We start from the raw sequence: 57,671 nt of genomic DNA, 5'->3' as shown, positions 1-57,671 counted from the left end.
GCACGCTGTTGGCTGCCTATCTTTTGGCTGCAGGAATGTATTTGGGGCTTTATTTTTCCATGCCAATTTGGAAAGGAAAATGGGTGGCGTATGCATTGGCAAGTGTGGCCGTGGTGATGGTGCAACACTTTATTCTGACACCGTTTGATGTGTTGCCTTGGCTGTTGGTATATTTTTTATTGCTGGATGGAATGCAATCTTCTGCTACCAAACAAGCAGTTCTCTCGACAATGGCTGTTCTCTTGCCAGTTATGTTCACCATTAGCGTTCTAGCAGTAACTGATCTATTTTACTATCATCTGTTTCTTTTCATCATGTTGATTGGGGTGGGGGCACTTATTCATCGGTACTACCGTGATAATGAGAAGTTTGATAGAGAGTGGAAAAGTTTGTTGGTGGAGTATCGAGTGCTAAAAAGGCAGGTTCTTGAAAATGAGGAGGTTGCCAGGGTGGAGGAACGGAACCGAATTGCACGGGATATTCATGATTCTGTTGGACACCAGCTGACGGCGCTGATGATGCAGCTTGCAGTGGCGGAGCAGGCAGCAGGGGAAGAGAAGGTTGCCTCCATTGTGAAGCAATCCAAGCAGTTGGCCCGGGAAAGCCTCGATGGGATGCGAAAAGCAGTGAAAGCTTTGCAGGGGGAAGAGGAACAGGGAATCGCATCTGTCATTCATTTGATCAGAAAGTTAGAAGCGGAAAGTCAAATGAGGGTACAGCTGACGACTAAGACGGGCGTGCTATCACAGCCTTTAAGTAACGACCATAATATTGCTTTGTACCGGTTTGTACAAGAGGGAATTACGAATGCGATGAGGCACGGTAGCTCAAAGGAAATATCCATAACATTGGAGATTATCGGAGAACACAGCTTTCAGGTGAAAGTGGAAAATAAAGTAGAGTTTCCAAGGCATGTGGAAGAAGGATTTGGGCTACAAAATATGCGAAAGCGCATGGAAGGTCTGAACGGTCGGATGGAGCGGGAAGTCATCGAGGGTTATTTTACAGTGAAGGGAATTTTCCCTTTGAAGGGAGTTACATATTAAGTGATTAATATATTGATAGCAGAGGACCAAGCTTTGGTTCGGCAAGGGATAAAAATGATGATTGAGCAGCATCCTTCATTTCGGGTTGTGGCCGAGGTCGCAAACGGGAAGGAAGCAGTGGAGGCATATGAGAAACATCTGGTAGACTTGGTGCTGATGGACGTAAGGATGCCTGTCATGACGGGGATTGAAGCAACAAAGGTAATCCGGCAGCGTGACCCGAAAGCGAAAGTGCTGATACTCACGACTTTTGCAGATGATGAGTATGCAATCCAGGCGTTGAAGCTTGGGGCATTAGGTTATCTTCTGAAGGATGCCGATGCGGCGAGCCTTTTGTCCTCGATTGAAAGCTGTGTGAATGGAGGGATTTCCATTGATGCTTCTGTAGCGGGAAAGGTGGTGCCTAGGTTGATTAACCGGACTTCAGAATCCTCTAGTATGGAGATGGTTGAGTTGACCAGCCGGGAGAGGTCCATCTTACAGCTTGTGGGGGACGGGAAAAATAATCAGGAGATTGCAGAAGCCTTGCATCTCTCTATTGGAACGGTAAAGAATCATGTGACGGTTATTTTACAAAAGCTTGGGCTTAGGGACCGAACGCAACTTGCGATCTTTGCGATACGGAATGGGGTTGTGTAGCCGGCAGTAATGTCTCTATGAGAAGGAGGACGATAAATGGATCCAAACCAATATGATTTGCATATGAAAACACGACTTGAACGGATAAAGCAACGAGTGAGCAGTAAAAAGTCCGGAACCTATTCAAATGACGAATGGAGTGGCTGGGTGCAACAAATAGAGAACGAAAGAGGGCTACGGATGATGAATGCCGTTCTTTTTCTCCTGTTGTCTGCATCCTTCTTTTTAGGATCTACTCCGTTAATTTTCCTTTTTTTCGCTATATTAGCTTATATGTGGGGGAACTTTTATTATCTCACCCATGTGGCCAAAAAGCTTGAGATTCACATACTGGAAGAGAAGTTGAAGCTGTTCACTGAAGATGAGGGGATGTTAAGACTTAGAATCACACACAACAGTTTGCTTCCGATATTTTTCGGAAGGCTTAGATTGGGAACGGACAAAAACATACTGTTTCAACATGGGGAAGAGCAAATACATATGAACCAGTTACATATTAACTTTCACCAGGTTGGGCGGAGTCAATGGGAGGTCGTACTTCCTTTCACGGCTGTGAAAAGAGGCGTGGCCCAGCTCCACCTGTTCGACATGGAGATTGATTCTTTCTTTGGATGGGGGAAAGTATACCTTCAGACAAGAGACAAAATGCAGTTTGAGGTCATGGTTTATCCGAGAAACGAGAAAGTAGCGGGGCTTGAAAAAATCTTTCCAAAGAAGCAAGGAGAGCAGCCGAGTAGAAGTTCCCTGTTTGAAGAGAAAAGTAGAGTGCTTGGTACAAGGGATTATGTGCCTGGTGATCCTTTCGGAAACATTCATTGGAAGGCCACGGCTAGAATGAACAGCCTGCAGTCCAAGGTGTACGATCGGACCACCCAACTGTCGTGGCTTTTTGTCATTGATATCAGTACCAGCAACTTTGAGGACAAAATGCGGGGCATTGCATTTCTCCTACACTATGCGACGAAGCACAACATTTCCTTCTCCATTCTGGTGAATATTAAGAAACTCGGGAATCCATCGTATATTGTGATGAATTCAGGGGAGGGCAAGCAACAACTGTACGCAGGAATGATGCTTTTAGCTCGGATCAAGGTAGAGAATGTAATGATTCCATCCATGACATTCGGAAAAATCCTACACCAGCATGCTTTAAGGCATCCATATGTCATTGCATGTGCCGAACAAGCGGTGATGGAGAAGTGGAATTTACCTGCTTCCACGGAGGGATTTGCTTTGGAGACTGTGGGAGATGGTGTGAAGCTGGTGAAACTGCGGAAAGGCATGAAGCACCAGGGGATTTTTATGAAGCATGCTTAAAGCTCGAAAATCTATTCGGGCTTTTTTGTCGTCTAGACTGTCTAAACGCCCGAAGCCTAGAGGAAGCAGCGTGTTTTGTCTAATAGAGGACGTCTAAACGCCCGAAGACCAAGAGAATCCACCCGTTCTGTCTAATAGAACACCTAATAATCCCCCACCACAAAAAGTGACCAAAGTCACCACGCCTCCCGCAAACTAATGACCTTCTTCAGGTTAACTTCCCTAAAGACGATAGTATAGTAGAAGTAACAAAGGGGGCCACCAACATGCTAGAAGCCATTCAACTAACAAAAACTTTCAAAAACACGCAAGCCGTTAAAGGCGTCAACTTATATTTGGAGAAAGGAGAGACAGTGGGACTGCTTGGGCCTAATGGGGCCGGCAAGTCCACCACTATCTCCATGCTCTCCTCCCTCGTCCAGCCGACAAGCGGGGACGTACTCCTCAAAGGAGAAAGTGTCAAAGAGCAACCGAAGCATCTAAGAGAAATTCTCGGTGTCGTTCCGCAAGAGATCGCGGTATTTCCGGAACTGACCGCCTATGAAAATATGAGCTTTTTCGGAAAGATTTACAAACTGCCAAAAAGCGAATTAAAGCAGAGAATAGAAGAAGTCCTGACGCTGGTCGGTCTCGAGCAACGTCAAAAAGAACCGGTGAAACAATTTTCTGGAGGGATGAAACGCCGACTTAATATTGCAGTCGCACTGCTGCACAGACCGGAAATCTTAATCATGGATGAACCGACTGTCGGAATCGATCCCCAATCAAGAAATTATATCCTGGAAACGGTGAAGAAACTAAACGAAGAAAAAGGAATTACCGTTCTCTACACAAGTCATTACATGGAGGAAGTGGAATTTCTTTGTCAGCGACTCTACATCATGGACCGCGGCGAAGTGATCGCCTCTGGGACAAAGGACGAAGTGAAGAATATACTTTCCTCTGAGCATACCATTGAGGTCGAAGTGGAAAAGGTCAATCCGTCATTTATAAATAAGCTAGAGTCCATCCCGGCCATATCATCCGTAACCACCTTGGATAAAAAAATCATCCTATTGGCTCCGAAGAAAATTAACCTTTTAGAAGATGTCTTTGATGCAGCCAAGCAAACAGACAGTCCGCTAAAAGGAATACAAATTAAAGCGCCGACCCTTGAGGATGTCTTTTTGCATCTGACAGGGCGCAAGCTACGAGATTAGGGGGGCGCCAATGTGTTAAGTGCATTTATTAAAAAAGACCTCCTTCACTTGCTGCGAGATAAAAAAGAAGTCCTGATTTTGCTTGCGATGCCGTTTGTGTTAATTACGATCCTTGGTTTTGCCTTAGGCAGCAACTCTAGTGAAGAAATCACCCTTAATGCGCAAATAGCGGTGCTGGACCAAGGGAATCTCCAAACAGATTTAGAAAAGTTCAATGAATGGATGCTGGAAGAAAACATTCCTGACCAAGCCAGAACGCAGATCCTAGAAGCGGCCGAACAGACTTCCTTACCGGAGTTGCTCGTAGATACCGTAATGAAAGAGGAGCTTCAAGATTTGTTAAAAGTAAAAGAAGAGACAGACCTTGAGGCGACTCTGAATAATGACGAATACGCTGGGGTTCTGCAATTTCCGGAAGGCCTTCGCCTTGAAACGTGGAAAGGACAATTCTTCAATCAGGAAACAACGAAAGAACTACAGCTCTACCTAAACGAAGACAAGGGACTGGAAGCTAGTGTCATCTCAGATGTGGTCGAGAATTTTACAAATCAGATGCGGCTGCAAACGGTGTTGACGCGGGAGGCACAACAAACCGACCAGGCTCCACCTGAATTTGAGGCAGTAGCCCAGGTCACAGGTGAAACTGTAACAGTGGACGGCAAGTTGCCGGTGGATTCCTTTGGTTATTTTGCAGTAGGAATGAGTACGATGTTTGCTTTATATGTCGTGTCATTCGTCGCTGGCTATGCTTATTACGAAAAAGCCACCTTTGTGTATGACCGAATCCTGCTCACCAATACAAATCCCTGGATGTACGCGTCCAGCAAGTGGTTTTCCGCTGTATTGATTTGCTTTCTTCAATTATGTGCGTTATATGGGTTGGCCGCGATTATCTACCAGGTAATCTGGTCGGATATTCTCGCTTTCCTCGCAATAACGCTATTCTTCAGCTTTGTAATTGGCTCGATGGCAGTGCTGATCACCGCCTTGAATTACCGTTTTGAAACACAACGGGTATCCACGATGTTTTCTGGATTCCTAGTCAGTGTGTTTGCTTTCTTGGGTGGAAGCTTTGTCCCTTGGAGTGAGGTGTCCGACACGATGGTTACCATTGCTTCCTTCACGCCAAACGGTGCCGCCCTACAAGGTTACTTGAAAATATTAAGTGGCGGAGAGCTGTCGCAAGTTACCAGTAATCTTTTCCGCCTTGCAGTGGTGAGTATTGCCCTCCTCCTGATAGCCATTCCTATTTTTCCGAAAAGGAGGTTGATTTAAATGAGGGCAATTCTAATCAACCATTTACAATATTTTAGAAGACAGCCATTTGCTGTTATTGGCATGATCGTTCTAACATTCGTTTTTGCGCTAGCACTCGGACAGGTGAATCAAGCGGAACCGGTTGAGCTCCCGGTATTTTCAATCACCCTTTCTGAGACGGAACAAGCAGAACTGATTCAGGCTCTGAATTCTAAAGCTGAGAATACCATCTTTGTTCCAGAAAAAGAATCTGCCGTGAAGGATAAACTCGAAAAAGGTACCATCGACATGGGGCTGGAATTGGAGCGGGGTAGCTACAAACTTTACCTTAGTGCCACCACTCCCAACACCACCTTAATAGAGGCTCATGTTGCCAACGTGTTGCAGTCAGAGAGGACACTTTCCGACGCAGCCGAAAGACTCAACGCGTCAAAGGATGAATTGAGGGGAAAAGTAGATGAAAGTAGCGGTATGTTTGCTGTTTCCGAAAAATCATTCAAAGAGAGTGAATTCATTTATGATTCTTCTCTGCAGGCTTTGTTCGGATTTTCGCTTTTCTTTGTCATCTTCACTGTTACCTATACGGTGAGTACTATTTTGGAGCAAAAGAGAAACGGGATGTGGAACCGTTTGGTCTTGTCTCCATTGACAAAAGTACAGCTGTATCTGGGGCATGTAAGCTTTAGCTTTTTACTTGGATACGCGCAACTGGCATTAGTTTTCTCCTTTTTTCACTTCGTATTGGGAGTTGACCTAAGAGGTGGATATCCAATGATTCTTCTCGTGATTATTCCATTTCTGTTTGCAATCGTGTCACTTGGTATATTGATTAGTGCGGTTGCCACCAACCCAAGGCAACTGGATGCGGTCATTCCGTTGATATCAGTGAGTATGGCCATGGTCGGCGGCGCCTACTGGCCACTGGAAATCGTTCAGTCTGAGGTTTTGCTAACCTTGTCCAAACTAATTCCGATGACTTACGGGATGGAGATGCTAAAAGGTGCAACAATCTTGGATTGGTCTTTATCTCAATTTTTGCTGCCTGCTTCCGTTTTATTTTGCATGGGTGTCCTCTTTATGGGAATTGGATTGAACCTGATGGAGCGGAAAGCTACGGTGTGAATTTTTCAAAAAATACTGACTTCTCCTTTGTTTCTTAACATTTAACATTGTATGTCGATAAAATATTTATCTGTTAAAAACAAAGGAGTCATCTATATGTTTACATCATTAAGAGGGAAACTGGTTTTTTCATTTTTGTTACTGATATTTTTAATCATTGCCAGTGTAGGTGCTATTACATATAGTCAAGCAAAGGAAAAAATAGAGCATGACGTCGTTGCCGACGCGGAAGCTGCCATGATGGACCTTGAAAAGACTATTCATATTTACCTAGATAACTATTCTAAAATACTTAGTTCCTATGGGAGCACTTCACTAGTGGATGACTTTCTCGTAGATGGATCTCCAGCAAATGAGGCGACAATGTTAGCTGGGTTCAGTAAAGTATTAGGGAATTACCCTGACATGCAGGTGCTTTACTTGGCAACCAAGGAAAAAGGATTTTATTCGTCTCCTGACATGGAACTCCCATCAGACTTCGATCCGACTTCGCGCACATGGTATGTGCAGGCCATGCAAAGTCCTGGTGAAGTGATCTATACCGATGTCTATACAGATTCAAGTACAGGTGAACCAGTCATTACCTTAGCAAAAGCGGTAACGGGAGATGGAGTTGTGCAAGGAGTCCTTGCAACAGACATTAATATAACTGCTTTGGAAGAGTTAGTTGCACAGAAAGAACTAGGATATGGCGGATATAGCATCCTTTTGGACAATTATGGTGTGGCATTGGTGCATCCTACCTTGAATGGAGAGAACCTATTGGATCAGGACCTGCCGTTTGTAGAAAACATGTACAAAGAGGAAGCAGAAGGTGTCCAAAGGTATACATATGACGGGGAAAAAAGGGTGTTAGCATTTAACACCATTAATGAAACTGGCTGGAAAATAGCCGGGGTATTCTTAGAAAAAAACATGCTTCAATTAGCAAACGGTATGTTAAGAACAATCGTTATTGTAGGCTTGATTGCTTTGGTGGTGGCCAGTATTTCCACTGTTCTATTAGCGCGCTATATTACTAGGCCGATATTGAGGTTGAATTCAGAAGTCACAAAAGTAGCTGAAGGGGATTTAACCGGAGATATTGATGTGCATTCTAAAGACGAAATCGGTGTATTGGCAGCATCTTTTAAAACAATGCTGGTGAACATGCGCGAAATGATTGGAACAGTGGCGGATTCCTCTCAAAAAGTGAAGGCGTCTGTGGAAGACATGAGTGCCGTAACAGAAGAAGTTTCCGCAACAAGCGAAGAGATGAACCGCGCAATTGAGGAACTTTCAAAAGGTGCGGTCCAGCAGGCAACCGATTTAGAGGGAACGAGCTCCCGTACACAGAATCTGGCGGATAATATTGAGGATGTGTTATCCAAGCAAGATGATCTTCGGGTGCTGTCTGGGCAGATTATTTCTGCAAATGAAACGGGGCTTGGGAAGCTGGGTGTGTTGCAGGGCCACACAAATGAATCAACCGAAATTGTGATGAGCCTAAATGGGTTGATGACACAGTTCACGGAGAAAATTAATAATATTGAAGAAATCACACATACCATCAACGAAATTTCAAATCAAACAAATCTGTTGGCGTTAAATGCAAGTATTGAAGCGGCGCGTGCAGGTGAACATGGCCGTGGATTTGCGGTGGTGGCAACGGAAGTAAGAAAGCTTGCCGAACAAACAGCAGACTCTACCCAGCACATTAAAGAGACCATTTCCAGCATTCAAGAAGAGTCCAAGGTGATTTTGGAAGAAATGGAGAGAACGAACAAAATCTCAAGCGAACAAAGCCTAGCTGTAACGGAAACCGGCGAGTCATTCGGAGAAATCGCGACCAATATCCGCTCCATTATTGGATTCATAGAGAACATTATGACCAACATGAATGCCATGAATGAATCGAAGGAAGAAGTGCTCGCATCTGTTCAAAGCATCTCTGCCATTGCCGAGCAGTCTGCTGCAGGTACTGAAGAAATTGCGGCATCCACTGACGAGCAAGTAAAGGCAATCAGCAGTATTGCTTATTCAGCCGAGGAGCTGCTTGCGATGAGTGAGAATTTGAGTGAGCTGATAAAGAAGTTTAAGTTGTAGGATTTTTTGTGGGGACCCCGGCCGGGTGAGAGAGTGGATGGCCGGGGTTTTTTGCATAGGGTTTCGGATTTCTATGAAGGGAGCTTGCCGGTCGGTTGTTTCTTGATATATTGCTAGATTTCTTGATATATCTTGAAATTTATTGATATATAGGTGAGTTTTCTTGATATAATTCATTTTTTCTTGATATATTCTTCAATTTATTGATATCTACTTGGTTATGCCGGTATTTTAAGATTCCAAGTAGCTACTCAGGCCACTTGGCTCCCAAAACACCCAAACTTTCCCCAACCCGCATTCGATTCTCCTGTGGTGCATTGAACTTCTGCCATTAAGCAGCCGCTTTATTGCTTCAATGGATATATCCCCGTATACAATGGATAAAAAAATTTTACAATGGATATATTCAATTTACGGTTGATATATTTTTTTTACAGTGGATAAATGCTCCGTTAGAATGGATATCCCGGCAAATTCATCTCCGTGACAAAAGCCGCAATCGAAAACCGCGCAAACTTAAGTTGTTTGAGTAAATTTACTCAACAAAAACCCACTAAAATACAATAATCATTACTATTTTCCTTACTTTTCACCCAACCCTAACAATCAGTGACTACTTTACGAAATATCTCTGTGATTTCGACAAAATACTTCTAACGTAAGAATATATTGGTAGAAAACGAGGGGGATTATGGTGGAAAGTCAGAATATTAGGTCTCGTAAAGAGAGAATTGAGACGCAAAAGAGGATCAACAAGGGGAAAAGAGATAAAAAAATTGTTAGTTATGTCCTAGCGGGAACCCTTGCAGTTAGTGCGTTTATCACAGTGAATGCTAGAGGTGAAGTGCTGGCGAATGAAGCGGTACACCAAGTAAAACCTGGAGATACGTTATTTTCACTAGCTCAAAAGTATGGGATCTCTGTCAAGGAATTAAAAGAGTTGAATGGTCTAAAGTCTGACCTCATAAAAGTGGGCCAAATCATACAACTGAGTGAACCTAGTACTAAAGAAGTGGAAGGAAACAAGAAATCAACCCATGAAGTATCTTCAGGAGATACATTATTTTCAATAGCGAAGAAATATGGTCTTTCCGTCACGGAACTTAAACAAGTAAATAACCTGAAAACGGACTTGATCAAAGTGGGACAGGTGCTGAAGGTTGGAACTAAAGCCACTTCTTATAAAGTAATCGCTGGCGATACGCTCATCTCTATTAGTAAAAAATTCAATGTAACGGTTGGTTCCATCCAAAAGGAGAATAACCTCACAACAGATGCAATTCGCATAGGGCAACAGTTAATCATCCCTTCTTCTAATCATGATGTGGTGGAAGTGACCCAGGAAAAAGTGAAAAAGGCATTTTATACAGTAGCACCAGGGGAAACTTTATGGGGCATCGCCAAAAAGTTCAATATGTCCGCGCATAAAATAAAGAAAGATAACCACATGTCATCGGATGTTGTGCTGATTGGTCAGGAATTGAAAATCCAGACGGACGGCATGATCAAAGCAAATGCTGTCATTACTGGAGTGGTAGATCGCAATTCATTGGAGTTCCTGATAGAAGGGGAAAAGGAGCCGGTTGTTATAAGGGTTGCCTACGGGACGGCACCAAATTATGATATTATCTCAGGAGCTGAGCTGACTATCATTTACAAAAAGGGAATCAGTCCTGTTTTAGTGGACCTTGTGTTTGCTAATGAGGAGTTTGGTTATTAGTATTTGGGAGGGGGACATCACTTAATCAATCGTTTGTTTAATTAGAGGTTGAACACTCACCTTAACAAATCACTACAACCATCAAACGTTTGTTTAAATCCCCAATCCGTTGGTATATCTAACTAAAAAGCAACTAATCAAACGTTTGTTTAAACCAAACCTCACGAATAATTTCAGCACATACCCATCTTAATCAAACGTTCGTTCAATTAAAAAACCCCCGCGACTATACCAAACGCGGGGGGGGCTTTCTCTACATCACATTAAAATACCTAGCCTCCGGATGCGCAAACACAATCGCAGAAACCGATGCTTCCGGCTCCATCATGCAGCCGTCCGTCAGCTCCACACCGATATCCTCGGGCTGAATCAGCTTGAACAGCTTCTGCTGGTCATCCAAATTCGGACAAGCTGGATACCCAAACGAGAAGCGCTGACCTTGATACTTAGCGGCGAAACGTTCCTTCATCGTAAAATTGACAGAATCCGGGAATCCCCAACGGTCGCGCATTTGCTGATGAACCAGTTCGGCCAAGCCTTCTGCGGTCTCAAGCGCCAAAGCCTGCAGGGCATGGCTTTCCAAGAACCGGCCTTCCTTTTTATAAGCAGCACCTAATTCACGAATTCCTCTGCCGGCAGTTACCGCAAATAATCCTACATAATCCATGATGCCACTGTCACGAGGCTTCACATAATCGGCCAAGCAAAGATGAGGTGCTTTTGCCTGTCTTGGAAAATCGAACTGCTCCATCACTCTACTCGTGTCCTCCGGGTCATAGATAAACAGGGTATCGCCCTCAGATTGTGCAGGGAAGTATTGATACACGGCAGCTGGGGTAATGAGTTTATTCAGCTTAACTTCCGACAGCAGCTGATCTACCACACCCTTCACTTGCAAGGTGCGCTCGTCTTTTTCCTCCAACAATCTCTCAATCTTTCCTTTTACCCCAAGATGGTGGCCAATCAACATTTGCATATTGATGTACGGCTCCACATGGGAGACGGAAATGTTCCGAAGTAGATGGCGTTTTGTATCACTTGGCGTAAACACACGAACATCCCGTGAGACATTAGAGCGCACTTTAACGGCTGTCGCTACACTACTGCTGTCCACAGCGGCTCTTGACACGCTCTCTGCAGCTGCCTCCGCCTCACGCAACCTCTTATGTTTCTCCACCTGCTCATGAACCAACACTTTAAACTCTTCAGGTGAACGCAACTGGTTGGCAAGAGACAAGCCGTTCATTGCATCCTTGGCGTACAACACAAGCCCTTCATATTCTTTGGAAATCTTGTTATCTGTGAATTTACGAGATAACGCAGCCCCACCTACTAAAATAGGGACAGAAATGTCAGATTGCTTCATATCCTGCGCCGTCAACACCATCTGTTGTGCGGATTTTACGAGCAGTCCGGATAAGCCGACAATATCTGGTTTTTCTTTTTTAATAGCCTGAATCAAGTCGGTGGAGGTCACTTTGATTCCAAGATCGACCACATCATATCCGTTGTTGCTTAAGATGATGTCAACTAGATTTTTCCCAATGTCATGTACATCTCCTTTAACGGTTGCGAGCAATACCTTCCCCTTAGAAGAGGAGGTATCGCTTGCTTCCATATGCGGCTCCAAAAAAGCGACGGAGGCTTTCATGACCTCGGCACTTTGCAGCACTTCCGCAACAATCAGCTGGTTATCATTGAACAAGCGGCCGACTTCCTTCATCCCGTTCATCAATGGACCGTTGATGATTTCCAGTGGAGTAGGGTAAGCGGACAACGCAAGCTCAAGATCAGGAAGGAGCCCTTCTTTGGTCCCTTCCACCACATAGTAGGCCAGGCGCTCATCAAGCGGCAAATCGGGAATATTGGACTTCGCTTCTTTCTTTTTGCCACGGTAAAACTCCGTGAACACCGCCAACGACTCATCGGTTGTTTTAAACAGTAATTTTTCCGCCATCTCTACCTCTTCATCTGGGATGGAGGCAAAACGCTCCAGCTTCTCTGTGTTCACAATCGCATAGTCCAGGCCTGCCTGTGTGCAGTGATAGAGATACACAGCATTTAGCACTTCACGGCCTACAGGTGGGAGCCCGAAAGAAACATTGCTAACGCCGAGTATCGTCAAACAGGAAGGGAAATGTTCTTTTATTAAACGAATTCCCTCTACAGTCGCATTGGCAGAACCGATATATTGCTCGTCACCGGTACCGACAGGGAAAACAAGCGGATCGAATATAATGTCGGTTGGGGAAACCTTGTACTTGTTTACCAAAAGGTCATAGGACCTCTGTGCAATCTCAAGCTTGCGTTCAGCGCTAACGCCCATTCCTTCTTCGTCAATGGTACCGACGACAAGGGCGGCCCCGTATTTATGAACCAACGGAATAATCGCTTCAAAGCGCTCTTCACCGTCCTCTAGGTTAATGGAGTTGATGATCGCTTTTCCTTGTGAGTATTTCAACGCTGCCTCGATGACCTTTTCGTCGGTGGAGTCGATGACAAGCGGAACCTTCACTTTTTTTACGACCTCTTGCACGAAAGCTTTCATGTCTTCCAGCTCATCGCGGTCTGGGTCGGCAAGGCAGATGTCGATAACGTGGGCGCCACCTTTAACTTGGGCACGGGCAACTTCTGCTGCCTCTTCAAATTTTTTCTCTGCAATCAGTCTCTTAAATTTTCGAGAGCCGATGACATTGGTGCGCTCCCCGACCATGATTGGGCGAAGGGAAGGGTCGTCATAAATGAATGACTCAATCCCGGAAACGCTATGGTGGGCTGCAACAGAAGCAGAAGCACGTGGCTTATAACCCTTCATCACATCCGCAATCGCGCGAATATGGTCCGGGGTCGTCCCGCAGCAGCCTCCGACGATGTTCAGCCAGCCTTGTTCGGCAAAGCCTGCAAGCTTAGTGGCAAGGGACTGAGGTGTTTCGTGGTAGTGACCTTCTTCATCCGGGAGGCCTGCATTTGGGTAGCAGCTGACCGCACTTTTTGAGAGGTTAGAAAGCGTCCGGATATGGTCCTGCATGAATTCCGGGCCTGTCGCGCAGTTCAATCCGACTGCAAGTGGCTTCATGTGCTCCACAGAAACATAGAAGGCATCGATTGCCTGACCTGCAAGGGTGGTTCCCATCGGTTCGATGGTTCCGGAGATGATGACAGGAACCGTGATGCCGGTCTTTTCAAAAGCACGCTGAATTCCAAGGAAGGCGCATTTCACGTTCAATAAATCTTGGCTCGTCTCTACTAAAAGACAATCAGAGCCGCCATCTAATAACCCGCGGGCCTGTTCCTCATAGGAATCTGTCAGGGCATCAAAAGTCGTTCCGCCCGTCACGCTCAGTGTTTTCGTAGTAGGACCGATGGACCCTGCCACAAAGCGTGGCCACTCCGGTGTGGACACTTGAGAGGTCGCACGCTTGGCAATTTCCGCTCCAAGCCTATTAATCTCATAAGCCTTAAAGCCAAGCTCATACTCATCAAGCACAAGATCTGTTCCGCCGAACGTATTTGTCTCCACGATATCGGCACCGGCGTTCAAATATTCCACATGGATGCGCTCGATTACATGGGGTGCGGTAATGTTTAGGTTCTCGTTACAGCCGTCAAACTCTTCGCCGCCAAAATCGTCTGGCGTAAGGTTTGCCTGCTGCAGCATCGTTCCCATTGCGCCGTCCATGATCAGTATTTTCTTTTGTAGCTGCTGTTCAAGTAATGTGATAGGTTTAGACATTTTGAACCCTCCTGGATGAATGGAACGGACCGTATTTTTTTGCATGATTGGCAAGCTCTACTGTCAGTTCATAACGCATGAACGGGGTGATCAGGTAGATGCCATTGAATAGTTCAAGTGCGGCATCAAGTAGCCCCTTCGCAATGTTCAACCCCTCAATACTTGCCTGCTGTGGATCATTTTGGTGACGATTCATCGCCTCAAGAACATGCGGTGTCAGCTTGATCCCCGGCACCTCATGGTGAAGGAAGTTAGCGTTTCTACTGCTTGTGAGAGGCATAATCCCAATATAAATAGGGGCATCAATATGTTTAGTAGCTTGATAGACTTCGAGTAATTTTTCTTCTGAAAAGACTGGCTGACTGATGAAATAATCTGCACCAGCGTCTATTTTTTTCTCCAGTCGTTCGATGGCCTTATCAATAACGCGAACATTGGGGTTGAAGGCAGCGCCGACTGAGAAACTGGTGCGCTCGCCAAGTTCTTTACCGGTAAGGGAGACACCTTGGTTAAACTGTTTGATCATATTGATGAGACCAAACGATGTGACATCATAGACAGAGGAGGCACCTGGAAAATCACCAACCTTCGTTGGATCGCCAGTGACTGCCAACACGTCATGGATGCCGAGTTGATGGAGTCCCATCAAGTGTGATTGCAAACCGATAAGATTGCGGTCGCGACAGGTAATATGGATTAGCGGACGCAAGCCAATATCTGATTTCACAATGGATCCTAGTGCGGTGTTGCAGACTCTTGGGGAAGCAAGGGAATTGTCTGCAAGGGTCAATGCATCAATGCCTGCGTCCTTCAAGGCTTGCGCACCAGCCATGAATTTATCTGTGTTCAATTTGCGTGGAGGATCGAGTTCCACGATGACGGACCGTTCTTTTTTGGCTTTTTCAAAAAGCGGTGTTGGCACTTCCTTCTTTTTTGAAGGGATGATAATGGTTCTTTCTTTCCGTTTTACTTGTTTTTCTTTAACAGGGGCCACGTCCTGTAGTGCTTGGGAAAAGGCTTGTATATGAGCCGGCGTCGTTCCGCAGCAGCCACCTAATAATCTTACGCCCTGATCTCGAAAGGCTAATGCAGTTTCTTTAAAATATTCCGCGTCGCTGTCATACTCTAGTTTTCCGTCCACATAGGAGGGAAGACTTGCATTGGGGTAAGCGGAAAGGTAGGCAGTCTTTGGAATCTCTACCTCTTCCAGTGTGGAAATCATATGATATGGGCCAAGGCGGCAGTTTAACCCGACGATGTCTGCGCCAAGTGACTCCAAGCGGTTCAAGGCATCCGTGATATGCACGCGGTTCTGCAAGTATCCAACTTCTTGGAGAGACACTTGTGCAATGATGGGCAGATCTGTTTCTTTTCTAGCAATCTGCAGGACCGTTTCTAATTCCTCCAGGTCATAGAAGGTTTCTAGTAAAATACCATCCACCCCTTCAAGCAGCAAGCAATAAAGCTGCTCACGGAAGGTGCGTTTGATTTCTTCAAGCGGAATGGCTTCCGGCTTGATGGCGCGGATACCCCCGATTGTACCAACCACATGAGCATCAGGGTGATTCGCCACAGCTTTTTTCGCTAGCCTCACCGCCGCACTGTTTATTTCCTTCACCTGATCCTGCAAGCCATAGCGCTCAAGCTTGTGGTAGTTCGCCGCATACGTATTAGTCTGGATAAGGTTGGCACCGGCATTCAAATAAGCCTGGTGAATATTATAAATTTGGTTTGGGTGCGACAAGTTCAATTCCTCAAAGCAACAATCAGAGCCGTAGGAATAGAGGAGGGTCCCCATCGCACCGTCTGCAATTAAAATTTTGTCTTGCGCTAAACTATCTAAGATTCCCATGAATGACCCTCCGTTGCTCTTGGTTTTCACTTGCTCCTGTACTGCTATGCTGAAATGCCTGTTCAAAGTCTTCTATTAAATCCTCCGCACTTTCAAGTCCTACAGACAGGCGGAGTAGGGAGTCGGAGATGCCGCGTTTTAATCTTTCCGCTTCCGGCATCGCTGCATGGGACATTTTCGCCGGGAAGGAAAGAATCGATTCTACGGCTCCTAAGCTTACAGCAAATACCGGAATTTCGACCTTGCCGACAAACTTCCTTAAATCCTCCTCGCTGTGCAGTTCAAAAGAAAGAACAGCTCCAGGTCCCTGCGCCTGTCTGTGTTGAAGGGTGAAGCCAGGGTGTGTCGTCAATCCTGGAAAATAAACCTTTTTAACGGCAGGGTGTTTTTCTAGGTAACTTGCAATCTTGTAAGCTGATTTTTGTGACTGCTCCAGCCGTACATGTAACGTTTTTAGCCCTCTTAGTACCAGCCATGCATCCTGGACACCAAGCACTGCGCCGAAAGAATTTTGCAAAAAGGCTAAACGGTCGGCAAGCACAGGATCCTTCGCAACGGCAAGGCCTGCCACGACATCACTATGTCCGGACAGAAATTTCGTTGCACTATGCAGGACGAGATCTGCGCCAAGCTCCAGCGGCTTTTGCAAGGCTGGCGTCAAGAAGGTGTTGTCGACGAATGTCCAAGCACCGACTGATTTAGCGAGGGTAGACACAGCCGTGATGTCTGTTACTTTTAACAATGGGTTGGATGGTGTTTCTACGTAAAACAGTTTCGTGTTGGCTTGGATGGCTGCTTTCACTTTTTCCAAATTGGTCATATCTACAAAAGTGTGCTCCACGCCGTAGCGGGTAAGAACCTCTGAAACCATTCGGTAGGTTCCCCCGTAAACGTCTTCTGAGATTAGGACATGATCTCCTTGTGAAAGAAGGAGGAAAGCAGTAGAGATAGCAGCCATGCCGGATGAAAAAGCAAAGCCTCTCGTTCCTTCCTCTAGGTGGGCAATTGTTTCTTCGAGTGCTTCCCGGGTCGGATTGGCGGAGCGTCCATAATCATATTTGCCAAAGGAATCGATATCAGGCTGATGAAAAGTGGAGGCATGTTGTATGGGCACGCTCACCGCTCCGTTACTTTTATCAAACTTATGGCGGTTGTGTAACAGCTTCGTTTGAAAAGAATGGCTCATGATAGGACCTCCTTTTGAATGGAAGCAGCTTTCAGCGCCGCCTCTAAGTCTTGAATCAAGTCTTCTGCGTCTTCAATGCCGACCGAAAAGCGTAACAATCTGTTGCATACGCCGGTTTCCATGCGAATCTTTTCTGGAATGTCCGCATGCGTTTGGGTGGCAGGATAAGTAATGAAGCTTTCCACGCCGCCAAGACTTTCGGCAAAAGTGATAAGGTTCAAGTTTTGAAGTAAGGGATTGACCCATGCTTCGTCTTGGATGCGAAAAGAGAGCATGCCGCCTCTACCTGGATACAGTACGTCCGTGATGGAGTCATGCTGATTCAAGTATTCCGCGATTCGTTTTGCATTCTTTTCATGCCTATCCATGCGAAGCGACAAGGTTTTCATGCCGCGGATCAACAGCCACGAGTCGAACGGACTGAGTACCGCACCTGCCGCGTTATGGTGAAGCGACAGTGATTCACAAAGCTCCGGGCCTTTGGCGACGATTAGCCCTGCAAGCACATCATTATGGCCGCCAAGATATTTGGTAGCACTATGAATGACAATGTCCGCGCCTAATTTTATGGGGTTTAATAGAACTGGAGTGTAGAACGTATTGTCACAGATCAAAAGGAGTCCATGTGCCTTTGCGAGCTCAGAGACCGCTTCTATGTCTGTTTCTACCATTAGGGGATTGGTTGGAGTCTCCACAAAAATAGCCTTCGTCTGTGAAGTAATGGCTTTTTCAATTTCTGAAAGATCGGTCGTGTCCACATAGCTACAACACAGTCCCCATTTTTTATAGCCTTCTTCAAAAAGACGGTACGTGCCGCCGTACAGGTCTTTACATACGATCAGGTGGTCACCAGATTTAAAGAGGGATAGAATGGTCATAATTGCAGCCATGCCGGAGCTACAGGCAAACCCTTGGTCTCCGCCCTCTAAATCTGCAATTGCCTTTTCCAACACATGTCGCGTAGGATTGCCGGTTCTTGTATAGTCATAGCCCGTCGATTGTCCGATGCCTTCATGGCGATAGGCGGTGGAAAAATAAACAGGTGGATTCACGGTTCCAGTGGCAGTTTCCGAACGATTTCCAATTTGCGCAAGCTTCGTTTCCGTTTTATACATGAAAAGGCCTCCTATATGGTAAGTGACAATCAATTCTTCCAGAGGGAGAGAGGCTTTAATGCTTTATTGGATAAAAAGAAAAAGCCTTCTATAAGAAGAAGACTTTTATCGAAAAGTACATTCTTCTCATCTCTGCAAGCATCACAGCTTGCTGGAATTAGCACCTTTTCAACGTCCCTTTTATCAGGCGTTGCTGGTTGCTGAGGTGTCTTCGGGCCATTCCCTCAACCTCTCTGGATAAGAAAGTTCACTATTTAATTATCAGAACAATTTAATTATTTTACTAATTTACAACAGGTCTGGGTGAAATGCAATGTTTTTTTCTGGATGAATTATTTTATGCGGTAAAGGAGTGGGGTAGAAGTTAAGAGTGCAAAGATTTTTTTGTCATAAAATGGTCAATCCCAAAAGAGGAAATTACACCGAGCATGTTATATAATGTTAACTATAAAGTATGTGAAACTTTTCACTAACTTGCTATCCTAATCCGATTTTCACTAACAGAAAAGAGGGATTTAACATAATGACGGACTTAAAAACAATCGCAAAATCACATAGAGGGACAAGGATGACCTTGATTCTCATTGCCATTCTGACAGGGGCGACAGTCATTGGGCAGGCATATTTCTTTGTGACCATCGTGGACCGGGTGTTCCTGCGAGGCCACACTTTTCAAGAGATCCTGCCATTTCTAGGTGGCCTTCTAGTTGTATTGGCTGCTCGAGCGGCTTTGACTTATTGGAGCGGTCTCACAGGTGTGAGGCTTGCTGCCAAAGTGAAACGAGATTTTCGGATTGCGTTGCTGAAGAAATTTTCCAACAGTCCGGTTCAAGCTTCTCATAAGGGCCAGTCCGGTCAAAAGGTGAGCGTGATGATGGATACGGTGGATGAAATCGATCCATATTTCAGCAGGTATGTGCCACAGGTCATCCAATCGAGTATCATCCCGATTATGATCTTGATTGCGGCATTCAGCCAGCATGTGAATACAGGTTTGATTATCCTGATTACGGCGCCGTTCATTCCCATTTTCATGATTGTGGTAGGCTTGAAGACAAAGAAAAAATCAGAAGAGCAGATGGATAAACTGAATGCTTTCTCCGGAACGTTTCTTGATACTTTGCAGGGGCTCACGACGTTAAAGCTTTTTGGTTGCTCAGCCAAGCAGCAGGAAACAATTGAAAACAGCAGCTTAAGCTTCCGAGATGCAACGATGGAAGTGTTGAGAATCGCATTTTTGTCCTCGTTAATGCTGGAATTCATTTCGATGCTTGCCATTGGATTGATCGCGCTTGAAGTCGGTTTGCAGCTTGTTGTTTTTGAAAATGTTACGTTCTTTACTGCCTTTTTTGTATTAGTATTGGCACCTGAGTTCTACCTTTACTTGAAAGAGCTTGGAAGCGCCTTTCATACGGGGCGTGGAAGCATGGGAGCCGCGAAAAAGGTGACAGATGAGCTGGCAGAAGAGGAGAATCCTATTGAATGGGGAAACTCTTCTCTTCAAAAGGAGCAGGGTCCTCCTGCTTTACAGTTGAAAAACCTAGGCTTTCGTTATGAGAACCAAGGCTTTGCTATAGAAAATATAACAGTGGATATCCAGCCTTATACGCAGCTTGCTTTGATTGGTAGAAGTGGTGCCGGAAAATCAACACTGCTCAATCTGATGGCAGGGTTGATTCGCCCGACAGAAGGGGAAGTGCTGGTGGACGGAAAGCCATTATTTGAATACAAGGAAAAAGAGTGGTTTGACCGAGTAAGCTATATTTCGCAAAATCCGTATCTTTTTTCCGGAACGATTGCCGATAACATTGCGATTGGTGGGAAAGCGGAAGCAACACAAGATGAGATAAGAAGTGCTGCGGAGAAAGCGGGTATTTTGCCGTTAATTGAATCTTTACCAGAAGGTTTCGGAACGAAGATTGGAGAAGCTGGGAGAGGTTTATCTGGCGGGGAAAAGCAACGATTGGCGTTGGCGCGGGCTTTTTTGAAAAAACCAACAGTCATCCTGTTTGACGAACCGACTACAGGACTGGATCTGCAGACAGAGCGGATTTTGCAGGCTTCTATGAAGGAGCTGGCCAAAACGTCGACAGTTATTACGGTTGCGCATAGATTGCACACAATTAAACAGGCGGACTCTATTTTACTGCTTGAATCAGGCGCGTTGATTGCCCAAGGAACGCATGAGGAGCTGTTCGAAACAGTGCCGGCTTACCGTGAAATGGTGTCTGTTCAGCAAGGAGGGAGCGCAGGATGAGAGAATTAGCACATGTTGTAAAGCTGGTCATGGTGGAGAAAAAGGACATACTTCTATCCATTTTGCTCGGATTCTCAGCAGGGATTACGGCTGTGGGGCTCTTTGCCTCCAGCGGTTATCTTATTTCCAAAGCGGCCCTGGCTCCGCCGATTTATACCTTGACCGTAATGATTGCAGTGTTGAAACTCTTTGGTTTCGCTCGGGCATTCAGCCGTTACGGCGAGCGCTTGTATTCGCATAGGGCAACTTTTACGATATTAAGTAATTTACGTGTTTCTTTTTATAAAAAAATTGAGCCGCTTGCACCTCAGATCTTTCAGAAATACCGCAGCGGTGACTTGCTTGCGCGAATTGTGGGAGACGTAGAAAGCTTACAGAACTTCTTTCTACGTGTGTTCTACCCACCGGTAGTGCTGGTGCTCGTCTTTTTGAGTACAATATTTTTCATTTCCTTTTTCTCCATTTATCTGGCATTGGTGATGTTCGTCGGGTTAATTTTGACAGGCTTTGTGGTGCCGGCAATCTTTGCAGTGGGACAACGACGATTGCAGAGTCGTGTGAGAGAAGAGAGAGGGTTACTTTCTACAGAGGTGACAGAACTGTTCTACGGTTTCCGTGACTTGAAAATCTATCAGCAACTTGCTGTAAAGGAGAAGTTGCTTGCAGATGCTGCGGATTCTTATGTCAGTGAGCAGGAACGTGAAGGAAAACAGGAGATGTTCAATCAATCGGTGAATACGTTTATTACGTTGCTTGTTTCGTGGACTTTGCTTGCACTTGGCGCATATCTGACGGTGGAAGGACAGTTTGATGGACTGTTCCTGGCGATGCTTGTGATGATTTCCTTGACTGTGTTTGAAAATGCCGCGCCGATGGCTGTTTTCCCGAACCATTATGAGGAGAGTAGACGGGCAGCGGTAAGGTTGGATGAGGTGGTCGAAGGTGAGCAGGTTGTAAGTGGCGTGTCTGCTGATGCGACTGTGGAACTACCTGAACAGCAGGTATTTTCTTTTGAGATGAAGGATGTCCGCTTCCGCTATCCGGGAGAATCCCGTTTGACGCTGGATGGGGTGAATATCAGTTTACCTGCTGGTTCTAAAACAGCGATTGTTGGGCCGAGTGGTTCTGGAAAATCTACGTTGTTGCAGTTGCTGCTGAAAATTTATGAGGCAGAGGATGGTTTGGTTTCGTTGGACCAGTGGGACTATGCTGCAGTGGAGCAGGAGGACTTGTGGAGTAAGGCGAATGTCGTTTTGCAGGAAAATCACTTTTTCTACGGTACTGTTAGGGAGAATCTTGCGCTTGCCAAAGATGGATTGAGTGATGAAGAGATGTTGAAGGCATTAGGTGCGGTGAAACTCGACGGTTTTTCTTTGGATGACGAAGTGCTGGAAAAAGGAGAGAACCTTTCCGGCGGGGAGAAACAGCGCCTTGCAATAGCACGTGCGTTGTTGAAGGCAGAACGTTTGTGGCTCTTGGATGAGCCGACTTCCTCCGTGGATGCTATTACAGAAGCGGCAATTATTGAGAAGCTTTTTGAGTTGGCCTCTGAGGATACATTGGTGCTGGTGAGTCATCGTTTGACGGGCCTTGAGAAGATGGATCAAATCATTGTGATGGAGAATGGCCGTGTGGTGGAAGCAGGGGCATTTGATGAGTTGATGAGGTTGCAGGGGTATTTTTATGAGATGAAAGAGATTGAGAAGAGCGTGTTTATGTAGGTTAGTGGTTTTTAAAGTCTGGCTGTCCGGGGAGAGTTCCCTTGGGCAGCTTTTTTCATTGATTAATAGGGATGCTAGGTCAAATGTCCGAAGTTTTTGAAAACTTGACCGAAGATTTTGCGAACTTGACCGAAGATCTTCCAAAGTTGACCGAAGTTTTCAGGAATTTGACCGAACGAATTTTTCAAGTGACCGAAGGCCCAAAATCTTTGACCGAACATCCCCCTGTAAATGTCCGAACCCCCACCAAAAAAGGTAATAAAATGTCTGAACCATTGGGAAAGTTGTCCGAACGGTTTTTCACACCACAAAAGTAGCTCATTTCCATCACTTTTTACTTAAAATCAATAATAGCTTAATTTGCTAAAGACCTTTCCAAAAATAATCTTCTTCGCTTCTTGGAGTTGCTTCGTTCATCACAATGAGGTCCCATCCTAATATAAATTCCATTGACGTGCATCAGCAAAGGGTAGTATAGTAGAATTTAAATGATAATCATTTTCATTAGAGGGTCGAAATAAAAGTAAGCAAGATACATAACAAATAAAAAAGGGTGTGGAAGCATTGGTACGACGGTTTTTCTCGTATTATAAGCCATATAAGTGGCTGTTTATTTTGGATTTTTCCTGCGCCGTTTTGGTAGGTTTGTTGGAACTTGCATTTCCGGTTGCAGTAAATCAGGTAATTGATAGGCTTTTGCCACAGGAAAATTGGACACTTATCGTCTGGGCGTGCATCGGGTTGCTTGCCATCTATGCCATCAACACAGGGCTTCATTATGTAGTGACCTATTGGGGGCATATGCTCGGGATCAATATTGAAACCGACATGCGCAGAAAGTTATTTCAGCACATGCAGAAGCTTTCATTCGGTTATTATGACAACAATAAAACAGGGCATTCTATCTCTAGGCTAACCAAGGATTTAGAGGAGATCGGAGAAGTTGCCCACCACGGACCTGAGGATGTGTTTGTGGCCTTGATGACGCTTATAGGGGCGTTTTTCATCATGCTCACCATCAACTGGAAGCTTGCCATTCTATCCTTCTTTGTCATTCCCCTACTAATGATTCTTGCCATCCATTTTAACAAGAAAATGACACGTACGTTCCGCAGAATGTTCAGTGACGTGGCTGAAATTAATGCAAGAGTGGAGGATAGCATCGGAGGAATCCGGGTGGTGCAGGCTTTTGCGAATGAAAAACACGAACAGAAGCAATTTGCCGTGAACAATGAAAGCTATCGTTCTACGAAACTCGCTTCTTATAAGATCATGGCTCAAAATGTCACAGCTAACTATATGCTGATGCGTCTAGTCACATTATTTACACTCTTATTTGGCACTTTCTTCGTTATCCGCGGGGAGCTTAGCTACGGGGAGTTTGTTGCATTCATTCTTCTGTCCAATATATTACTAGGACCTATCCAGAAAATAAATGCGGTAATTGAGAGCTATCCAAAGGGGATTGCGGGATTCAAACGGTATACAGAAATCATGGATACGGAACCGGATATTGCAGACGCCCCTGGTGCGGTCCATGCAGATCTCGAAGGGGAAATCCACTACCGAAATGTATCGTTTGGTTATGGGGGTAACGAGCGGGTGTTGAAAAATATCAATCTTACAGTCCGTGCGGGAGAAACGGTTGCGATTGTTGGGCCTTCAGGAGCAGGAAAAACAACACTCTGCAGTCTTTTGCCTAGATTCTATGAATTAGAGGAAGGCAGCATCCTCATTGATGGCTATGATACGCGCGAATTGACGCTCGAATCCTTGCGGAGCCAAATAGGTATCGTGCAGCAGGATGTGTTTCTTTTTTCCGGAACCATCCGAGAAAATATTGCTTACGGGAAACTTGATGCGACAGATGAGGAAATTATGGAGGCAGCAAGACGTTCCCAGCTGGATGAATTCATCTCCACACAACCACAGGGACTTGATACCGTCATTGGGGAGCGTGGAGTGAAATTGTCTGGCGGTCAAAAGCAGCGCCTTGCCATTTCAAGGATCTTCCTGAAGAACCCACCGATCCTTATTTTAGATGAAGCGACGTCCGCACTTGATACGGAAACGGAACGAGCTATCCAAGGGTCGTTGACGGAGCTTTCCAAAGACCGGACAACGCTGGTCATCGCCCACCGCCTTGCCACCATCAAAAATGCAGACCGTATTATGGTTGTAACAAAAGATGGAATTGCAGAACAAGGCAGACATGAGGAACTGATTGAGGCGGAAGGAATCTATAGCAGATTGCATCATGCCCAATTCGGATAAGTTACAGGCAAATTATGTAAGTGTGTTTCAACTGCTTCCACAGGGGAATGTATAGAGAAAAGAACTATTCTTTCCTAGGAGGAAACATTAATGAAAAAAACGATATTAGGTGTATATGATACAGAGAAAAAAGCTAGAAATGTAGTAGAAGGATTGATTGTCCAGGGATACCGTGCAGAAGAAATTGTCGTGGTTGCGCTTGGCGATGAAATTGGTTCGGATTACCCCACAGGCACGAGGGTAGAACACATTACTTCAGAAGAAGACGATTCGATGGTCGACAAGCTTTTCTTGCCAGATGAGGCACAGGCACCAAGAGGAGTGGGCAACAAGCTGCTTGAGCTAGGGCTCTCAGACAGAGATGCGCCAATGTATGCAACCGATGTAGAGAACGGCAGAATATTGGTGCTGACGAATGAAAAAGAGAGCCAGGAAGCGCGAACGGTTGAGCCTTGTTTGGAAGGACGTGGTCAGCAACATAGAGTGACTGAAGATACGGCTGTTGGGCAACTGGATTAAGTACAACAATTGGAAAAACGGGAGCGTCTTCATTCAGTGGAGGCGTTCCTTTTTTGTGTTTTGGGGAATTTTTCATTGGAAAAGAAGAGCGGTGATGAGGGAGGACGGAGGAGGGATTTTGGCACGAGGTTGCCACGTTTCGGCACGAACTTGGCCCAATATGGCATCAGCTCGCTCCTACTCGGTCCAATCAACTCCCATTCAACAAGAAAAGCGACGAATCTCATTTGATTCGACGCTTTCTTCCTACTATTCTACAAATTTATCCGACTTATTGCTGTTATTTTTCAATAATACCTTTAATCCGGACCCAATATCGGAAGCAAGGACATAGTTTCTGTCTACAAATACACCCCATACATCAGATCGCTCAGGGGTATATCTGCCAACCTCTGTCGGTTCACTTGGATCAGTGATATCTACAGCAACGACCCCGCCAGCATAATAGCTCAAATATAATGTGTTTCCGTGAACTTTTGGATCATGCACCGTTTTGGAGAACGTCGCATAGGTAGGTGGCGCACCTTCAGGAATATCATGAGTTAGGTCTGTTTTGAATTCGCTCAATAAGACTGGATTTGTCTTATCTTTAATATCGAAAATGCGTGTATATCCGAATGCAGCTTCAAAACCTGATTTTAAAGGCTGATACACTTCACGCGTCTCAATGAGAATCTTCCCGCCTTTTGCCAGTGCAGCTGAATGGGCAGAGCCTTGTTGATCCGCAGCAAAATCAGTACGTCCAAGGTATTCAGGGTTTTCCGGATCTTTCAAATCAAAAATGACCGTTCCCAGGTCCCACATGGATACATATGCATAGCGGCCGTTTTCATCAGCAATGGCGCTATGATTGAATACAGGGCGGGTCTTGCCATCAGGTGATTGCCAGTGATAGCCGTTAAAGTCTTCTGCTACTTCTGGAAGCTCCCTAGGATCAAACTGCCAAAGGGTTGTCGGCTCAGCTGGATTAGAGACATCCACCACCTGGAAATCACGGGACTCACCATGGCTATAATAATCTGCATAAGGACTTGCGGCAAGCACCAATGCGCGATTGCCTTGGGTGGTCAAATACAATTCATGGGTACCTGTCGTCTGTTTTGTCACTTCCCAGAATCCAAGCTTTACCGGCTCAGCTGGATTTGTCACATCATATAAAAGGAAACCGCCCTTAGAATTGGGGTTATTTCGGTTCAATTGCTGCACGCTGACCACAGCAAGGTCACCTTTAAAGTCAGGTGTACTAACGGATTTTACAATAACTTTCTCCTGCCATGTTCCAGGGATAGCGTCATGTGCAAACACGGAAATCTCCTTAGGGTTGGCTGGATCTTTTAAATCAAATACCCGCACTCCGCCATTTGCTCCGTTTCGGGTGTGGGTTCCTACATAGGCATAGCCTTTATGGGAATATACATCTGCAAAAGTATTCTGTTTGCCATCTTCTCTAATTACTCTCATTTCAGGTGCAGCCACTTCTTTAAGGTGTTTCAGGTTTTTACTGCCGTAAAGTTGGGGGACTGCTAAATCATCATACAGTGTCCGTTCCCCTTTTAATAAACCAGTTTCATCTAATCTGTCATGGGCAAACGTCATAGGGGCCATAGCAGAAAAGACGAGCATCCCTGCAATAGAAGTTTTTACGAGAAAGTTCTTTTTCAACTTTGTTCCTCCTAGCAAACTAGTATTTCGGAAAGCTAAAGATATTCCGTACATTAATTGTAAGAAAGAGGTAATAAAGGTTCAAATTCTTATAAGAATATTCAGTTTTTTTAAATTGGATAGTATTCCCCTTGATGAGAGCTTCAGAATGATTTTGTGGTACTATTTTCGTGAAATTATGGCTATGTAAAAGGAAGAGAGAATTCGTAAAGGCAAACATAAAACAAAAAATAGTAAAAAAGTTCCTGCCTTTAGTAGAGGAACATAATTTCATTTTGAATCAGAAGAAATTTTAAGGTAATATACAAAGTGGAAGAGTTAGCACAATTAGCTCGATAAAACATATACGCAAGGAGAGTACTCATGACAAAAGTTTTAGTACTAGGACATAAAAACCCAGATACAGATTCCATCTGCTCGGCAATTGCTTATGCAGAGTTGAAAAAGCAATTAGGCATGGACGCGGAGCCTGTTCGTCTAGGTGAATTAAACGGTGAAACGGAATATGCGTTAAAAGAATTCAAAAGCGAAGTGCCGCGTTTAGTAGAAACTGTTGCAAATGAAGTGAAGGAAGTAATTTTGGTCGACCACAACGAGCGCCAACAAAGCGTAAGTGACATCGATCAAGTTCGCGTGTTGGAAGTAATCGATCACCACCGAATCGCAAATTTTGAAACGGCTGATCCTTTATACTACCGTGCAGAGCCTGTTGGTTGCACTGCGACAATCTTAAACAAGCTATACAAGGAAAATGGTGTGGAAATCTCTAAGCCAGTTGCTGGTTTAATGCTTTCTGCCATCATTTCTGATTCTCTATTGTTCAAATCTCCAACTTGCACGGAGCAAGATGTGCAAGCTGCAAAAGAACTTGCTGCAATCGCAGGAGTGAATGCAGAAGAGTACGGTCTTGCCATGCTAAAAGCCGGAGCGGACCTTAGCGACAAAACAGTAGAACAGCTTATCTCTTTAGATGCGAAAGAATTCCAAATGGGCAACTACAAAGTGGAAATCGCGCAAGTAAACACGGTTGACACAAATGACGTTCTTGCAAAACAAGAAGAGTTGGAAGCAGTAATCACTGCTAATGTTGCGGATAAGGACTTAGATTTGTTCTTACTTGTCGTGACGGATATTTTAGAAAATGATTCTGTTGCACTTGCACTTGGTTCCCAGGCGCCAGTTGTGGAGAAAGCGTACAATGTAACTCTTGAAAATAACACAGCTTTATTGAAGGGTGTTGTATCCCGTAAGAAGCAAGTTGTTCCTGTGTTGACGGATGCATTGACGAAATAAGATGGGTCTCTTCTGATAGATGGACGCATGGATTGATTCTTTTGGCGAGTTAATCTGTGCGTTTTTTTAGATGATTTTTAAGTGTTTTTTGATGCTTTTAAACCGTTCGGTCAATTAAGTGGGAGCTTTGGACAACTTAACCTGTTTTTTGTTAGGGTTCGGACATTTACACTGCGGGGTTCGGTCAACATTTCGAGACGTTCGGTCATCTGAAAAATTCGTTCGGTCAAATTCCGGAAATCTTCGGTCACTTTTGTCAAAACTTCGGTCAAAAACTCCAAAACTTCGGTCAAAAAATGAAAATCTTCGGACATTTGCCTGAAATGGAAGTAAAATCATTCCGCTTGCCCCTCGTCCATAAGCCCTCCCACCAAAAAGTTACCCCAAAAGTGATCCAAATCTCCACCAAAAACGTTAGGTTCCTAAAGAACCTAAACCCACCACAAACATACCAACATTTTAAAGTATAAGAGGATAGTGTTATATATAGATAGAGATAGATTCGATAAAGAGAGAAGAGGGAAGCCCGTGTTCAGGATTAGGTTACTGGTAGTATCAATAATAATCGTTCTATTAATTGCCGCAGCTGGCTGCTCGAACACAAACTCAAATAACAGCGACACTGCCGGCGAAGAACTAAAAGAAAAAGAGTGGAGCGACATCACTGACCTCGCTGAAGGCTCCACGGTCCGAATTTTCATGTGGGGCGGAGATGAAGGAATCAACCGCTACATGGATGAATGGGTCGCACCAAATCTAAAAGAAACCCATAACATCGAACTAGAGCGAGTCCCGATGGATACGAATGAAATCCTGCAAAAACTTTCGACGGAAAAGCGTGCAAACAAAGAAGAAGGGACCATCGATATTATCTGGATAAACGGGGAGAACTTCAAGAATGCCAAAGAGTTTGAACTTCTTTACGGACCATTCCGTGAAAAACTCCCGAATTACCAAAACTATGTAGACACAGAGAGCCTCGACGTCCAATACGATTTCGGTACAGAAGTAGAAGGACTGGAGGCACCATGGGGGAAAGTGCAGTTCGTTTTCCTCTATGACGAAGAAAAAGTACAGACCCCGCCAGCAAACTTAGAAGAGCTAAAAGCTTGGATAAAAGAAAATCCAGGAAAGTTCACATACCCCGAGGCAAATGATTTTACAGGTAACGCGTTCTTAAGGCATGTCCTGTATGATGCGGTCGGCGGCCCGGAGAAATTATTAGAAGACGCCTACAATGAAGAGATTTTAGCGGAACACGAAGACGTCCTCTGGAACTACCTCCGTGAAATCCAACCCTCCCTATGGAGAAATGGCGAAACCTACCCGGCAACTCTAACGGATCTGGATCGCCTTTATAGCCAAGGGGAAGTGTGGATGACGATGGGTTATAACGAGGCGAGAGCGGAAAGTCTTATCAAGGACGGCGTATTCCCTGAAAGTACGAAATCCTTTGTATTAGATTCAGGTTCTATCGGAAATACGCACTTCCTGGCCATCCCGTTTAACAGCCCAAATAAAGCAGGGGCGATGGCGGCCATTGATTTCTTGATGTCCCCAGATGCCCAGCTTGCCAAATACGAATCCACTTATTGGGGTGAAAATATGGCACTGGATCCGACAAAGCTGCCAGAAGAGGCGAAAGAAAAGCTGGCTGACATGGATCGCGGAGCTTCTGTCCTATCCCCGGAAAAATTAAGCGAAAGCCTGTTACCGGAAGTGGATGCGGAATATGTGAACTGGTTGAAGGAGCATTGGGTCAATGAAGTGGTTCAAAAGCAATAGCTGGAGTCTTGCACTCCTTCCGGCTTTTCTTTTTACATTCTGCCTTGTCGTGTATGGACTTTTTATGGCGGCACAGGAGAGTGTGACAACCTTGAACGGTTTTTCGCTGGATGCATATGAAAAAATATTCGGAAACGAGGCATTCCTGCAATCGTTGAAATATAGTCTCAGTATTGCCTTCGTTTCCACGACGCTGTCTCTCCTATTAGGACTTTTACTAACAAAATTTCTATTTGAAACCTTGAAAAACCAGTTGGCACGAACCGTTGTTTGGCTGCCAATGTTATTTCCTCATTTTGTTTGGGGATATATGATGATTTTGCTTTTCTCGCAGACTGGCTGGTTTTCCACCCTGCTCCATGAACTGTCCATCATAGATAGTCCAGATCAGTTTCCTGTCCTGACCAATGACCGCTATGGGATTGGGATCATCATTACCTACACGCTAAAAGAGATTCCTTTTGTCGTCCTTATGCTCCTCCCTGTCTATGCACAGCTAAACCGCGATTTACCAAATGTGGTGAGGACGCTTGGCGGCAACAAATGGCATGTGTTTAAAACAGTCGAGTGGCCATGGTTGTTTCCAGTGCTGATGGAAGCGGGGCTGATTGTTTTTGCCTTTATCTTGGCGGCATTTGAGGTGCCTTATTTACTTGGCACGACCTATCCGAAAATGGTCTCTGTCCTTGCCTATGAGTGGTTTTACCAGGGAGATTGGAGTAAAAGGCCGGAATCATTTGCTGTGATGATGACAGTGACTGCGATTATCTTTGGGATGCTTATCGTCCTGTTAAGTTTGGTTTCAAGATCAAGGTACCGGTTGATGAAAGGAAACGGGATGTAAGATGAGAAGGAATAGAAACTGGAGTTTATTGTATATCATTTTTGCGTTTGTTCTCTTTTTTCCTGTCCTGTTATTGCTGGTGAAGAGTATATCCTACGGTTGGAGGTGGGGGGAAATCATCCCCACTTCTTTTTCTGGAAGAGGTCTCACCGTCCTGCTAAATGATGCGCGCTTTTACTCTGCTGTTGGAATGACGCTTTTGATTGGGATTATCGTTATTCTCCTCAACCTGGTCATTGCTGTACCAGCCGCAAGGGCACTTGCCTTTCACTCTTTTAAGGGGAAAACGCTGGTTGAAGTGGTGCTTCTCCTTCCAATCCTCATCCCGAGTCTCGCCGTGGCGATGGGTATTCATATTACCATGATACAACTTGGTTTGGCGGATCAGTGGCTAGGTGTCGTACTCGTTCACCTTATTCCGACGGTACCATATTCCATAAAAATTTTAAGATCGGGCTTTGAAAGACTTGGACAGAAGTGGGAAGAACAAGCAAGCTCGCTCGGAGGCACAAAAGGGGCAATCCTCTACAGAATTTATTTGCCGCAATTATTGCCAAGCTTCCGTAGTATGGTGTTTTTAATTTTTGTTATATCCTTAAGCCAATATGCGCTCACGTCCATCATCGGTGGCGGAAACGTATTGACGTTGGCTATGTTATATTTTCCGTTCCTGTCGTCAGTGGACGAAGCAGTCATTGCGAGCTTTTCCATCGTGTTTGCATTGCTTCCTATTTGTGTGATGATCGGGTTTGAACTAGTGTTTCGACTGGTGATTCCTTATCAGAAAAGGGTGTTTTTAGATTGAGTGAAAAAATAGTGATAGAAAACGTATCCAAAAAATATGGTGAGAAAAGCATCATCCGTCATATGAATTTGACAATCAATCAGGGTGAAATCATCAGTGTTGTCGGTCCTTCAGGAAGCGGGAAATCCACTTTATTGAAGTGCCTTGCTGGACTGGAACCTGTTTCAGCTGGGACCATCAAAGTGGGGCAAAAGGATATCACCTCCATGCACGCCAATCAGCGTCCTATTGTCATGATGTTTCAACAGCCCCTTTTGTTTCCGCATATGACAGTTTTGGAAAATGTCATGATTGGTTTATCTTTTAAAAGAAAAGGGTCAAAAGCCAAGCGAAAAGAGATGGCTACAAATTTCTTATTAAAAGTTGGGCTTGATGGCTACGGAAAAAATTATCCTTTCGAGCTTTCAGGCGGACAACAGCAAAGGGTTGCGCTGGCTAGGGCACTGATCACTAATCCGCAACTATTGCTCTTGGATGAACCTTTTAGCAGTATCGATAACGAGAAAAGGGACGAATTACGAATATGGGTGAGAAATTTGTTGAAAGAAGAAGGTATTGCAAGCCTTTTTATCACTCATGATATAGAAGAAGCGATGTTGATGGGGGATAGGGTTGTGGTATTTGCCGAGCAGAAAATCCAACAGGTTGGTGCTCCGATAGATGTGTATGAGGAGCCGTCAACACCCTTTGTCGCAAAATTTTATTCCGATGGTCTTCTGATAGGTAAGAAGTCGTTTGTTCATTCAAAAAAGTTAAAGGTAGTGAAAAAAGACTCAGAGTCCATTTACCAGTCATATAGAGGCTCAGTAGTACAGAAAAAAGTAAAACATGGCAGTCTTTTTTATGATATACAGCTGGAAGAACTCAATCAAAAGCTCACACTTCCTTCAACGGAAGATTTGGACCTATCCCAACAAGTATGGGTAACGGTTCAAAAAGAACAGGATATCATTCATTTTAAGAATTGATTTTTAAAATACTCCTCATATAAAGGAAGGTTCTTATGCTAGATACACATGCCCGTAAATATGTACAACCATTGATATCAAACACGGCGGAGCAATTGTTGAAGTTCGGGTTGACACCAAATCAAGTCACAATCATTTCATTCTGTATCGGCGTGTCATCTGGAGCTTTTTTTTATTTTGGCCTGCCAATCCTAGCAGTATTGGTTTTGTGGATTTCGGGCTTTCTTGATGCGGTCGATGGCACCATGGCCAGAAAAACCAAGTCTTCTCCATGGGGAACGGTGATGGATGTTACGTTTGACCGACTGGTTGAGATCAGTGTCATCCTCGGTGTGGCGTTTGTCTACCCAGAAATACAGTGGGCGTTATTATTATTAAGCGTGTCCATCATTTTTTCAATTACGGTATTTTTGACGGTTGGAGCGGTTTCTGAAAAGCAGGGAATGAAGTCCTTTTACTATCAGGCCGGACTTGCGGAAAGAACAGAAGGCTTTATCTTACTTACCCTCATGATGCTATTACCAGCATTTGTCCTCTGGACCACCCTACTATTTCTGGCAGTCGAAATCATCACCGGCCTCCAACGTTTCTTCGAAGCTAAGAGAATATTGGAGTAGCTGAGATATCGTAGCTGGTGATTGGAGCAAAAGGCGAAGACTCCTCGAAAATGCTACGCATTTTCTTTGTGCGATGTATCGCTGCCGAAGCATTCCTTGTCCTGCGGGGGAGTAGCGGCAATGTTGAGACCCCTGAAGCGTTGTGAGGAGGCTCAAGGCCGCCCCGCGGAAAGCGAAGCCATTTGCGGAAATCAACAGCGGTGTCAGTATGATTTTCTTAACACAAAAAAGCTGGAAAGTTTCAGTGACCAACACTGATTCTTTCCAGCTTTTTTCTTTACTTTCTATACCTAAGGCCTTCTGCGACCAGCAAATAGGTTAAAGACTAATGCGATTAGTGCTAAAACAAGGATAATGTGAATGAGGTTCCCTGCGATATCAAAAGAGAATCCAAGTAACCAAAGAATAAGTAAGACTGCAAAGATTGTCCATAACATAGTGAAATGCCTCCTAAACATCTGACATAGTAGCTGTAAGTTTGGTATACCCTTCAGCCACGTCTGCTACTCCTACTAATAATTGGCTATTTGTTACCTGACGCCACGTCTTCTTCCGAAAAGGTTAAACACGATAGCCAATACAGCCAGCACTAGAAGAATGTGAATCAGTCCTCCGCCAATTTCCATCGCGAAACCAAGTAACCATAGAACTAAAAGTACAACAAAGATTGTCCATAACATGTGATTTTCCTCCTAATATAGTTTTGGTATTTTTTTCAACGTCTACACAGAAGGTAATTCCCTAGCGTGAAAAATGTTAAACCAATATTTTTTTTAATTGTTTTTATAGGAGTAGATTAGGACAAAAGTTGGAAAAAGAGTTTGTTCCAAAAATTAGGTTTTAAAATATGTGGAAGAGGAATGAAGTAACTAGTGACGAGCTATCAGATGTCACAAATTGAAGTGGGAGGTGATGTTGATTATGAATCAGACAACCATGAAAGGTAAGTGGAACCAGATGAAAGGTGACGCCAAGAAGAAATGGGGAAATCTCACGGATGATGATCTTCAACAAATTGAAGGTGATCGTGATAAGCTGGTAGGCAAAATTCAGGAACGCCACGGGAAGTCGAGGGAAGAGGCGGAACGTGAAGTGGACGGTTGGATGTAGGTCAGTACTTAAGCATCTTTTAAAAACTACTTAAAGGAGAGGATTTAAGATGGCTAACAACAATAACAATAGTAATAACAGCAACAACTCTAATAACTCTAACAGTTCCACAATGACGTATGAGGAGCGCGGACGCAAGGGCGGAGAAAAAACAAAGCAGGAGCATGGCCAGGAGCACTTCGAAGAAATCGGTCAAAAGGGCGGTAATAAAACGCTGAATGAACATGGCAAAGAGCACTTCGAAGAAATTGGCCAAAAAGGCGGAAACAACTCGAACTCCAATTAACAAGTGCCACAACCATAGAAAAGAACCATAGGGCAGCCGAAAAACAAAGGCTGCTCTTTATCATTTGGAAATAAAAAAAGTGAGTGTGATTTTCAGCTGGTGATTGGAGCAAAAGGCGAAGACTCCTCGAAAATGCTGCGCATTTTCTTCGTGCGATGTATCGCTGCCGAAGCATTCCTTGTCCTGCGGGGGAGTAGCGACATTGTTGAGACCCCTGAAGCGTTGTGAGGAGGCTCAAGGTCGCCCCGCGGAAAGCGAAGCCTTTTGCGGAAATCAACAGAGGTGTTAATAGTGAAAAAAAGGAGTGAAGAAAATGAGTAAAGAACGATTTTATTCCGTACAAACAGAGGGCCAACCGCCACAAGAACAAAGTAAACAACCTGGTGATGAAAACGATATGATTCCAGAACCAATCTGCGACAACCCAAACTACAAGGGTAGCGGTAAACTAAAAGGGAAAAATGCCATCATCACTGGCGGCGACAGCGGGATTGGCCGGGCAGTCGCCATTGCCTATGCCAAAGAAGGAGCAAATGTCAGCATTGTCTACCTTGATGAACATGAGGATGCAAAAGAAACAAAACAAATCGTAGAACAATATGGCGCCAAATGTCTGTTGTATTCCGGTGACATTGGCCAAAAGGATTTCTGCACAGATGTTGTTAAGCAGACAGCGGAAGAACTGGGAGGATTACATATTCTCGTAAACAATGCCGCTGAACAGCATGTGCAGGAGAAGATTGAGGATATTTCGGAAGAGCAATTGTTGCGTACGTTCCAGACTAATATCTTTTCCTATTTTTATTTTATCCAGGCGGCAATGCCATATCTGGATAAAGGAAGTTCCATTATCAACACCGCTTCTGTGGTGGCATATAAAGGAATGCCTGTATTAATGGACTATTCCGCAACCAAAGGAGCAATTGTAGCGTTAACGCGTTCCTTGTCAGAGAATATCGTTGGCAGTGGAATCAGGGTGAACGGTGTGGCTCCTGGTCCCATTTGGACTCCGCTCATTCCAGCATCCTTTGACGGTGAACAGGTGGAGGAGTTCGGAACCAATTCTCCAATGGGACGTCCCGGTCAGCCGGCTGAATTAGCTCCTGCCTATGTTTATTTGGCATCTGATGATTCCTCTTATGTCTCCGGTCAAATGATTCATATTAACGGCGGGACGGTAGTGAACGGATGATAAAATGTATTTTTAGGGACAGTTTGTGCTGTCCCTCTTTTACGTGACTGAAAAAAGGATTTCCTCAAATTTTGTAGAAATTTAAGGGAAGAAAAGGAGTGAGGAAATCCATGAGCATGCAAACTTATATCTATTTACTTAGGTTGCCAGAAAGATTATATGATCCGGAGTGTTGGACGGAAGAGGAGAAAACAATAGTATCTCGGCATTTTTCCTACTTGAAAAAGAATGTGGAAAGTGGAGTGGTCGTTCTTGCAGGAAGAACCGAACAAACGGATGAAACCGGGTTTGGAATAGTTATTTTCTTGGCAAGAAATGAAACGGAAGCAGAAAGGTTTATGAATAACGATCCTGCCGTATCAAGCGAAATCATGACAGGAGAATTGTCACCTTACCGACTTGCGCTAATGAATGAAAAATTCTCTATAGGTGTTTAAAAAGGACAGTGGTACTAGCTGTTCCACTGTCCATTTCTAGGAAATCTGCTTATACACCTGCAAATTGCTGGCTTTCTGTTTCAAATGCATTTTCTTCAATTTCAAAACCAAGGTCTTGGATCATTTGGTAATCCTGGTTAGATGCTTGGCCGCTAGTGGTCAGATAGTCTCCAACAAAGATAGAGTTTGCCATGTAAAGCCCCATACTCTGAAGTGTACGAAGATTGTATTCGCGGCCTCCGGAAATCCTGATTTCTTTTGTTGGATTCACAAATCGGAACATGGCTAGGATCTTCAAGCATTTTAATGGGGTCAAGTCATCCATGCCGGCAAGCTTCGTTCCTTCTATAGGGTGGAGAAAGTTAACTGGAATGGAGTCGGCATCTAATTCTTTCAGTGAAAATGCCATTTCTACAATATCCTCAAGCGTTTCACCCATTCCACAAATCACACCAGAACAAGGGGAGATTCCGGCACTTTTCAATGTTTCAAGTGTGCGAATGCGGTCATCATAATCATGAGTCGTGGTGATCTCGCTGTGATGCCCTTTACTTGTATTGATATTATGATTAAAGCGGTCCACACCGGCTTCCTTTAGAAGTTTGGCTTGTGCATCGTTTACTAGCCCTAGACATGCGCAGATTTTCATATTGTCTACATCTTTTTTTATATCCTGAACGGCTTGTACCACCGTGTCCACATCTCGGTTTGTAGGCTTGCGGCCACTCATAACGATACAGTAGGTACCGATTTTATTCTTCTTGGCTTCTTTGGCTCCGTCGACGATAATTTTTTTGCTGACAAGCGGATAGCTGTCAATTTCAGTGTCGGCTTTCATGGACTGGGAGCAGTAGCCGCAATCTTCTGGGCATAAGCCGCTTTTGGCGTTGATGATTAGGTTTAGTTTTACTTTTTTTCCGTAGTAGTGTTTGCGGATATGAAAGGCTGATTGGATGAGTTCTAATACGTTGTCGTCGTCTTCTTTTAATATTTGTAGTGCTTCTTCCGGTGTTATACGATAGCCGTCTACCACTTTTTCTGCTAGCTGTTTCCAAGTCAAAGTAATCACTCCTATTAGTTTTTACATGAACTGTTGATATCCGTTCCAGGCGCTTCGCTTTCCACGGGCGGTCCGCGAGCCTCACTTCGTTGGAAGCCACTGAAAAACTGATAACGTAAAGTTTTTTATGATTCCTAGCTGGTGATTGTAGCAAAAGGCGAAGACTCCTGAGGGAGCTAGCGCTAGGTGGAGACCCCGCAGGCGTAGCCGAGGAGGCTCTCGTCAGCCCCTAGGAAAGCGAAGCCATTTGCGGAAATCAACAGCGGTGTTTAGTAAAATTTCAAAATCAAGGTCTTTTTCAGTGGCTTCCTTCGTTGCGGGGTCTCCCCTGTCCCTTCCTCCCGTAGGACAAGGAAGGCTTTCGCAGCTTTTCATCGCACGAAGAAAATGCGTTAGCATTTTCGAGGAGTCTGCGCGCCTTCCACTACAATCAACAATGTTACTGTGTAATTTATATGTAAACTTAACAACAATAAAAGTTTACATATAAAAATGGTAGCTGACAAGGGAAAGAATGAAATCTGATGGAAAATTGCAAATTGTTTTGTAAGCGGTTATAATTATTTTTCCGGCAAAAAAGAACAGAAAACCGTTGCGTACTTTGAAAAGGTTCCTTAAGGGATAGTTACCATGAATGGAGAAAAACTCTAGTTCATGGTTTTTTGCGTCTCTACATAAACCTCGGGAGAGTGAAGAGTTTGGCAGAAATGAAGAAAAGACACCCTGATTTTGATCAGGAAGTGGAACGGCTTATCTTTACCAAAAAGTATATGGACATTGTCATCAAAGCAACAGAGCTGGATGAGGAATCCTTTAAATCGAGCTTTAAAGAAGCGTTGGATGGAACTGATTTTTCAGACAGTAGTTTAAGTTATTTGAACATGCTCACCAATGCAAACATGCTCCAGCGTTCGACAGAAGAGATTCGTAGCCTCAAGAAAATCTACCATAAGCCTTACTTTGCAAGAATAGACTACAAGCGGGCCGGCAAAGAGGAAGAGGAGATTCTTTATTTTGGTAAAGCCTCCCTTTTTGATAGGGAAACGCAAGACCCGATCATTGTCGATTGGCGGTCTCCGATAGCAAACCTTTACTATGACGGCAGGCTTGGTGAAGTGGAATATGAAGCGGAAGGGGAAACGTATGACGGCTATCTCTCTCTGAAACGGCAATATATTATGGAAGACGGCGAGCTTCAAGACATAAGGGATGTTGATTTGACGACGACGGACGAGCTGTTACAAGAATCACTTTCGGGCAGTTCCAGCAACCGCCTCACTGATATCGTCTCTACGATTCAAGAGGAACAAAATAGAATCATTCGAGCGGATTTAAATAAACCGATTATCGTGCAAGGAGCGGCAGGAAGCGGAAAGACCACCATTGCGCTTCACCGTATTTCTTATTTCATATATACCTACCAAGATCAATTCCGACCGGAACAACTGATGATCCTCGCACCGAACAATCTATTCATCGACTATATTTCTGAAGTGCTCCCAGAGCTTGGGGTGGACCGGATCTTACAGACGACCTTTATTGATTTTGTCTTAAGCTGCATCGGCAAAAAGGTGAAATTGCGACCTCCGTCCGAGAAGTTGATGGGCTTCATTAACCACGAATATGAGGATCCTGAAATGGTCCAATGGTTGGCAAGCTTTAAAGGTTCGCTAGAATTTAAGGACATCATGGACCGCTATTTATCTGACATCTTAGAAACACTCATTCCAACAGAAGATTTCTACCTGACTTCTAAATTCAAACTCTACACCGCTGAAAAAATGGAGAACCTGATTCGCAACGAATATACCTACCTCCCGTATTATCGTCGAGTAGAAAAGGTGAAAAGTGTCCTGCAAAACTATGTACGTACGGAGAAAAAAGTGCTTTTGCATAAAGTAGAGAAGTTTTACGACCAGAAGCTCGACAAAGCCCTGTTTAATATGCACCTAGACCCAGTTAAAAGAAAAAGCTATGTGACAAAAGCGATGGACAAAAAAGATGCCATGATAGAAGAGATAAAACGGGAGTCCAGAACCGCTGTTAACGCCTTTATCAGAAAGTTGCCGAAGCACACCCTTTTTCACTATTTTAAAGAGCTGGTAACAGACCGGGCTACCTTTGCGAAGTATGCAAGTGATTATTTGGATGACTATCAGATTAAGTACTTTGTCGACTATCAAGTGAAATTGCATAGACAGAAGCAGTATGAGCTAGAAGATCTGGCAGGGTTACTTTATCTGCAGCATCATTTGTACGGAATAGATAAAGATCTCCGTGCTCGAAATGTGGTAATTGATGAAGCGCAAGATTACAGCTATTTTCAATTGGCAGCTTTGAAAAGTGCGTTAGAAACAGATATGTTCACCATCGTAGGGGACCTAGCTCAAGGAATCCATTCCTATCGAGGAATTCAGGATTGGAACAAAGTAAAGGAAGCAATTTTTCCAAGGGCTGCTTACACAACATTGCAAAAAAGTTATCGTACAACAGTGGAAATCATGGAAACGGCCAATGACATTTTGAAGCTATTACCTTTTGAACTACCAAAAGTGGAGCCAGTGGTAAGGCACGGTGCGAAGCCGGTTTTTCATAAATGGTCTACATATGGTGATAGCGCTGCTGAAAAGGCAGAAGTGCTAGAGGCTGAGATTAAGAAGTTGTATTCGGTGGACGGCCGAAAAACAATTGCGGTAATTGGAAAAACGGAGAAAGAATGCAAGAAGATTGAGGGGCTGCTTCGCCGTCATACAGACTTGCAAGTGCAATTGCTACGGGAAAATGAGGAAATCAATCAAGAGGATGTCGTCATCGTCCATGCCCAGTTGGCAAAGGGACTGGAATTCGACGCAGTGCTATTGTGCACGCTAGATGAAGTTTTCACAGAAACGGAAATTGACGTGAAGTTGCTATATGTGGCGATGACAAGACCCTTGCATCATTTAAGCTTTTACGGAAATGATGTAGAAGACTTTTTGCTTGAGCATGTTTCGGAGGAGAAGTTTTTAATAGACGAATAAAAGAGAAGTGACAGAGCCTTTTTAGTAGAGGCTCTGTTTTATTAAGATAAGAAAGCTTATAATTCAGTTGATTTCCGTTCCAGGCGCTTCGCTTGCCTGCGGGCGGTCCGGAAGCCTCCTCGGGCATTCGCCCTGTGGGGTCTTCCCTGTCCCTTCCTCCCGCGGGCGTCTGCGCGCCTTCCACTCCATTCAACTAGGTGACTTCATTCATTTAAGGGTTTATGAAAAAGTATTTAACCGAGTTAACTGGATATTCATAAACGTAACATCTACTCAATTTTTAGCTGTGAATTGGAGCAAAGGGCGAAGACTTCAGCGGGGGAGTAACGGTAGGTTGAGACCCCCTCAACGAAGTGAGGAGGCTCAAGGCACCGTCCCGCGGAAAGCGAAGCCATTTGCGGAAAGGAACAGCGTCATTTAACCAATCAACTAAAGCTTTTAGAATAATGGCCTTATCTTTCGTAGTTGCTACTTCTTCAATCGCCCACGTAACACCAACACGACAACCCCAACCGCCACAAGAGCCAAGATTACCTTGCCTGCAGTATTCCACTGCAGCACTTGATAAACAGAAAAAGCTTCTAACATCAAAGCAGGTATCTTTCCGACTGTACTTGCGACCGCAAACCCGACCAAGCTGATCCGGCTTGTTGCACCAGCAAGTGTCACAAGTCCAGACGGGGCAAATGGAAACAAACGCAAAGCCAATACTAATAAAAATGCTTCCCTGCCACCTGTTTCCTGTAATTTCACCAGCCATTTATTTTTCATCAACGCATCAGGGGCAAACTTTTTTATGCCTTTACGGTACAACCAAAAACTGATGACTGCTCCGATGGACTCCCCTAAAAAAGAGATCAACGTTCCCCGCCAAAAGCCGAAGAATGCCAGGTTGGCAGCCGTAAGGAAAACGCTTGGCATAAAAGCTAGTATGCTTATGATGGAATTGATTAGAATACTAAGTAGGATGGCAAACGGTCCAACTGCTGCAAACCATTCCAACACTTGATCTTTCCACATGATAAAGTCCCTCTCGCAAATTATTTTAAAATTATAAATTCAATTACTTTACATACCGTATAGGGGTATGTTACTTTAAAAGGGATAGGAGGTCAAGAACGATGGAAAACCTTCCAGTTGAAACGTTTAATGAAGATTGTTGCCATACAGAAAAGGGTGAGCGGAAAAGTCACCATTCCGCAGAGCAAAAGAAGGCGTTGATATCGCGCTTGAATCGTATCGAAGGTCAGGTACGTGGGGTAAAACGGTTGATTGAAGAGGACACCTATTGTGATGATGTGCTCACTCAAATCTCAGCTGTTCAATCTGCTCTAAATGGTCTTGGCAAAATGCTTTTAGAGGAACACATGAAATCCTGTATCGTAGAAAGAATTCAAGACGGTGACACTGAAGTAATTGATGAGTTGTTAGTTACAGTAAAAAGACTGATGAAATAAGGGGAGATAAACATGGAACAAGTAACGTTAAAAGTAAATGGAATGTCTTGCGGTCATTGTGTAAAAGCTGTAGAAGGAAGCGTTGGAGAACTTGAAGGCGTGAATTCTGTTAAAGTGGATCTGGCATCCGGAACAGTAGCAGTAGAATACAAAAGCGAGCAAGTGACAGTGGAAAAAATTAAAGAAACAATCGACGAAGAAGGTTATGAAGTAGCATAACCAATTTAGTTAGATACGTGCTTTTCTTACGAGAACAGCACGTTTTATTTGAAGTTCAATATACCCCATATGGGTATAAAGGAGGTCAGTATGATGAGTGATCAAAAGAAAAAAGAAACCATGTTACAGATTACTGGGATGACGTGTGCGGCTTGCTCGACACGCGTGGAAAAAGGGCTGAACAAACTGACTGGAGTCGAAGCTGCCAATGTAAACCTTGCCCTTGAAAACGCATCTGTCACCTATGATCCGGAACAAGTGTCTGAAAAAGAAATAGAGAAAAAAATTCAGGATCTTGGCTATGATGTAGTGAAAGAAAAAGCAGAGTTTCTTATCACCGGGATGACGTGTGCCGCTTGTTCCAGTCGAATTGAAAAAGTACTCGGGAAAATGGAAGGGGTAAATGCTGCTAATGTGAACCTTGCCCTAGAAAGCGGAACAGTAGAATATAATCCCTCCACGCTAAAGCCGTCTGACATCATTGCCCGAATTGAAAAAGCTGGCTACGGTGCTACGGAAAAAGTAGAGAAAAGCGAAAGTGCCGAGAACTTCCGTCAAAAGGAATTAGAAAAGCAACAAGGAAAATTTGTTTTCTCATTAATCCTGACAATCCCGCTACTATGGGCAATGGTGAGTCACTTTTCCTTTACCTCATTTATTTATTTGCCTGATATGCTAATGAACCCGTGGGTACAACTCGCATTAGCAACGCCTGTTCAATTTTTTATTGGCTGGCAATTCTACACGGGTGCGTATAAAGCGCTGAAAAATAAAAGCGCGAATATGGATGTACTGGTTGCACTAGGGACCTCTGCTGCCTATGTATACAGCTTGTATTTATCCATTGAATCAATTGGTTCAGGAGCGCATATGGTCGAGCTGTATTTTGAAGCGAGTGCAGTGATCATCACCCTCATTATTTTAGGAAAGCTTTTTGAAGTGAGAGCGAAAGGGCGTTCCTCAGAGGCGATAAAAAAATTGATGGGCTTGCAAGCGAAAACAGCTCTCGTTTTACGAGATGGTAAAGAGATAGAAATTCCATTAGAAGAAGTCCTTGTAGGAGATATTGTTTCCGTTAAGCCAGGGGAAAAAGTACCTGTGGATGGGGAAATTGTGGAAGGGCAATCAGCAGTGGATGAGTCCATGCTGACTGGAGAGAGTATCCCTGTCGACAAAAAAAATGGAGATTCTGTCTATGGTTCTACCATTAACAAAAATGGCTTCTTAAAAGTGAAAGCGACAAAAGTCGGAAAAGAAACAGCTCTTGCACAAATCATTCGGATTGTAGAGCAAGCTCAAGGTTCCAAAGCACCCATTCAGCGACTCGCAGATAAGATTTCCGGCATATTCGTCCCTATCGTTGTTGGAATAGCAATTCTGACGTTTTTAGTTTGGTACTTTATCGTCGATCCTGGAAACTTCGCACAAGCTTTAGTGAATCTGATTGCAGTTCTGGTCATTGCTTGTCCGTGTGCGCTTGGCCTTGCGACGCCGACATCCATTATGGCGGGATCTGGCAGGGCAGCGGAGCTTGGCATTCTATTTAAAGGTGGCGAGCACTTAGAACAGACTCACCGCATTACTACTGTGGTGTTGGATAAAACAGGTACAGTTACAAATGGTGCTCCTGTTCTAACAGATGTAAAACTGGAGTCCGGTGAGGATGAAGCGTCCATTCTAGCAATGGTTGGTGCTGCGGAGAAACAATCGGAACATCCATTGGCACAAGCGATTGTGGAAGGCATCCAAGCTAAAGGTATCGAGTTTGGGTCTGTGGTTTCTTTCGAAGCAATACCCGGCTATGGTATCGAAGCGGTTGTAGGTGAGGACCGAGTAGTGGTTGGTACACGTAAATTAATGAATAAGCACAATGTAGCCGTCGAGCATGCAGAAGAGGTGGTTCGTGAGCTTGAGATGAATGGGAAAACGGCGATGCTCGTTTCGGTGAATGGTGAGTACAAAGGCATCATCGCTGTTGCAGATACAATAAAGGATACATCAAAACAAGCAGTTAAACGATTGAAGGAAATGGGTCTTGAAGTGGTGATGATGACGGGAGATAACGAGCGCACGGCAAAAGCAATTGCTCATCAAGCGGGAATTGATCAAGTTATTGCGGAAGTGCTTCCCGAACAAAAAGCAGAAGAAGTCGCAAAGCTTCAAAAGCAAGGCAAGAAAGTCGCGATGGTCGGCGATGGCATCAATGACGCACCAGCATTGGTAACAGCAGATATCGGAATGGCCATTGGAACAGGAACAGATGTAGCGATGGAAGCAGCCGACATCACGTTAATGCGCGGAGACCTAAACAGCATTGCAGATGCCATTGTTATGAGCAAAAAAACAATTAAGAACATCAAGCAAAATTTGTTCTGGGCATTTGCTTATAACTCTATGGGAATCCCGATTGCGGCATTAGGCTTCTTGGCACCATGGGTAGCAGGAGCGGCGATGGCATTCAGTTCGGTGTCCGTTGTCTTGAATGCACTCAGATTGCAAAAAGTGAAACTTTAATAAGGTGGGAACACGATGAAAAAATGGATTGGATCTGCGCTTGTTTATCTGTTGTTGGTTATCGGGGGCTATACGGCGTATGCGTTTTATGCAAGTGAAGACGTGTCTCAAGGGGATGAAGGCAGTCATGAGGAACATCAGGGTGAAAATGCGCACGGCGAGGAAGAAGAGCATGGTGATCATGAAGAAGAAGGACATGACGGTGGGCACGATGATCATGGCGATCATGAAGGAGAGTCTACTAGTGAAGTTCAAGCAGATGTAAAGATAGATGGTGAAGAAATGACCATCACATTGACAGATCTTGAAGGTAACCCAATGGATGACCTTGAAGTAAGTCATGAGAAACTTATGCATCTAATTGTAATAAGTGAGGACTTGGAGGAATTCAAGCATTTGCATCCAGAAAAGGTTTCTGCTGGTGTTTTCACCGCGAAGGCAGATTTAGAGGATGGCATGTACCAAGCGTTTGTGGATATCAAACCGAGTGATTTACAGTATGTGAATGAAGCTCACCCATTGATGGTTGGGGAACATGACAGTCATGAGGATGCTCAAATCCATTTAGATCCAGAAACACAATGGCAGAAGGAACAAGAGGACTATTCAGTAACGCTTGATGTCAACAATTTTTCGGTAAAAGAAAACGTGGTGCTTTCTTTTGACATAGAAGGGGCTGAGCCTGAGGATTATCTTGGTGCACTCGGACATGTGGTCGTTGTGGATGAAGCGTTAGATGAGTTTATCCATGTACACCCTCGCAAAGGAGAGGAACCAGTGTTTGAAGCCCACTTTAGCGAGCCTGGCATGTATAAACTGTGGGCAGAATTCAAGCTGGATGGGAAAGTGTACGCCTTCCCATATGTGTTGGAAATAACGGAATAAAGGGGACTTGTTGCAATGGGGGAAAAACTAATCAAGCTCGCGGTCAACGGTGGCATTGACTTTGGGGCTAAATTGAATGGCAAACAACTATTGATGCTTGCACGCTATATGGGAGAAGAACAGGAGTTAGAAGTCACTACCTTTCAACAATTGTATGTGGATGTTCCAGAGAGTAGGTTGGAAGAAGCCAAGGCCGACTTTGAAAGCGTCGGTCTGAGCTGCTATCCGGTCGGCAATTATGTCAAAAGTCTACGCACCTGCAACTTCTGTAAAGGGGAGCTGGAAGAAGGGATGCCTGTGGCAAAAGAAATAAATCGACGCATTGCTGGGAGACCGGTTCCTTTCACATTGAAGCCTGCGTATACGGGATGTCCGGTCGGCTGCGGTGAGCCATTGGTTAATGATATTGGCGTGATCAAACAGCACGGTGAACGATTTGATCTTTATGTCGGCGGCAAAGCGAAAGGCTTGGATGCCAGAACAGGAGTATTGTTTGCAGGTGGTTTGGAGGAAGACGTGTTGTATGTGTTGATTGATAGATTATTAGATTTATATGCTGCAGAAGGCAAAAAGCGTGAGCAGTTTGCTAAGTTTGTCGGGCGTTACGGGCTTGATGAGCTGAAGGAGAAGATAATGGCATAGAGTTTGGTATATTTGTGTGCCCGGGGAGCCAGCGGATGAGTTTGATGGTCTGCTGGCTTTTGTTTTTTAAAATTGGATTGCTGGTTAGTTTTTGGACTTTTAGGCGGAGAAGAGGGAAGGTTTATGGTTAATGGGTTTGATGTTCGGGGCGGCAGTGAGTGGAGATCTTGGGTGAGAAAGTCAAATGTCCGAAGATTTTCCGATAGTGACCGAAGTTTTGGAGAAGTTGACCGAAGATTTTGTGTTTTTGACCGAAGTTTGCGAGAAAGTGACCGAACCAATTTTTAGAATGACCAAACCCAAAGAATTGTAGTCCAAACAGGATCTTAATTTGTCCGAATACACCCTATCCAAATAAGGAAATTGACCAAAGCAAACCTAAAAGTGTCCGAACCGTTTTTGAGAGCTAAAAAAGAAGCTATTTCACAAGCATTTTCACCTATTCTCTATAAAAATCTACCCCATCACGTCACAGAGAAGCCTCAGTCGACCAACTCAAAAACATTTCCCCTCTCTCCAATGTAACTTTTTAACATCGCCCTCGTCTAACCGTATAAAAGGGGGCAGTTGTATGAAAAAAAAGGTAATTATCTTTTCTTCTATTATAGTGGGATTGGCCATCATCTTTACGTTTATCTATCAATCAAGAGAACCTTTCGCAGTCAATGGCACCGGCAATCCCTACTCTGAAAAAGATACCCAAACCGTACTTTCAGATAAAAAATGGTTGTTGACTTTTACCAAAGAGTTTCAGCGGGATAGCATCAAAGAGAATGAGTCTATCTATGTTACGGATAAAGACGGCAAAAAGGTAGAGACAGTACTTGAGGTTACCAAAGACTTTGTATCGCTATCTCCTCCTGAGGGTGGCTATGATCCAAGCAAAGGGCCGTATGAGCTTCACATCAGTGGGGATATTGAATCGGTCGATGGAAAAACGCTAGGAAAACAAAAGAAGATTAAGTTTACAGCTATGAAACAATTGCCGACCGTTGCTTCCAATACAGAATTAAATTCATTGTTCACTGCCCGTCTCAAACAAATGCAAGCAGAGAGGGAAGAAAGTAAACAGTTGTTTAGCTTTGGTGGAGATGAATCGACAGGCTCTGATGATAGTGATGGGGCTGCAGTTGCCGATACGGCAGAAGAAAGTGAATCTAATGGTAGTGCAGGTGGCCACTCCGAAACAAACGTCCAGGTTCAGGGGGTAGATGAAGCGGACATTGTGAAAACAGATGGAGACTTCATTTACCAAGCAACCGACCAAAAGCTGAAAATCACTAAGGCAGAACCTGTAGAGGAAATGACCGTTGTGACAGAGCTTCGATATAAAGACTTTTATCCATACCAACTGTTTCTGGATGGGAATCAACTAGTGGTCATCGGTAATCACTGGGATGAAAAAATGATGTATGGTGGAACGAAGAGCAGTGAAGAGGATAAGATCATGCCAGTGCATGAGGCAACTAGAGCCATCATCTATGATATTACCGATAGATCTAATCCTGTTGTTCAAAAAACAGTTACCTTGGAAGGGTATTATGTCTCCAGCAGGAAAATTGATAATCATATTTACTTAATTGCTAATAAATACGCTGATTTTTGGATGCTTGAAGAGCACCCTGAGGCAGATTTGAGACCCAGAGTATCCGATACACAAGGTGAGGAAGAGGTAGAATTAAAAGGAGTCCCTTATGAGGATATCCGTTATTTCCCTGATTCCACAGAAGATAATTTTATGACTATTGCCACCATCGATTTAAACCAACCTCAAGAAGATGCGTCCATTACCACATATGTAGGTAGCGGAAACCAAATTTATATGTCAAAAGAAAATCTTTACGTTGCGGTACCAAACTATGGGTATGGGCCACATTGGACAAATAATGAAAGTACAGAAGTATATAAATTTGCCGTAGATGGCACGAGTGTCGAGTTTCGTGCAAATGGAGCAATTCCTGGTCATCTTTTAAACCAATTTTCCATGGATGAGTATAAGGGGCATTTCCGAGTGGCAGCAACTAAAGGGCAGGCATGGGATGAACACTCTCCGTCAAGCAACCACCTCTTTATTTTGGATGAAGGAATGAATGTAATCAGCAGTGTAGAAGATTTGGCAAGGGGCGAGCGCATCTATTCAGTCCGCTTCATGCAGGATAAAGCATATGTGGTGACGTTTAAGGAAGTAGATCCGCTTTTCGTCTTTGACCTGAGTAATCCAAATGAACCGAAAGTCCTTGGGGAATTAAAGATTCCTGGCTTCAGTAATTATCTGCATCCGTATGATGAAAATCATCTGATTGGTTTTGGGTATGATACGAAGGTGGAAAAAGATCAATGGGGAACTAGAGTGATGACAAACGGTGTCAAGATTTCCTTGTTTGATGTGAGTGACCCGACAAATCCGCTAGAAAAACACACGGAAATTATCGGCGGTCAATCCACACAATCACCTTTAAATCATGATCATAAAGCACTTCTTTTCAACAAGGATAAAGATATTTTTGCCTTCCCAATCACGAAATACAATGAAAATCAAAAAGACGGTAGCTACCGTCTCGACTTTGAAGGTGCGATTGTTTATGGGATTGACCCGGAAAAAGGTTTTACCTTGCACACTAAAATAACGCACCAGCAAGAAAATACCTTATATGAAGACTGGGAGAACATAGTTCAACGAATTCTATATATCGATGACCACCTTTACACGATTACACCAAAAGAAGTAAAAGCGACCAAAATTACATGGTAGGTCAGCTGCAAGAGAGCGAATCATTTCGCTCTCTTTTTTTGCGAAAAGGCAGGAAATACTGACAACATTCGTCGACATTTTATTTCCTAGGAAAAGAACCCTGTCGAAAATAATCTAGGCATTTAGGTTTGCACTCTACACGCCTGTGGAATGACATTCATATATTAAGGAAAAAGATTTTATCTTTTCCACCTACTTAAATGGACGAAGCAGTTTCGAAATCTTGTATGTAGGTGCTATAATGAAATAATTGAAGTAAGGACATAAAGTATAAAATACCTAAAATATAAAACAGATCATCTCTTTGAGGGGGAAGCAATATGAAAACAAAATTGCATTTATTGTACGGCGGGAAATCAGCAGAACACCAAGTTTCTTTACAAACAGCATTGGCTGTTACAAAGGCTTTAGATACAGATAAATTTGAAGTATATCCGTTATACATAACGGAATCAGGGGAATGGAAACGTGGTGGCATGTTAAATGGGCCAGCAGAAAGCGTACACCAATTGAAGCTTGAAGGTGGCGGAACAACCATCGCTCCACTTGCTTTAACTAATGAAGAAGAATCGGAAGAAACGCCAACAGTCGTATTCCCTCTATTACACGGTCCGAACGGGGAAGATGGAACAGTTCAAGGTATGTTGGAACTTTTAAATCTTCCGTATGTAGGGAACGGCGTTTTAGCATCATCTGCCGGGATGGATAAAGTTATTATGAAAAACCTTTTCGACCAAGCAGGGCTGCCACAAGTCGGCTATGCACACTTCCTTCGCTCTGAGTGGGAAAAGGCTGCAGATGCAACCTATGAAAAGGTAGAATCGGAGCTTGGGTATCCATGCTTTGTTAAGCCTGCAAACTTAGGATCAAGTGTTGGGATCAGTAAAGCGAAAAACCGTGAAGAACTAGAAGCAGCTTTCCGTGAAGCGTTTGATTATGACCGCAAAATTATCGTGGAACAAGGCTTGGAAGGTGCCCGTGAAATCGAAATTGGCGTACTTGGTAACGATGAGCCAGAATGTTCTGTGGTTGGAGAAATCGCTCCTAAAACAGAGTTTTATGACTACAAAGCAAAGTACGAAGATGGAGATACGGCTATGATTATCCCTGCAGAAATCAGTGATGACATCTATGCGCAAGTAAAAGAAATGGCCATCACTGCATTTAAAGCAATTGATGGCGCAGGCCTTGTGCGCGCAGACTTCTTTTTAACAAAAGAGGGTAAACTGTACATCAACGAAGTCAACACTATGCCAGGTTTCACTCCATTCAGCATGTTCCCATTATTATGGCAGCATACTGATGTTTCCTACCCAGAACTAATTGAAAAACTAGTAGGATACGCACAACAACGCCACGCAGAAAAGCAAAAGATTAAGCATACATTTTGATGAAAAAGATTTCTCCTGTAGTTTGGAGTGCAAGGTGTGAGACTCCAGCGGGGGAGTAACGGTAGGTTGAGACCCCGCAGGCGAAGCCGAGGAGGCTCAAGCACCGTCCCGCGGAAAGCGAACACCTGGAACGAAAATATACAGGAAGTTAAATCATACACACAAGGCAGGGGTTGGGTCATCACGAGCAGAGGTATAAACAAGTGATGTCAGCCCCTTCTCTGTGTTAAAAAGAATAGGAGGGAAACCCAAAATGATCAAAAGAACACTTAAACAATTACAAGAAATGGCTAAAGGACAGCCGATCTCATCTGAATATAGCGCCATCGTCGTGGAAGGCGTTTCAAAAGACACACGAGAAGACATGAGCGGGAAATTGTACATACCGATTATCGGGGAGAATTTTAACGGCCATGCATTTGTCCGTGATGCAATCGAGAAGAAAGGAGCAGTCGCATCCTTCTGGCAAAAAGATCAACCAGAACCACCAGCAGACCTGAACCTAATAATGGTGGACGACACCATCGAAGCATTGCAGCACCTTGCAAGCAGTTATCGAAATGAAATCGGTATGAAGGTTGTGGGGATTACCGGAAGCAACGGGAAAACAACCACCAAAGATATGGTCACTTCTGTTTTAGAGACCACATTCCGTGTGCATAAAACAGCAGGAAATTACAACAATCATATTGGGTTGCCGTTAACGATACTTTCCATGAAAGAGGATACGGAAGTCGCAGTGTTGGAAATGGGGATGAGCGGTCGCGGGGAAATCGAGCTGCTTTCGAACATTGCCAAGCCTGATGCTGCTGTTATCACCAATATTGGAGAGTCCCATATGCAGGACTTGGGATCACGTGAAGGAATTGCCGAAGCAAAGCTTGAAATTGCAGCTGGCTTGAAGCAAGACGGCAAGCTAATCATCAATGGGGATGAGCCTCTTTTGACAGACAGAGTTGGGGGTAACGAAAATGTCATTCCATTTGGATTGAAGTCTACCAATGACTATCAAGCAAAGGACATTACCTTAAAAGGCAGAGGCACTCATTTTATAATAGAAGAAACAGAGTATTTTATCCCGGTACTTGGTGCCCACAATGTGACCAATGCCCTTGCTGCCATCATTGTCGGGGAGTTATTCGGCGTGTCAGAAGAGAACCGCAAAAAAGGCTTGGAGCAACTTGTTATCACTGGAATGAGGAATGAAGTGGTGGAGACATCTGGTGGATGGACAGTGATCAACGATGCCTATAATGCAAGCCCTACTTCTATGAGAGCAGCATTGGATTTGTTGGGAAGCCTGGATGGATATGGGAAAAAGATCGCGGTGCTTGGTGATATGCTGGAACTTGGTGACATGGAAAAGACTTTTCACCATGAAGTTGGCCAATATGTAAAAGGGAAGAATGTCGATTATGTATTCACATTCGGTGCCCTTGCTATGGAAATTGCTAAAGGTGCCCAAGAAGTAATGGATGCTTCTCATATTAAACCGTTCATGAACAAGCAGGAATTAATACGTGAATTGCTGCCTATTTTAGAGTCCGGTGATGTGGTGATGGTAAAAGGATCACGTGGCATGAAACTAGAAGAGGTTATTGAAGCAATCAAATAAATCTCCATTTTCAAAGGAATACAAAGTCCTTAAAATGAGAAAATTAGAAGTAAGCGTGCTGCATTTGCTAAGAATGATACGGAGAGAAAAAATTTTTGGCGATTTATTCGGCAGAGGAGCGCGATTGAAAGCGTAACCTCCTATAAGTTGGCATTAACCTTTATTGCTATTTAGTGACCAAAGTGTTATGATAACAGGTAATGTGTTTAATAATGTCTACTTATAAAGATTAGGCAAGCGCCCAGACGCGTGCCTAATTTATTAATTTGTATAGATAAAGGAGTAGGAATAATTTGGCGTTATTTAAAGATTTAGGTTTATCAGAAGATATTATGAAGTCTATCGACAGAATGGGGTTTGAAGAGGCTACCCCTATTCAATCTGAAACAATTCCTGTTGCGTTAACTGGTAAAGATGTTATCGGTCAAGCTCAAACAGGTACAGGTAAAACGATTGCATTCGGTCTTCCATTGCTTGAAAATGTTGATGTGAAAAATGACTCTATTCAAGGAATCGTTATCGCACCGACTCGTGAATTAGCTATCCAGGTTGCTGAAGAAATTTATAAAGCTTCTTATCATAAACGTGCTCGTGTTCTTTCCGTATTCGGAGGTCAGGACATCAGCAGACAAATTCGTTCATTGAAAAAGAACCCTCACATCGTTGTTGGTACACCAGGTCGTCTACTTGACCATATCAACCGTAAGACTCTTCGTCTACAAAATGTGAACACGGTTGTTCTTGATGAGGCGGATGAAATGCTAAACATGGGATTCATTGAGGATATCGAAAAAATCCTTGCTGAAACACCAGAACAAAAACAAACATTACTTTTCTCTGCTACAATGCCTGCACCTATCCGTGCAATCGCTGAGCGTTTCATGAGCGAGCCTGTAAGTGTAAAGGTAAAAGCGAAAGAAGTAACAGTTTCCAACATCCAACAATACTACGTGGAAGTTCCGGAAAAGAAGAAGTTCGATACTTTGACTCGTCTTCTTGACATTCAATCTCCAGAGCTTGCTATCATCTTCGGACGTACAAAGCGCCGTGTAGATGAGCTGTCTGACGCATTGAACGTGCGTGGATATTCTGCAGAAGGAATCCACGGTGACCTTTCTCAAGCGAAGCGTATGAGCGTACTTCGCAAGTTTAAAGAAGGTTCCATCGATGTACTTGTTGCAACAGACGTAGCTGCTCGTGGACTAGATATCTCTGGTGTAACACATGTATACAACTTCGACATCCCACAAGACCCTGAAAGCTATGTTCACCGTATTGGACGTACAGGTCGTGCTGGTAAGAGCGGATTGGCGATCACATTCGTTAGCCCTCGTGAAGTTAGCTACTTGCACCATGTAGAACGTGTAACAAAACGTAAAATGGACAAAATGAAGGCACCAACTCTAGACGAAGCACTAGAAGGCCAACAAAAAATGTCCATGGAAAAATTAACGCAAGCTGTTGAAGCGAAAAACCTTGGTTTCTACCGCAATGCAGCAGAACAATTATTAGAAGAACACGATGCAGTAACACTTGTATCTGCAGCTCTGAAATTGTTCACAAAAGAGCCGGACGAAACTCCAATCCGTCTAACTGAAGAAGCTCCAATGCACTCAAGACGTGGCGGCGGCGGTGGTGGCCGTGGCGGCGACCGTAACCGTGGTGGCGGAAAGAGCGGCGACCGTAAAGGCGGCTGGAACAAACGCTCCGACAACCGTGGCGGCAAGCCAGGCGGCGGTTCTGGTTCAAGAGACGCAAACGCAAAGCGCCAAGGCTACAAACGTTCTTCTCGTAAAGAGCGCGTATAACTTTTGAAATAATGCTCGGAAACTGACTGGGATTACTGGTTGGTTTTCGGGCTTTTTTGTTGTGTGTGGGGTGGGGATTGGGTAGTAGGGCGCTCTATAAGCCCGAACGGTTGAGGAAAAGTGGAGAAGTGTCTAATAGAACGGTTCTATAAGCCCGAACGGCGAAGAAAACCGTGGGAAATGTCTAATAGAACGGTTCTATAAGCCCGAACGGTGAAGAAAACAGTGGGAAATGTCTAATAGAACGGCTCTATAAGCCTGAACGGCGAAGAAAACAGTGGGAAATGTCCAATAGAACGGCTCTTTAAGCCCGAACGACCACAGAAACCAAGTAAACTGTCCGATAGAATCCATATATTTTCCATATATATCGCCTCACCCAACCATCCATCTAGCCCAGCCCCCAAAAAAGAACAAAACCCACCACACTTGGGCATACTACTTCTAACAAATCCTAATCAAAAGGAGGTTCCCCCACCCATGACCATCGTAAAACTCGGCTACGTCGCCATGAGCGTCCAACTTACCAACGCCTCCCCGTCCAAAACGATGACCTTTGCCCAGTTCAGCAAAATCAAGGACAGGGAAGCAGCCATCGAAAAGCTTGAACGCATTTCCATCGAAAACTTAGAAAACTGCCTGCGTCTACTCAAGCACAATGTCGCCAACGATATTCGCTTTTTCCGGTTCAGCTCCAAACTAATTCCGCTGGCAAACCATGAAGAGGTGAAAGACTGGAAATTCATGAGGCCCCTTAAAGAAATTCTGTCTGAAATAGGTGACTATATTGAAGCAAACCCGATGCGGGTGGATTTCCATCCCGATCATTTTGTACTGCTCAATTCTAAAAACAAAGATATCATCAATCAGACCATCAAGACGCTCAGTATGCACCGATCTCTTTTAAAAGGAATGAGGGTACCCACCCAACATCGTTGTGTCCTACATATTGGTGGGGGTTATGATGATAGGGAGCTGGCGCTTGAGCAGTTTATTCATAACTTTGCGCTTGTACCGCAACCAATCCAGGAAATGCTGATTCTTGAAAATGATGATACGACATTCCACTTGCGGGATGCTTTATATGTTTGTGAAAAACTGAATGTACCATTAGTTTTTGATTATCATCATCACCTTGCACATTTTGAAGAGGAAGCAGAGGGGTGGGAGAACGATTGGGGGCGAGTGGTGCAGACTTGGGAGCACTCGCCGCTACCAGTAAAAATGCATATTTCAAGCCCAAGAGATGAAAAAAATTTCCGTGCGCATGCGGATTATGTGAATCCGAAAATGTTTATGGATTTCCTCCAACCTATTAAAGGAAGTGTGCCGGAGATTCATTGCATGATAGAGGCGAAGAAAAAGGATGAAGCACTTTTTCAGCTGATGGAAGAGATGAAAAATTATGCTGAAATAGAAATTATCGACGGAGCTTCTTTTAAAATTAAATAGAATTTTCCAACAGAGGGCATCCATAGTATACTAGGAAAAGCGACAACTAGAATATGATTGGGAGGGAGAGCAAATGAGGCCGGAGCCTAAACAGATGATAGATAGAAAAGCATTGTCGGTATGGAGGATCTCCGCCGCGTTGAATTCCTTATTTTACGTCCTGCTTTTTGGGGGCTATTGGTTTATACAACGTTCCTTCGAATTCCCGTGGTGGACACTGCTGATAGCGGGAGCGCTTGTTGTACTCATCTTCTTATTTACCGTCGTTATTTTCCCGGCGATGCAGTGGAAGCGCTGGCGATTTGAAGTGCATGAACATGAAATTGACTTGCAGCATGGCATTTTTATCAAAAAAAGAACCTTGGTCCCTATGGTTCGTGTGCAGCATGTAGATACGCGTCAGGGCCCGATTTTAAAAAAGTTCCACCTCTCGACCGTTCTTATTTCAACAGCGGCGACCATTCATGAAATTCCCGCTCTTGATGAAGAACAGGCAGACCAGGTCAGGGATTACATATCAAGGCTTGCGAGGGTGACAGAAGATGATGTCTGAAAAAAAGAGGATGCATCCTGCCGCTATCGTTGTAGCTTTTTTCAAACAACTGCGTGAGCTATTGTTTCCCATTATTATTTTCGTATTTTTTGGAAGCAGTTCTGGTGAAGGATTTTTCGGGATCATTTACATAGCTGTAATGGTATTGTGGCTTGCAGGGTTCATCGCAATCGGTGTGGTTTCTTGGTATCGATTTTATTATTGGATAGAAGACGGAGAGCTCCGGATGGAATATGGTGTTTTTATAAGAAAACGTCGTTTCATTCCGCAAGAGAGAATCCAGACACTGGATACTTCGGAAGGGCTTGTGCAACGGATTTTCGGTCTAGTAAAGGTGCAAATTGAGACAGCAGGTGGGGGAGCGGAAGCGGAAGCAAGTCTGACGGCGGTGACAAAGGATGAGGCAAGTAGGCTGAGGGAGGCTTTATTGTATTACAAAAATAAAGAAGAAAACGCTGATGTATATGGGCCGAAGCTGCCTGTTCAGCAAGAACCAAGCTCGGAGCCTGTAGAAAAGCCGACATATAAAGCATCCTGGAAAACACTCTTTATTGTGGGAACCACTTCAGGGGGAATAGGTGTTGTACTGTCAGCAGTCATCGCATTTACTTCCCAATTCGATCAGTTTGTCCCATATGAGGATATTATCGACCGTTTCGGGATGGTCTTGCAAACGAGTGTTTACTTGATTGCTTCCATCGTTTTTGTGGTATTGTTTCTGTCTTGGCTAATCTCTATTGTCATGACCATGTTTAAATATGGTAACTTCACAGTAGTCAAAGATGACGATGAGCTGTTGATCTCCAGAGGGATTATTGAAAAACGACAATTAACGATTTCTCTGAAAAGAATACAGGCGATAAGAATTTCACAAAACCTCTTAAGACAACCTTTCGGGTACGTCACTGTTTATGTGGAGAGTGCAGGAAGCTCGGGAGGAAAGGAATCTGATTTTTCAACAATTCTTTTTCCGTTGTTGAAGGTCTCTGATGTGAAAGCGCATTTAGAGGAATTCGTCCCTTCGTACAAACTTACACAAAGTGTTCACGGCCTTCCGAAAAGGTCGATGATTCGCTATCTTGTCCGTTTGGTGGTGCCAGCAGTACTGCTTTCTGTTCCGATTGCTTATTTTTTTCAGCCATATGGCTATGTTGCCTTTCTTTCTGTAGCGATTGGCGGTTTATTAGGATACAGCCAATTTAAAACGGCGGGTTGGGCTATTGGCAAGGAGCAATTGCAACTTTCTTACCGTCATCTGAGTAAAAATACTGTCCTCGTCCGGAAAAAAAGGATTCAGTCTTTTGAACTGAGGGAATCTTTCTTTCAAGGAAAAAGAAAGCTATTTACTATTAAAGCGGCCATTAAAACTGGACTTGGAGGGAAGAACTTTCAAGTGGTGGATGTGGAGCAGGATGACGGGGAAAAGATCTATGAGTGGTATTCTTATGCAAAAAAGCAAGGAGATGTCATGTGATGTGACACCCCTTGCTTTTGTTTTTGAACATGAAATTACATGAACCGTGAAAGTATTCCGAACAGCACTAGTACGACCAACACAATCCAAAAGATATTTTGCTTTCCGCTCCTTGGTGCGCTTGGTCTACCGATGTTAGGAAATATGGCGCGCAACGATCTTGGTGATGTAGCCGGCCCTCTTCCTAAGAAGAAAGGTGCTAAAACCGTACCGGCGAAGAACCCGAATAAGTGGGCAATCACATTGATATTGGAGTTTAGGAAGGTCATTACAAGCCCGACTCCTAGAATGGTTAGGATAACCTGGGAATTTGCTCGATCCAATAGGTCTGGTCGCAGGAACACCATATAAAAATAGAGGCCGAAAATCGCAAAGATGGCACCAGAAGCGCCAAGATGACTGTAAGTGTCATGTTTTAATAGTAAGGTGGCAACGTTTGCTAAGATTCCTCCGAGCAAATAGAAAATGATGAACTTCACTTTTCCTAGCATTCGCTCTACGGCAGGTCCGAACAGCACAAGAGAAAGGGAATTAAATAAGAAGTGAGTCAAGCTGGCATGCAGGAAAATCGGAGTTACCAGCCTCCACCACTCTCCTTGCCATATAAATAGATTGAATCCAACTGTAAAATTAAGGACGGTTGCCGAAAATTGAACAACCAGCCATAGAATAAGATGGATGGCAACAATTGTGGTAATAATAGGATATAATCTTCTAAAAGTACGAAAGTTTTCCGTTCGGACGAACATCCGCTTCACCCTTTCTTCTTTAAATAGGCTCTTCTCAGA

At 44.1% G+C, this 57,671-nt stretch carries 46 protein-coding genes, 1 pseudogene and 1 riboswitch (1 of these 48 running past the window's edge); of the genes and pseudogenes, 37 read left to right on the top strand and 10 right to left on the bottom strand.

Annotated elements, in window-relative coordinates; genetic code table 11:
* From HC179_RS12550 to HC179_RS12515, 9 genes and pseudogenes are all read left to right on the top strand, one after another.
* Positions 1 to 1,046, top strand: partial view of a sensor histidine kinase gene (locus HC179_RS12550; RefSeq protein ID WP_168864595.1) — the 3' portion only. Its footprint begins 88 nt before the window's first position; the window shows 1,046 of its 1,134 coding nt (coding positions 89–1,134); its start codon lies off the left edge, out of view; it ends in the stop codon at positions 1,044 to 1,046.
* Entirely contained in the window at positions 1,047 to 1,685 is a 639-nt protein-coding gene (locus tag HC179_RS12545) for a response regulator (RefSeq protein WP_168864594.1), read from the top strand.
* 36 nt (positions 1,686 to 1,721) lie between these two features.
* Complete coding sequence (locus HC179_RS12540; protein ID WP_168864593.1) at positions 1,722 to 3,002, top strand: DUF58 domain-containing protein; 1,281 nt, start codon at positions 1,722 to 1,724, stop codon at positions 3,000 to 3,002.
* Positions 3,003 to 3,268: 266 nt separating this feature from the next.
* The gene (locus tag HC179_RS12535) at positions 3,269 to 4,201 is read left to right on the top strand and encodes an ABC transporter ATP-binding protein (RefSeq protein ID WP_168864592.1); all 933 of its coding nucleotides are present in this window, start codon (positions 3,269 to 3,271) and stop codon (positions 4,199 to 4,201) included.
* A gap of 12 nt (positions 4,202 to 4,213) precedes the next feature.
* Positions 4,214 to 5,476, top strand: coding sequence for an ABC transporter permease (locus HC179_RS12530; protein WP_168864591.1), 1,263 nt, complete (start codon positions 4,214 to 4,216; stop codon positions 5,474 to 5,476).
* The gene (locus HC179_RS12525) at positions 5,477 to 6,580 is read left to right on the top strand and encodes an ABC transporter permease (protein WP_168864590.1); all 1,104 of its coding nucleotides are present in this window, start codon (positions 5,477 to 5,479) and stop codon (positions 6,578 to 6,580) included. It begins immediately after the preceding gene.
* Positions 6,581 to 6,631: 51 nt separating this feature from the next.
* Positions 6,632 to 7,723: pseudogene (locus HC179_RS21370) on the top strand (cache domain-containing protein); the annotation flags it as partial.
* On the top strand, positions 7,718 to 8,665 hold the full coding sequence (locus HC179_RS21365) for a methyl-accepting chemotaxis protein (RefSeq protein ID WP_481747975.1): 948 nt from the start codon (positions 7,718 to 7,720) through the stop codon (positions 8,663 to 8,665). The pseudogene HC179_RS21370 and the gene HC179_RS21365, both read left to right, overlap by 6 nt.
* A gap of 691 nt (positions 8,666 to 9,356) precedes the next feature.
* The gene (locus tag HC179_RS12515) at positions 9,357 to 10,385 is read left to right on the top strand and encodes a muramidase family protein (protein WP_168864588.1); all 1,029 of its coding nucleotides are present in this window, start codon (positions 9,357 to 9,359) and stop codon (positions 10,383 to 10,385) included.
* A gap of 253 nt (positions 10,386 to 10,638) precedes the next feature.
* Here the strand turns inward: HC179_RS12515 and metH are convergent, their stop codons facing one another.
* The 4 genes from metH to HC179_RS12495 are packed head-to-tail and all read right to left on the bottom strand — an operon-like array spanning position 10,639 to position 18,271.
* On the bottom strand, positions 10,639 to 14,118 hold the full coding sequence (gene metH, locus HC179_RS12510) for a methionine synthase (RefSeq protein WP_168864587.1): 3,480 nt from the start codon (positions 14,116 to 14,118) through the stop codon (positions 10,639 to 10,641).
* Positions 14,111 to 15,970 carry a bifunctional homocysteine S-methyltransferase/methylenetetrahydrofolate reductase gene (locus HC179_RS12505; RefSeq protein WP_168864586.1) on the bottom strand — a complete coding sequence of 620 codons (1,860 nt, stop codon included), beginning with the start codon at positions 15,968 to 15,970 and terminating at the stop codon, positions 14,111 to 14,113. Before HC179_RS12505 ends, metH begins: the two co-directional genes overlap by 8 nt.
* Positions 15,954 to 17,156 (bottom strand): cystathionine beta-lyase, encoded by a 1,203-nt coding sequence (gene metC, locus HC179_RS12500; RefSeq protein WP_168864585.1) that lies wholly within the window; start codon positions 17,154 to 17,156, stop codon positions 15,954 to 15,956. The genes HC179_RS12505 and metC overlap by 17 nt, the downstream gene beginning before the upstream one ends.
* The gene (locus HC179_RS12495) at positions 17,153 to 18,271 is read right to left on the bottom strand and encodes a methionine biosynthesis PLP-dependent protein (protein ID WP_168864584.1); all 1,119 of its coding nucleotides are present in this window, start codon (positions 18,269 to 18,271) and stop codon (positions 17,153 to 17,155) included. Before HC179_RS12495 ends, metC begins: the two co-directional genes overlap by 4 nt.
* Before the next feature lie 123 nt (positions 18,272 to 18,394).
* Positions 18,395 to 18,515: riboswitch (SAM riboswitch) on the bottom strand.
* Positions 18,516 to 18,794: 279 nt separating this feature from the next.
* On the opposite strand from HC179_RS12495, the gene cydD reads away from it, so the two are divergent.
* From cydD to HC179_RS12470, 5 genes are all read left to right on the top strand, one after another.
* Positions 18,795 to 20,528: a thiol reductant ABC exporter subunit CydD gene (gene cydD, locus HC179_RS12490; protein ID WP_168864583.1), complete on the top strand. Its 1,734-nt coding sequence runs from the start codon at positions 18,795 to 18,797 to the stop codon at positions 20,526 to 20,528.
* Positions 20,525 to 22,249, top strand: coding sequence for a thiol reductant ABC exporter subunit CydC (gene cydC / locus HC179_RS12485; RefSeq protein ID WP_168864582.1), 1,725 nt, complete (start codon positions 20,525 to 20,527; stop codon positions 22,247 to 22,249). The genes cydD and cydC overlap by 4 nt, the downstream gene beginning before the upstream one ends.
* A gap of 83 nt (positions 22,250 to 22,332) precedes the next feature.
* Positions 22,333 to 22,566 carry a hypothetical protein gene (locus tag HC179_RS12480; RefSeq protein ID WP_168864581.1) on the top strand — a complete coding sequence of 78 codons (234 nt, stop codon included), beginning with the start codon at positions 22,333 to 22,335 and terminating at the stop codon, positions 22,564 to 22,566.
* Positions 22,567 to 22,813: 247 nt separating this feature from the next.
* Complete coding sequence (locus tag HC179_RS12475; RefSeq protein WP_168864580.1) at positions 22,814 to 24,523, top strand: ABC transporter ATP-binding protein; 1,710 nt, start codon at positions 22,814 to 22,816, stop codon at positions 24,521 to 24,523.
* 90 nt (positions 24,524 to 24,613) lie between these two features.
* Positions 24,614 to 25,042 (top strand): general stress protein, encoded by a 429-nt coding sequence (locus HC179_RS12470; protein WP_168864579.1) that lies wholly within the window; start codon positions 24,614 to 24,616, stop codon positions 25,040 to 25,042.
* Positions 25,043 to 25,291: 249 nt separating this feature from the next.
* Here the strand turns inward: HC179_RS12470 and HC179_RS12465 are convergent, their stop codons facing one another.
* Positions 25,292 to 26,704: an LVIVD repeat-containing protein gene (locus HC179_RS12465; protein ID WP_168864578.1), complete on the bottom strand. Its 1,413-nt coding sequence runs from the start codon at positions 26,702 to 26,704 to the stop codon at positions 25,292 to 25,294.
* A gap of 363 nt (positions 26,705 to 27,067) precedes the next feature.
* On the opposite strand from HC179_RS12465, the gene HC179_RS12460 reads away from it, so the two are divergent.
* From HC179_RS12460 to HC179_RS12435, 6 genes are all read left to right on the top strand, one after another.
* Positions 27,068 to 27,997: a manganese-dependent inorganic pyrophosphatase gene (locus tag HC179_RS12460; protein ID WP_168864577.1), complete on the top strand. Its 930-nt coding sequence runs from the start codon at positions 27,068 to 27,070 to the stop codon at positions 27,995 to 27,997.
* 528 nt (positions 27,998 to 28,525) lie between these two features.
* Positions 28,526 to 29,782: an ABC transporter substrate-binding protein gene (locus tag HC179_RS12455; RefSeq protein ID WP_168864576.1), complete on the top strand. Its 1,257-nt coding sequence runs from the start codon at positions 28,526 to 28,528 to the stop codon at positions 29,780 to 29,782.
* Entirely contained in the window at positions 29,760 to 30,626 is an 867-nt protein-coding gene (locus HC179_RS12450) for an ABC transporter permease (RefSeq protein WP_168864575.1), read from the top strand. Before HC179_RS12455 ends, HC179_RS12450 begins: the two co-directional genes overlap by 23 nt.
* Before the next feature lies 1 nt (position 30,627).
* A complete protein-coding gene (locus HC179_RS12445) occupies positions 30,628 to 31,431 on the top strand; it encodes an ABC transporter permease (protein WP_168864574.1) in 804 nt (267 codons plus the stop codon).
* Positions 31,428 to 32,399, top strand: a complete 972-nt coding sequence (locus HC179_RS12440) for an ABC transporter ATP-binding protein (RefSeq protein ID WP_168864573.1) — start codon at positions 31,428 to 31,430, stop codon at positions 32,397 to 32,399. The genes HC179_RS12445 and HC179_RS12440 overlap by 4 nt, the downstream gene beginning before the upstream one ends.
* Before the next feature lie 35 nt (positions 32,400 to 32,434).
* The gene (locus HC179_RS12435; protein ID WP_168864572.1) at positions 32,435 to 33,016 is read left to right on the top strand and encodes a CDP-alcohol phosphatidyltransferase family protein; all 582 of its coding nucleotides are present in this window, start codon (positions 32,435 to 32,437) and stop codon (positions 33,014 to 33,016) included.
* A 290-nt stretch (positions 33,017 to 33,306) separates the two neighbouring features.
* On the opposite strand, the gene HC179_RS12430 is transcribed toward HC179_RS12435, so the two are convergent.
* Complete coding sequence (locus HC179_RS12430; protein ID WP_010195114.1) at positions 33,307 to 33,453, bottom strand: lmo0937 family membrane protein; 147 nt, start codon at positions 33,451 to 33,453, stop codon at positions 33,307 to 33,309.
* Positions 33,454 to 33,546: 93 nt separating this feature from the next.
* Positions 33,547 to 33,696: a lmo0937 family membrane protein gene (locus HC179_RS12425; protein ID WP_148989869.1), complete on the bottom strand. Its 150-nt coding sequence runs from the start codon at positions 33,694 to 33,696 to the stop codon at positions 33,547 to 33,549.
* Between the two features lie 241 nt (positions 33,697 to 33,937).
* Here HC179_RS12425 and HC179_RS12420 point away from each other — a divergent pair, with 241 nt between their 5' ends.
* From HC179_RS12420 to HC179_RS12405, 4 genes are all read left to right on the top strand, one after another.
* Entirely contained in the window at positions 33,938 to 34,126 is a 189-nt protein-coding gene (locus HC179_RS12420) for a CsbD family protein (protein WP_060666147.1), read from the top strand.
* A 49-nt stretch (positions 34,127 to 34,175) separates the two neighbouring features.
* A complete protein-coding gene (locus HC179_RS12415; protein ID WP_168864571.1) occupies positions 34,176 to 34,412 on the top strand; it encodes a stress-induced protein, KGG, repeat-containing protein in 237 nt (78 codons plus the stop codon).
* Positions 34,413 to 34,725: 313 nt separating this feature from the next.
* Complete coding sequence (locus HC179_RS12410; RefSeq protein WP_168864570.1) at positions 34,726 to 35,604, top strand: SDR family oxidoreductase; 879 nt, start codon at positions 34,726 to 34,728, stop codon at positions 35,602 to 35,604.
* A gap of 110 nt (positions 35,605 to 35,714) precedes the next feature.
* Positions 35,715 to 36,041, top strand: coding sequence for a YciI family protein (locus HC179_RS12405; RefSeq protein ID WP_168864569.1), 327 nt, complete (start codon positions 35,715 to 35,717; stop codon positions 36,039 to 36,041).
* A gap of 49 nt (positions 36,042 to 36,090) precedes the next feature.
* Here HC179_RS12405 and bioB read toward each other — a convergent pair whose 3' ends face one another.
* Entirely contained in the window at positions 36,091 to 37,101 is a 1,011-nt protein-coding gene (gene bioB / locus HC179_RS12400; RefSeq protein ID WP_168864568.1) for a biotin synthase BioB, read from the bottom strand.
* A 707-nt stretch (positions 37,102 to 37,808) separates the two neighbouring features.
* Here bioB and helD point away from each other — a divergent pair.
* Positions 37,809 to 40,121 carry an RNA polymerase recycling motor HelD gene (gene helD / locus HC179_RS12395; protein ID WP_168864617.1) on the top strand — a complete coding sequence of 771 codons (2,313 nt, stop codon included), beginning with the start codon at positions 37,809 to 37,811 and terminating at the stop codon, positions 40,119 to 40,121.
* 468 nt (positions 40,122 to 40,589) lie between these two features.
* Here the strand turns inward: helD and HC179_RS12390 are convergent, their stop codons facing one another.
* A complete protein-coding gene (locus HC179_RS12390; RefSeq protein ID WP_168864567.1) occupies positions 40,590 to 41,141 on the bottom strand; it encodes a TVP38/TMEM64 family protein in 552 nt (183 codons plus the stop codon).
* Positions 41,142 to 41,242: 101 nt separating this feature from the next.
* On the opposite strand from HC179_RS12390, the gene HC179_RS12385 reads away from it, so the two are divergent.
* The 12 genes from HC179_RS12385 (at position 41,243) to HC179_RS12330 (ending at position 56,883) form a co-directional block, all read left to right on the top strand.
* Positions 41,243 to 41,578, top strand: a complete 336-nt coding sequence (locus HC179_RS12385; RefSeq protein WP_240948525.1) for a metal-sensitive transcriptional regulator — start codon at positions 41,243 to 41,245, stop codon at positions 41,576 to 41,578.
* A 12-nt stretch (positions 41,579 to 41,590) separates the two neighbouring features.
* Complete coding sequence (gene copZ, locus HC179_RS12380; protein ID WP_168864566.1) at positions 41,591 to 41,797, top strand: copper chaperone CopZ; 207 nt, start codon at positions 41,591 to 41,593, stop codon at positions 41,795 to 41,797.
* Positions 41,798 to 41,890: 93 nt separating this feature from the next.
* On the top strand, positions 41,891 to 44,311 hold the full coding sequence (locus tag HC179_RS12375; protein WP_168864616.1) for a heavy metal translocating P-type ATPase: 2,421 nt from the start codon (positions 41,891 to 41,893) through the stop codon (positions 44,309 to 44,311).
* 15 nt (positions 44,312 to 44,326) lie between these two features.
* On the top strand, positions 44,327 to 45,196 hold the full coding sequence (locus HC179_RS12370) for a hypothetical protein (protein WP_168864565.1): 870 nt from the start codon (positions 44,327 to 44,329) through the stop codon (positions 45,194 to 45,196).
* Between the two features lie 15 nt (positions 45,197 to 45,211).
* Positions 45,212 to 45,838, top strand: coding sequence for an NAD(P)/FAD-dependent oxidoreductase (locus tag HC179_RS12365; protein WP_168864564.1), 627 nt, complete (start codon positions 45,212 to 45,214; stop codon positions 45,836 to 45,838).
* A 571-nt stretch (positions 45,839 to 46,409) separates the two neighbouring features.
* Entirely contained in the window at positions 46,410 to 48,590 is a 2,181-nt protein-coding gene (locus tag HC179_RS12360) for a beta-propeller domain-containing protein (RefSeq protein WP_168864563.1), read from the top strand.
* 320 nt (positions 48,591 to 48,910) lie between these two features.
* Positions 48,911 to 49,981 carry a D-alanine--D-alanine ligase gene (locus HC179_RS12355; RefSeq protein WP_168864562.1) on the top strand — a complete coding sequence of 357 codons (1,071 nt, stop codon included), beginning with the start codon at positions 48,911 to 48,913 and terminating at the stop codon, positions 49,979 to 49,981.
* Between the two features lie 253 nt (positions 49,982 to 50,234).
* On the top strand, positions 50,235 to 51,596 hold the full coding sequence (locus tag HC179_RS12350; protein ID WP_168864561.1) for a UDP-N-acetylmuramoyl-tripeptide--D-alanyl-D-alanine ligase: 1,362 nt from the start codon (positions 50,235 to 50,237) through the stop codon (positions 51,594 to 51,596).
* Between the two features lie 293 nt (positions 51,597 to 51,889).
* The gene (cshA, locus tag HC179_RS12345; RefSeq protein WP_168864560.1) at positions 51,890 to 53,404 is read left to right on the top strand and encodes a degradosome RNA helicase CshA; all 1,515 of its coding nucleotides are present in this window, start codon (positions 51,890 to 51,892) and stop codon (positions 53,402 to 53,404) included.
* Between the two features lie 480 nt (positions 53,405 to 53,884).
* Positions 53,885 to 54,856, top strand: coding sequence for a UV DNA damage repair endonuclease UvsE (gene uvsE, locus HC179_RS12340; RefSeq protein WP_168864559.1), 972 nt, complete (start codon positions 53,885 to 53,887; stop codon positions 54,854 to 54,856).
* 73 nt (positions 54,857 to 54,929) lie between these two features.
* Positions 54,930 to 55,409 carry a PH domain-containing protein gene (locus tag HC179_RS12335; protein ID WP_168864558.1) on the top strand — a complete coding sequence of 160 codons (480 nt, stop codon included), beginning with the start codon at positions 54,930 to 54,932 and terminating at the stop codon, positions 55,407 to 55,409.
* Positions 55,399 to 56,883, top strand: coding sequence for a PH domain-containing protein (locus HC179_RS12330; RefSeq protein ID WP_168864557.1), 1,485 nt, complete (start codon positions 55,399 to 55,401; stop codon positions 56,881 to 56,883). The genes HC179_RS12335 and HC179_RS12330 overlap by 11 nt, the downstream gene beginning before the upstream one ends.
* 35 nt (positions 56,884 to 56,918) lie before the next feature.
* Here HC179_RS12330 and HC179_RS12325 read toward each other — a convergent pair whose 3' ends face one another.
* Entirely contained in the window at positions 56,919 to 57,632 is a 714-nt protein-coding gene (locus HC179_RS12325; protein ID WP_168864556.1) for a rhomboid family intramembrane serine protease, read from the bottom strand.
* Positions 57,633 to 57,671: the final 39 nt, after the last annotated feature.

The sequence above is a fragment of the Bacillus sp. RO1 genome (assembly GCF_012524115.1).
Lineage (GTDB): Bacteria > Bacillota > Bacilli > Bacillales > Bacillaceae_I > Sutcliffiella_A.
Note: the sequence above shows the minus strand (reverse complement) of the source record. Positions and strands in the feature narration are given on the sequence as shown.

Coding starts and splice junctions, on each gene's coding strand:
- HC179_RS12365 (WP_168864564.1), top strand. CDS start 45,212: ATGGGGGAAAAACTAATCAAGCTCGCGGTCAACGGTGGCATTGACTTT.
- HC179_RS12540 (WP_168864593.1), top strand. CDS start 1,722: ATGGATCCAAACCAATATGATTTGCATATGAAAACACGACTTGAACGG.
- HC179_RS12355 (WP_168864562.1), top strand. CDS start 48,911: ATGAAAACAAAATTGCATTTATTGTACGGCGGGAAATCAGCAGAACAC.
- HC179_RS12330 (WP_168864557.1), top strand. CDS start 55,399: ATGATGTCTGAAAAAAAGAGGATGCATCCTGCCGCTATCGTTGTAGCT.
- HC179_RS12410 (WP_168864570.1), top strand. CDS start 34,726: ATGAGTAAAGAACGATTTTATTCCGTACAAACAGAGGGCCAACCGCCA.
- HC179_RS12535 (WP_168864592.1), top strand. CDS start 3,269: ATGCTAGAAGCCATTCAACTAACAAAAACTTTCAAAAACACGCAAGCC.
- metH (WP_168864587.1), bottom strand. CDS start 14,118: ATGTCTAAACCTATCACATTACTTGAACAGCAGCTACAAAAGAAAATA.
- HC179_RS12495 (WP_168864584.1), bottom strand. CDS start 18,271: ATGTATAAAACGGAAACGAAGCTTGCGCAAATTGGAAATCGTTCGGAA.
- HC179_RS12415 (WP_168864571.1), top strand. CDS start 34,176: ATGGCTAACAACAATAACAATAGTAATAACAGCAACAACTCTAATAAC.
- HC179_RS12385 (WP_240948525.1), top strand. CDS start 41,243: ATGGAAAACCTTCCAGTTGAAACGTTTAATGAAGATTGTTGCCATACA.
- HC179_RS21365 (WP_481747975.1), top strand. CDS start 7,718: ATGCTGGTGAACATGCGCGAAATGATTGGAACAGTGGCGGATTCCTCT.
- metC (WP_168864585.1), bottom strand. CDS start 17,156: ATGAGCCATTCTTTTCAAACGAAGCTGTTACACAACCGCCATAAGTTT.
- HC179_RS12390 (WP_168864567.1), bottom strand. CDS start 41,141: ATGTGGAAAGATCAAGTGTTGGAATGGTTTGCAGCAGTTGGACCGTTT.
- cydD (WP_168864583.1), top strand. CDS start 18,795: ATGACGGACTTAAAAACAATCGCAAAATCACATAGAGGGACAAGGATG.
- HC179_RS12420 (WP_060666147.1), top strand. CDS start 33,938: ATGAATCAGACAACCATGAAAGGTAAGTGGAACCAGATGAAAGGTGAC.
- HC179_RS12525 (WP_168864590.1), top strand. CDS start 5,477: ATGAGGGCAATTCTAATCAACCATTTACAATATTTTAGAAGACAGCCA.
- copZ (WP_168864566.1), top strand. CDS start 41,591: ATGGAACAAGTAACGTTAAAAGTAAATGGAATGTCTTGCGGTCATTGT.
- HC179_RS12405 (WP_168864569.1), top strand. CDS start 35,715: ATGAGCATGCAAACTTATATCTATTTACTTAGGTTGCCAGAAAGATTA.
- HC179_RS12375 (WP_168864616.1), top strand. CDS start 41,891: ATGAGTGATCAAAAGAAAAAAGAAACCATGTTACAGATTACTGGGATG.
- HC179_RS12460 (WP_168864577.1), top strand. CDS start 27,068: ATGACAAAAGTTTTAGTACTAGGACATAAAAACCCAGATACAGATTCC.
- HC179_RS12450 (WP_168864575.1), top strand. CDS start 29,760: ATGAAGTGGTTCAAAAGCAATAGCTGGAGTCTTGCACTCCTTCCGGCT.
- cydC (WP_168864582.1), top strand. CDS start 20,525: ATGAGAGAATTAGCACATGTTGTAAAGCTGGTCATGGTGGAGAAAAAG.
- HC179_RS12360 (WP_168864563.1), top strand. CDS start 46,410: ATGAAAAAAAAGGTAATTATCTTTTCTTCTATTATAGTGGGATTGGCC.
- HC179_RS12425 (WP_148989869.1), bottom strand. CDS start 33,696: ATGTTATGGACAATCTTTGTTGTACTTTTAGTTCTATGGTTACTTGGT.
- HC179_RS12350 (WP_168864561.1), top strand. CDS start 50,235: ATGATCAAAAGAACACTTAAACAATTACAAGAAATGGCTAAAGGACAG.
- helD (WP_168864617.1), top strand. CDS start 37,809: ATGAAGAAAAGACACCCTGATTTTGATCAGGAAGTGGAACGGCTTATC.
- HC179_RS12505 (WP_168864586.1), bottom strand. CDS start 15,970: ATGGGAATCTTAGATAGTTTAGCGCAAGACAAAATTTTAATTGCAGAC.
- HC179_RS12435 (WP_168864572.1), top strand. CDS start 32,435: ATGCTAGATACACATGCCCGTAAATATGTACAACCATTGATATCAAAC.
- HC179_RS12470 (WP_168864579.1), top strand. CDS start 24,614: ATGAAAAAAACGATATTAGGTGTATATGATACAGAGAAAAAAGCTAGA.
- uvsE (WP_168864559.1), top strand. CDS start 53,885: ATGACCATCGTAAAACTCGGCTACGTCGCCATGAGCGTCCAACTTACC.
- HC179_RS12430 (WP_010195114.1), bottom strand. CDS start 33,453: ATGTTATGGACAATCTTTGCAGTCTTACTTATTCTTTGGTTACTTGGA.
- HC179_RS12325 (WP_168864556.1), bottom strand. CDS start 57,632: ATGTTCGTCCGAACGGAAAACTTTCGTACTTTTAGAAGATTATATCCT.
- HC179_RS12335 (WP_168864558.1), top strand. CDS start 54,930: ATGAGGCCGGAGCCTAAACAGATGATAGATAGAAAAGCATTGTCGGTA.
- HC179_RS12370 (WP_168864565.1), top strand. CDS start 44,327: ATGAAAAAATGGATTGGATCTGCGCTTGTTTATCTGTTGTTGGTTATC.
- HC179_RS12445 (WP_168864574.1), top strand. CDS start 30,628: ATGAGAAGGAATAGAAACTGGAGTTTATTGTATATCATTTTTGCGTTT.
- HC179_RS12480 (WP_168864581.1), top strand. CDS start 22,333: ATGTCCGAAGTTTTTGAAAACTTGACCGAAGATTTTGCGAACTTGACC.
- HC179_RS12515 (WP_168864588.1), top strand. CDS start 9,357: ATGGTGGAAAGTCAGAATATTAGGTCTCGTAAAGAGAGAATTGAGACG.